At 72.8% G+C, this 45,419-nt stretch carries 39 protein-coding genes (1 of these 39 cut by a window edge); 20 read left to right on the top strand and 19 right to left on the bottom strand.

The genetic code is table 11. The features are described from left to right. A protein-coding gene (locus ACFU97_RS17030; protein WP_384256718.1) for an ABC transporter substrate-binding protein crosses the window boundary here: on the top strand, nt 1-788 show its 3' portion. The gene continues 172 nt to the left of window position 1, outside the view; only the last 788 of its 960 coding nucleotides appear in the window; the start codon falls outside the window, past its left edge; the stop codon is at nt 786-788. Nucleotides 789-852: 64 nt separating this feature from the next. On the opposite strand, the gene ACFU97_RS17035 is transcribed toward ACFU97_RS17030, so the two are convergent. The 6 genes from ACFU97_RS17035 to ACFU97_RS17060 form a co-directional block, all read right to left on the bottom strand. Continuing rightward, entirely contained in the window at nt 853-2,253 is a 1,401-nt protein-coding gene (locus tag ACFU97_RS17035) for a glycoside hydrolase family 43 protein (protein ID WP_384256721.1), read from the bottom strand. A gap of 110 nt (nt 2,254-2,363) precedes the next feature. Further along, nucleotides 2,364-3,347, bottom strand: a complete 984-nt coding sequence (locus ACFU97_RS17040) for an ROK family protein (protein ID WP_384256723.1) — start codon at nt 3,345-3,347, stop codon at nt 2,364-2,366. Then, nucleotides 3,344-4,993: a dipeptide ABC transporter ATP-binding protein gene (locus tag ACFU97_RS17045; protein WP_384256725.1), complete on the bottom strand. Its 1,650-nt coding sequence runs from the start codon at nt 4,991-4,993 to the stop codon at nt 3,344-3,346. The genes ACFU97_RS17040 and ACFU97_RS17045 overlap by 4 nt, the downstream gene beginning before the upstream one ends. Beyond that, nucleotides 4,990-5,874, bottom strand: coding sequence for an ABC transporter permease (locus tag ACFU97_RS17050; RefSeq protein ID WP_384256728.1), 885 nt, complete (start codon nt 5,872-5,874; stop codon nt 4,990-4,992). The genes ACFU97_RS17045 and ACFU97_RS17050 overlap by 4 nt, the downstream gene beginning before the upstream one ends. Further along, nucleotides 5,871-6,830 carry an ABC transporter permease gene (locus ACFU97_RS17055; protein ID WP_384256730.1) on the bottom strand — a complete coding sequence of 320 codons (960 nt, stop codon included), beginning with the start codon at nt 6,828-6,830 and terminating at the stop codon, nt 5,871-5,873. The genes ACFU97_RS17050 and ACFU97_RS17055 overlap by 4 nt, the downstream gene beginning before the upstream one ends. A 3-nt stretch (nt 6,831-6,833) precedes the next feature. Then, nucleotides 6,834-8,588 (bottom strand): peptide ABC transporter substrate-binding protein, encoded by a 1,755-nt coding sequence (locus ACFU97_RS17060; protein WP_384256732.1) that lies wholly within the window; start codon nt 8,586-8,588, stop codon nt 6,834-6,836. Between the two features lie 177 nt (nt 8,589-8,765). On the opposite strand from ACFU97_RS17060, the gene ACFU97_RS17065 reads away from it, so the two are divergent. Continuing rightward, a complete protein-coding gene (locus tag ACFU97_RS17065; RefSeq protein WP_384256734.1) occupies nt 8,766-9,962 on the top strand; it encodes an ROK family protein in 1,197 nt (398 codons plus the stop codon). A gap of 16 nt (nt 9,963-9,978) precedes the next feature. Next, nucleotides 9,979-11,487, top strand: coding sequence for a M81 family metallopeptidase (locus tag ACFU97_RS17070; RefSeq protein ID WP_384256737.1), 1,509 nt, complete (start codon nt 9,979-9,981; stop codon nt 11,485-11,487). Here the strand turns inward: ACFU97_RS17070 and ACFU97_RS17075 are convergent. The 8 genes from ACFU97_RS17075 to ACFU97_RS17110 all read right to left on the bottom strand — a co-directional run bounded on the left by ACFU97_RS17075 (nt 11,468) and on the right by ACFU97_RS17110 (nt 18,797). After that, on the bottom strand, nt 11,468-12,079 hold the full coding sequence (locus tag ACFU97_RS17075) for an ATP/GTP-binding protein (RefSeq protein ID WP_384256739.1): 612 nt from the start codon (nt 12,077-12,079) through the stop codon (nt 11,468-11,470). The two genes, ACFU97_RS17070 and ACFU97_RS17075, sit on opposite strands and share 20 nt — an antisense overlap. Next, nucleotides 12,066-12,422, bottom strand: a complete 357-nt coding sequence (locus ACFU97_RS17080) for a DUF742 domain-containing protein (RefSeq protein ID WP_384256742.1) — start codon at nt 12,420-12,422, stop codon at nt 12,066-12,068. Before ACFU97_RS17080 ends, ACFU97_RS17075 begins: the two co-directional genes overlap by 14 nt. Nucleotide 12,423: 1 nt before the next feature. Beyond that, nucleotides 12,424-12,855 (bottom strand): roadblock/LC7 domain-containing protein, encoded by a 432-nt coding sequence (locus ACFU97_RS17085; protein WP_384256744.1) that lies wholly within the window; start codon nt 12,853-12,855, stop codon nt 12,424-12,426. Between the two features lie 15 nt (nt 12,856-12,870). Beyond that, complete coding sequence (locus ACFU97_RS17090) at nt 12,871-15,261, bottom strand: nitrate- and nitrite sensing domain-containing protein (protein WP_384256746.1); 2,391 nt, start codon at nt 15,259-15,261, stop codon at nt 12,871-12,873. Between the two features lie 177 nt (nt 15,262-15,438). Beyond that, nucleotides 15,439-16,449, bottom strand: coding sequence for a substrate-binding domain-containing protein (locus tag ACFU97_RS17095; RefSeq protein WP_384256748.1), 1,011 nt, complete (start codon nt 16,447-16,449; stop codon nt 15,439-15,441). A gap of 245 nt (nt 16,450-16,694) precedes the next feature. Further along, nucleotides 16,695-17,531 (bottom strand): SAM-dependent methyltransferase, encoded by an 837-nt coding sequence (locus tag ACFU97_RS17100; RefSeq protein WP_384256751.1) that lies wholly within the window; start codon nt 17,529-17,531, stop codon nt 16,695-16,697. 91 nt (nt 17,532-17,622) lie between these two features. Further along, the gene (locus ACFU97_RS17105) at nt 17,623-18,126 is read right to left on the bottom strand and encodes a DUF6114 domain-containing protein (RefSeq protein ID WP_384256753.1); all 504 of its coding nucleotides are present in this window, start codon (nt 18,124-18,126) and stop codon (nt 17,623-17,625) included. After that, nucleotides 18,126-18,797: a DUF6230 family protein gene (locus tag ACFU97_RS17110; protein ID WP_384256755.1), complete on the bottom strand. Its 672-nt coding sequence runs from the start codon at nt 18,795-18,797 to the stop codon at nt 18,126-18,128. The genes ACFU97_RS17105 and ACFU97_RS17110 overlap by 1 nt, the downstream gene beginning before the upstream one ends. Nucleotides 18,798-19,463: 666 nt before the next feature. Between ACFU97_RS17110 and ACFU97_RS17115 the strand changes: the two genes are divergently transcribed. After that, a complete protein-coding gene (locus tag ACFU97_RS17115) occupies nt 19,464-20,117 on the top strand; it encodes a Tat pathway signal sequence domain protein (RefSeq protein WP_384256758.1) in 654 nt (217 codons plus the stop codon). Between the two features lie 18 nt (nt 20,118-20,135). On the opposite strand, the gene ACFU97_RS17120 is transcribed toward ACFU97_RS17115, so the two are convergent. Next, complete coding sequence (locus ACFU97_RS17120; RefSeq protein WP_384256760.1) at nt 20,136-21,080, bottom strand: lytic polysaccharide monooxygenase; 945 nt, start codon at nt 21,078-21,080, stop codon at nt 20,136-20,138. A 706-nt stretch (nt 21,081-21,786) separates the two neighbouring features. On the opposite strand from ACFU97_RS17120, the gene ACFU97_RS17125 reads away from it, so the two are divergent. Next, a complete protein-coding gene (locus ACFU97_RS17125) occupies nt 21,787-22,434 on the top strand; it encodes a ScbR family autoregulator-binding transcription factor (RefSeq protein ID WP_384256762.1) in 648 nt (215 codons plus the stop codon). 98 nt (nt 22,435-22,532) lie between these two features. After that, the gene (locus ACFU97_RS17130; protein WP_384256765.1) at nt 22,533-23,702 is read left to right on the top strand and encodes a damage-control phosphatase ARMT1 family protein; all 1,170 of its coding nucleotides are present in this window, start codon (nt 22,533-22,535) and stop codon (nt 23,700-23,702) included. A 31-nt stretch (nt 23,703-23,733) separates the two neighbouring features. On the opposite strand, the gene ACFU97_RS17135 is transcribed toward ACFU97_RS17130, so the two are convergent. Continuing rightward, on the bottom strand, nt 23,734-24,996 hold the full coding sequence (locus ACFU97_RS17135) for a cytochrome P450 (RefSeq protein ID WP_384256767.1): 1,263 nt from the start codon (nt 24,994-24,996) through the stop codon (nt 23,734-23,736). 127 nt (nt 24,997-25,123) lie between these two features. Here ACFU97_RS17135 and ACFU97_RS17140 point away from each other — a divergent pair, with 127 nt between their 5' ends. The 10 genes from ACFU97_RS17140 to ACFU97_RS17185 all read left to right on the top strand — a co-directional run bounded on the left by ACFU97_RS17140 (nt 25,124) and on the right by ACFU97_RS17185 (nt 35,549). Beyond that, a complete protein-coding gene (locus ACFU97_RS17140; protein WP_384256770.1) occupies nt 25,124-25,987 on the top strand; it encodes a TIGR03619 family F420-dependent LLM class oxidoreductase in 864 nt (287 codons plus the stop codon). Nucleotides 25,988-26,043: 56 nt separating this feature from the next. Then, the gene (locus tag ACFU97_RS17145) at nt 26,044-27,018 is read left to right on the top strand and encodes an ABC transporter substrate-binding protein (protein ID WP_384256772.1); all 975 of its coding nucleotides are present in this window, start codon (nt 26,044-26,046) and stop codon (nt 27,016-27,018) included. Nucleotides 27,019-27,034: 16 nt separating this feature from the next. After that, nucleotides 27,035-27,835, top strand: coding sequence for an ABC transporter permease (locus ACFU97_RS17150; RefSeq protein ID WP_384256774.1), 801 nt, complete (start codon nt 27,035-27,037; stop codon nt 27,833-27,835). Beyond that, complete coding sequence (locus ACFU97_RS17155) at nt 27,832-28,671, top strand: ABC transporter permease (protein WP_384256776.1); 840 nt, start codon at nt 27,832-27,834, stop codon at nt 28,669-28,671. Before ACFU97_RS17150 ends, ACFU97_RS17155 begins: the two co-directional genes overlap by 4 nt. Continuing rightward, the gene (locus tag ACFU97_RS17160; protein WP_384256778.1) at nt 28,668-29,420 is read left to right on the top strand and encodes an ABC transporter ATP-binding protein; all 753 of its coding nucleotides are present in this window, start codon (nt 28,668-28,670) and stop codon (nt 29,418-29,420) included. The genes ACFU97_RS17155 and ACFU97_RS17160 overlap by 4 nt, the downstream gene beginning before the upstream one ends. A 339-nt stretch (nt 29,421-29,759) precedes the next feature. Continuing rightward, nucleotides 29,760-31,925: a germacradienol/geosmin synthase Cyc2 gene (gene cyc2 / locus ACFU97_RS17165; RefSeq protein WP_384256781.1), complete on the top strand. Its 2,166-nt coding sequence runs from the start codon at nt 29,760-29,762 to the stop codon at nt 31,923-31,925. A gap of 74 nt (nt 31,926-31,999) precedes the next feature. Then, the gene (locus tag ACFU97_RS17170) at nt 32,000-32,644 is read left to right on the top strand and encodes a PDZ domain-containing protein (RefSeq protein WP_384256783.1); all 645 of its coding nucleotides are present in this window, start codon (nt 32,000-32,002) and stop codon (nt 32,642-32,644) included. Nucleotides 32,645-32,695: 51 nt separating this feature from the next. Next, nucleotides 32,696-33,319 (top strand): LysE family translocator, encoded by a 624-nt coding sequence (locus tag ACFU97_RS17175; protein WP_384256786.1) that lies wholly within the window; start codon nt 32,696-32,698, stop codon nt 33,317-33,319. A 117-nt stretch (nt 33,320-33,436) separates the two neighbouring features. Further along, complete coding sequence (locus ACFU97_RS17180) at nt 33,437-34,564, top strand: aminopeptidase P family protein (protein ID WP_384256788.1); 1,128 nt, start codon at nt 33,437-33,439, stop codon at nt 34,562-34,564. A gap of 49 nt (nt 34,565-34,613) precedes the next feature. Continuing rightward, nucleotides 34,614-35,549 (top strand): phosphotransferase family protein, encoded by a 936-nt coding sequence (locus ACFU97_RS17185; protein WP_384256790.1) that lies wholly within the window; start codon nt 34,614-34,616, stop codon nt 35,547-35,549. Between the two features lie 26 nt (nt 35,550-35,575). Here ACFU97_RS17185 and treZ read toward each other — a convergent pair whose 3' ends face one another. After that, the gene (gene treZ / locus ACFU97_RS17190) at nt 35,576-37,321 is read right to left on the bottom strand and encodes a malto-oligosyltrehalose trehalohydrolase (RefSeq protein ID WP_384256792.1); all 1,746 of its coding nucleotides are present in this window, start codon (nt 37,319-37,321) and stop codon (nt 35,576-35,578) included. Nucleotides 37,322-37,495: 174 nt separating this feature from the next. On the opposite strand from treZ, the gene ACFU97_RS17195 reads away from it, so the two are divergent. From ACFU97_RS17195 to ACFU97_RS17205, 3 genes are all read left to right on the top strand, one after another. Further along, the gene (locus tag ACFU97_RS17195) at nt 37,496-38,047 is read left to right on the top strand and encodes an FHA domain-containing protein (RefSeq protein ID WP_384256796.1); all 552 of its coding nucleotides are present in this window, start codon (nt 37,496-37,498) and stop codon (nt 38,045-38,047) included. A gap of 159 nt (nt 38,048-38,206) precedes the next feature. Continuing rightward, nucleotides 38,207-39,571, top strand: a complete 1,365-nt coding sequence (locus ACFU97_RS17200; RefSeq protein WP_384256798.1) for a M14 family zinc carboxypeptidase — start codon at nt 38,207-38,209, stop codon at nt 39,569-39,571. Further along, nucleotides 39,568-40,002, top strand: a complete 435-nt coding sequence (locus tag ACFU97_RS17205; RefSeq protein WP_384256801.1) for an SSI family serine proteinase inhibitor — start codon at nt 39,568-39,570, stop codon at nt 40,000-40,002. The genes ACFU97_RS17200 and ACFU97_RS17205 overlap by 4 nt, the downstream gene beginning before the upstream one ends. 45 nt (nt 40,003-40,047) lie before the next feature. On the opposite strand, the gene ACFU97_RS17210 is transcribed toward ACFU97_RS17205, so the two are convergent. Next, nucleotides 40,048-41,298 (bottom strand): M14 family zinc carboxypeptidase, encoded by a 1,251-nt coding sequence (locus tag ACFU97_RS17210; RefSeq protein ID WP_384256803.1) that lies wholly within the window; start codon nt 41,296-41,298, stop codon nt 40,048-40,050. Nucleotides 41,299-41,607: 309 nt separating this feature from the next. Beyond that, nucleotides 41,608-43,980 carry a malto-oligosyltrehalose synthase gene (gene treY / locus ACFU97_RS17215; protein WP_384256805.1) on the bottom strand — a complete coding sequence of 791 codons (2,373 nt, stop codon included), beginning with the start codon at nt 43,978-43,980 and terminating at the stop codon, nt 41,608-41,610. Nucleotides 43,981-44,061: 81 nt separating this feature from the next. Between treY and ACFU97_RS17220 the strand changes: the two genes are divergently transcribed. Beyond that, nucleotides 44,062-45,419: MFS transporter (locus ACFU97_RS17220; protein ID WP_384256808.1), on the top strand; the 1,358-nt coding region annotated here is incomplete at its 3' end.

Below are 45,419 nucleotides of genomic sequence, written 5' to 3' on the forward strand. Positions count from 1 at the left end.
CGAACAACTTCGCCGAGAGCATCCTCCTCGCCGACATCTACGGCGAGGCCTTGAAGGCCAAGGGTGTCAAGGTCACCTACAAGCCGAACATCGGCAGCCGTGAGACGACCTACGGGCTGCTGAAGAACGGCTCCATCACCGTGCTCCCCGAGTACAACGGCGCGCTGCTGGCCTACCTCGACCCCAAGGCGGCGCCGAAGACGGTCGAGGCCACCACGGCCGCGATCGAGGCCAAGCTGGACTCCAAGCTGACGCTGCTCGACCCCGCGTCCGCGCAGGACAAGGACTCGGTCACGCTCAACAAGGCGACGGCCGACAAGTACAAGCTGACGTCCGACTCCAGCATCGCGGACCTCAAGGACATCGCGAAGGACCTGGTCATCGGCGCCTCGCCGGAGTTCCAGACCCGGCAGCAGGGCCTGGTGGGCCTGAAGTCCGTGTACGGCCTGGAGTTCAAGGGCTTCAAGGCCCTCGACGCGGGCGGCCCGCTGACCCAGGCGGCGCTGAAGAAGAACACCGTGCAGGCGGCGGACCTCTTCACCACGGACCCGACCATCACCAAGGAGAAGCACGTCGTCCTCCAGGACCCGAAGAACCTCTTCGGGTTCGAGAACGTGCAGCCGCTGGTCTACAAGAGCGGTCTGTCCTCGGACGGCGTCTCCGCGCTCAACGCCGTCTCCGCCAAGCTGGACACCAAGACCCTGCTGGACCTGGACACCCAGGTGCAGGAGGGCAAGGACCCGCTGGACGTCGCCAAGACGTGGCTGAAGTCGGCCGGCATCGGCTGACCCGCCGCCGCACACGGATCCACCAGGGTGTCCCCCTCGCGCGCGAGGGGGACACCCTGACCTGTCAGTACCCGACGCGGAAGGTCGCGTCCTGCCGGTCCGTCGCCGTCGAGACCGGGTCGACGCGCAAGGCGAAGTCGGAGTGGCGGATGTACCGGGTCGGGTTGTTGTACGACCGGAACGACGCCCAGGAGGCGTCGGCCAGGCCCGCCACCCGGTAGAAGGTGGCGTCCCCGGCGAACGCCGACGTGCCGTCGTTCACGTCCAGCCGGAGCGCGTAGTCGTAGTGCCGCAGATACCGGGTGGGGTGGTTGACCGACTGGAACGACACCCCCGAGCCGTCCGCGAGCCCGGGCACCAGCTTCCACATGCCGTCCGGGTACGGGTCGAAGGCGTACTCGTCGATCCGGCCCATGAAGTCGGCGTGGCGCACGTAGCGGGCCGGGTAGTTGTAGGACTTCAGCCGGTTCCAGGCGGGGGTGCCCCACGCGGCGAGCAGGCCCGCGTGCTCGGCCGCGGTGATCGGCTGGATGCCGCAGTGCTTGGAGTTGAGGGGCTGGGTGTAGGTCTTCTGGTCGAGCGCCGTCCAGGTGCCGGCGGCCAGGCTGCCGGTCTGCCAGGCGTAGAAGACGCCGTTAGGGCTCCAGGTGTCGCCCCACAGGTACCAGGTGTCGCTCGTCAGGGACTTCACCAGGGTCGGGGCCTCGGTGCCGCCGTGCGAGACCGCGGTGCTGAACTCGGTGAAGCTGCCCGGGTCCAGTGAGCCGGAGCGCGCGCCCACGAGGGTGGAGTTCTTCTTGAAGTAGAGGTGGTTGACGCCGTTCACGCCGACCGCGAGGTCGCCGTCGATGACGTCGTACCCGGGGTCGAAGAAGACCTGCGGACCGCTCGCGGTCACGAAGTCGCTCGTGTAGTTCACCATGATCACGTTGTGGCCGCTGCTGTTGACCGCCGAGTAGATGACGCCGTACCGGCTCCGGCCCGCGTCCCAGAACGCCTCCGGCGCCCAGCTGTGGGTGTTCATGTCGTGCAGCTTCATCCGCCGGTAGCCGGTGAAGGTGCGCAGGTCGGTGGAGTCCCAGACGTGGATGTACTGGCTGACGTAGGTCCAGTCGGTGCCCTTGAGGTCGGTGGCGATCACCACGAACGTGCCGTCCTGCTTGCGCAGGACGAAGGGGTCGCGCAGGCCGCCGGAGCCCGCGGTGGGGGTGGCGACGGGGTTGTTCTGGTTCAGCGGGGTCCACTCCAGGCCGTCGGGGCTGACGGCCAGGTGCAGGCCGTAGTCGGCGGCCAGCATGTCCGGCGACTCCGTGAAGTAGCACATCACGAAGCCCGCGTACGTGGCCGCCCGCGCGGTTCCCGCGCCGAGCGCGAGTGCGCCGGTGGCGGCGAGCGGGACGCCGGCGGCCATGCCGAGGAAGCGGCGGCGGGAGGACGGGGGCAGCGAGTGGGGGAGCGCGTCCATGTGGTCTCCAGGGGCAGGCGGGGAGCGGGGAGCCCGTGCTCGACTGTCGGTATTTCGAACGCAGTTCGGTAAACCGATCAGAAGGTAGGGATGTGGCACGTGGGCGTCAATCACACGGCCGGGGTTGGCCGGATTTCACCCGCCCCCAGCCCCGTCCCCGGCCCGTTCCCCGGCTCCGCCCCCAGCTCCGCCCGCGCCCGCGCCACCGCCCCGATCGCCACCGCGTCGCCGCCGAGGCCCGCGGGCAGCACCCGGAGCGGGCGACCGCTGACCGGGGGCTCGGCGGCCAGCGCCCGCCGGATCGACGGCTCCAGCAGCGACCAGGCACGGCTGACGCCCCCGCCGATCACGAAGGTGGTCACGTCCAGCAGGCCCGCCGTGATCAGGATCGCCCGGGCCACGCCCGCGCCCGCGGCCTCGTACACCGCGAGCGCGTCCGCGTCGCCCCCGGCCGCCGCCTCGGCCACCCGGCGCGCGCTGACGGACCGGCCGGTGCGCCCGCCGTACCGGGCAGCGATCGAACGGCCGGAGGCGAGGGTCTCCAGATGGCCGCGGCCGCCGCACGTGCACGGCAGTTCACCGAAGCCGGGTACGTGCCCGATCTCGCCGGCGGCGCCGTGCGGGCCGTCGTGCAACGCGCCGTTCAGCCACAGCGCCCCGCCGACCCCGGTGCCCAGCGTCATGCCGAGCACGTGCGGTACGCCCGCGACGGCGCCGGCCGCCGCCTCGCCGCGCAGGAACGCGTTGACGTCGTTGTCGAGGAACGCCGGTACGCCCAGCGCCCGTTCGGCCTCCGCGGTCACCTCGAACCCGGCCCAGTCGCGGAAGGAGTCGCTCGCCACCAGGATCCGCCCGGCCCGCGCGTCCACCACGCCGGCCGCCCCGATCCCGACGGCGAGCAGCCGCGCGGGCCTGCGGCCCAGCAGCCGCCGTACGCCGTCCAGGGCGGCGCCCACCATGGCCGAGCCGCCCTCGGCCGCCGGGGTCGTCACCTCCAGGCGGTCGAGGACGCCGAAGTCCGGTGCGCACAGGATCACCTGGGTGGTCGTGCCGCCGATGTCGACGCCCGCGACCACCTCGGGAGCTCGCGTCACGCGGTGGCCTCCGTCCGCTCCCGCGCCCGCCGGCGTCTTTGCACCACCGGATCGGGCACGGGTACGGCCGCGATGAGCCGCCGGGTGTACTCGGTCCCCGGCCGCAGCAGCGTGGACATGGTGGGCCCCTGCTCCTCGACCCGCCCGGCCCGCATCACGACGACCCGCTGGGCGAACTCCTGGACGACCGCCAGGTCGTGGGAGACGAACAGGCAGGCGAAGCCCAGGTCGCGCTGGAGCTCGGCGATCACCTCGAGCACCGTCCGCTGCACGCTCACGTCCAGCGCGCTCGTCGGCTCGTCCGCGACCAGGAGCCGGGGTTCGAGGACCAGGGAGCGGGCCAGGCTGACGCGCTGGCGCTGCCCCCCGGACAGCTCGCGCGGCCCTCTGGCCGCCAGCTCCGCGGGCAGCCGCACCAGTTCGAGCACCTCCGCGACCCGGGCCCGCCGGTCCGCCGCCGACATGCCCCGGCGGTGCATCCGCAGTGGCTCGGCGACGCACTCGGCCACACTCATCCGCGCGTCCAGCGAGGCCACCGGGTCCTGGAACACGACGCCCACGCCGGACAGCAGCGCCCGCCGCCTGCGGCCCCGCGTGCGGCCCAGGTCGGTGCCGAAGAGCGACACCGATCCGGAGTCCGGCGGGATCAGGCCCAGGGCGACCCGGGCCGCGGTCGACTTGCCGGAGCCGGACTCGCCCACGAGGCCGACGGTCTCGCCGGGCCGGACGTCGAGCGTCACGCCGTCGAGCGCCCGCACGGCGCCCGGTCCGCGCCCGAACCGCACGCTGACGTCCCGGAGTTCGACCACCGCGGCACCCTCCTTGGCGGGTGCGTCCTCCCCGCTGAGCGCCAGCCGCGGGACCGCCGCCAGCAGCTGCCGTGTGTAGTCGTGCCGCGGCCGCAGCAGCACCTCCTCGACCGGTCCGGTCTCCACGATCTCGCCGCGCAGCATGACGGCGACCCGGTCCGCGAAGTCGGCGACCACGCCCATGTTGTGGGTGACGAGCAGCACCCCCGTGCCGGAGTCCGCCGCCAGCCCCCGCAGCAGATCGAGGATCTCGGCCTGCACCGTGACGTCCAGGGCCGTCGTGGGCTCGTCCGCGATCAGCAGGCCCGGCGCGTTGGCGATGGCCATCGCGATGACGACGCGCTGCCGCTGTCCGCCCGAGAGCTGGAACGGGAACGCGGAGGCCCGCCGCTCCGGATCGGGAATACCGACCCGGCGCAGCAACTCGACCGCCTCACCGGCGGCTTCGGAGCGCGAGAGCGGCCGGTGGTTGCGGATGACCTCGGCGATCTGCGCGCCCACCCGGGTGAGCGGGTCGAGCGCGGTCGCCGGCTCCTGGAACACCATCGAGGCCGTACGGCCGCGCAGCCGGGCCAGCTCCGCCTCGCCGGCGCCGACGACGTCCGTGCCGCCGACCGCCGCCCGGCCCGACACCCGGGCGTTGCCGGGCAGCAGGCCCAGAGCGGCCAGGGCGACCGTGGACTTGCCGGAGCCCGACTCGCCCACGAGGGCCAGGGTCTCGCCGGGCCGTACGTGCAGGGAGACGTCGCGCACCGCGCGCACGTCCCCGGTATCCGTGCCGAACGTGACCCCGAGCCCCTCGATGTCGAGCACACTCTCCGCCTTCGCGGCGCTCATCCCCGTCCCCTCACGTCGAACGCGTCCCGCAGCCCGTCGCCGATCGCGTTGAACGCGCACACGACGAGGATGATCGCCAGACCCGGTGGGACGATCAGCCACCAGCGGCCCGAGTACGCCGCCGTCAGACCGGCCGACAGCATCCCGCCCCAGTCGGTCTTCGGCGGCTGCACGCCCAGGCCCAGGTACGAGACGTACGCGACGAGCAGGATCGCGTCCGCGACCTGGAACGTCGCCGCGACGACGATCGTCGACACCGAGTTCGGCAGGATGTGCCGGGTGATGGCCCGGCCGTGGGTGCCGCCGGTCGCGCGCAGCGTCAGCACGTAGTCGCGGCTCTTGAGCGTGAGCGTCTCCGCCCGCACCAGGCGCGACGGCACCAGCCACGACACCAGGCCGAGGACGACGATCAGCCCGAGGGTGTCCGGCGTCGTGATCGCCGAGACGACCAGCAGGATGAACAGCGCGGGGATGGCGATGCCGGCGTCCACGACCCGCATCATCACCGCGTCCGCCCAGCCGCCCGCGTAGCCCGCGGCCGCGCCCCAGAGCGTGCCGATGACGGTGGCGAGCAGCCCGGCCGCGAGCCCGACGACGAGCGAGACGCGCCCGCCGAACATGAGCCGCCCGAGCTCGTCGTGCCCCACCGCGTCCGTCCCCAGCCAATGGGCCCCGCCCGGGCCGAGGTTGACCTGGTGCAGATCCGTGTGGACCTGGTCCGTCGAGTACAGCAGCGGCCCGGCGAAGCAGAACAGCAGGAACAGCACGACCACCACGAGCCCGGCGACCGCGAGCCTGTTGCGCCGGAACCGGCGCAGCGACAGCCGGTAGCCCGCGACGGGTTCCACGGCCGGGGCCGTGGTCTGCAGCACGGCACTCATGCGCGGCGCTCCTTCACTCGGGGATCGACCACCCGCTGGACGACGTCGGCGAGGAGCGTTCCGGTGACCGTCGCGACGGAGATGACGAGGACGCAGCCCAGCAGGACCGGGTAGTCGGAGGACTGTGCGGCGCTCCAGAACAGCAGCCCCATGCCCGGGTAGTTGAAGAGCTGCTCGACGACGAGCGCGCCGCCGAACAGGACGGGCACGTAGTAGCCGAGCATCGCGACCACGGGGGTCAGCGAGTTGCGGAACACGTGCCGGAAGAGGATCGACCCCTGCCGGGAGCCGCCGGCCCGCGCGGTGCGGACGTAGTCCTCGGAGAGGTTCTCCAGCGTCGCGGCCCGCATGTACCGGCTGAAGACGGCCACCATGGACGCGGCGCCCGTGACGACCGGCAGGACGAGCGCCACCGGGTCCGCGAACACCTGGGCCAGGGTGTCCCCTTGAGGTGCCTGGGAGGGGAACCAGTGCAGGGTCTGGGTGAAGACCAGCACCAGGATCAGCCCCAGGAAGTACACCGGCGTGGAGTACGCCACGAAGCTCAGCGTGGTGATCACGTAGTCGGCGGGCTTGTTGCGCCGCACGGCCTGCCACATGCCCAGCGGGATCGCGAGGAGCAGGCCGGCGAGCGCGGAGAGCACCGTCAGCACCAGCGTCTTCGGCAGCCGCTGCCCGATGAGCTGGGAGACCCCCTCGTTGAGGGTGTACGACGTGCCCAGGTCGCCGTGGAGCAGCGTGCGCAGGTAGTAGACGTACTGGACCGGCAGCGGCCGGTCCAGGCCCTGCTCGTGGTTGAACGAGGCGATCTGCTGTGCCGTCGCCTGCGGTCCGAGGATCCCTCGGGCGGGACCCCCGGGCAGCGCGTGCAGCAGGCAGAAGACCACGATCGTGACGATGAGGATCACCACGAGGGCCTGGAGCAGCCGCCGGGCCAGATAGAGAAGCGTCTCCATGCCTCAGCTCGTCCACTTCCACTGCGCGGGGTGGAAGTTGGCGAGCGAGTCCTGCGCGAAGCCGCCCAGCCCGTTCTTCATCACGGAGATCTGGTAGTCGGGTTCCGGCAGCCAGATCACCGGCAGGTCCTTGGCGAGGGCCGTGCTGTAGTCCTGGATGGCCTGGTTCGAACTCGACGTCGTGGACGTGCTGATGAGCTGGTCCACCCCGGCGTCGGAGTAGTTGCCGAAGTTCGAGCCGCCCTCGGACTGGAAGAGGGAGTCGCCGGTCGGGAAGGCGGGGAAGTACCAGCTGCCGGCGGTGCCGAAGAAGGACAGTTGCCACTTGCAGATGGACTGGCCCGCCGTGCACTGCGGGGTCTGCGAGAGCACCGAGTTGACCGGCGCTGTCCTGATGGAGAACTTGATGCCGGTCTTGGCGAGCGAGGACTGGATCGCGCTCATCATGTTGTCGGTGACGGCCGAGCCGGACTGCGACAGCACCTGCATCTGGAACTTCGTCCCCTTGGCGACCCCGTCACCGCACTGGCTCGCCCCGCCGCCGGGGCTCGTGCAGGTCATCACCCCGCCCTGCTCGGTCCAGCCGTGCGCGGTGAGAAGGGACCTGGCCGCGCTCGTGGAGAACGGGTACGGGTTCTCCTTCTGCGTCTGCGAGACGAAGGCGGAGGCCTGCGCCGTGGGGATGGGTCCGTAGCCGGGGACCGCCGTGCCGTTGAAGACGACCTTCGCGATGCTGGTCTGGTCGATCGAGCGCTGGATCGCCTGCCGGGCGTAGAGCTGCTTGAACACCGGCCCCATGGAAGGGTTGTTGAAGTTGTACGGCATGTAGGTGATCGCCCAGCCCGACCACGGCTTCACCGTGTAGCCGCGTGAGGTGAAGCTCTCCTTCTGGTCGAGGTCGGTCGCCTCGATGTAGCCGTAGTCGACGCTCCCCGAGCGCAGCGCGTTCTTCTCGGCGTCCGCCGTGGTGAACGGCAGCAGGTTCACCGTGGCGATGCCCGGCTTCTCCCCGCCGTCGTACTTCTTGCTGGCCGTGAGGACGACCTTGCCGGCCGTCGAGAAGGACTTCACCGTGTACGGGCCGCTGATGGTCTTCCACAGCGGGTTGGAGGCGTAACTCCCGATGTTCTTCGCCGCGTTGTTGAGGTACGTCCACGTCTCCCGCGGGCTGCCGCCCTTGTCCCAGGCGTGCCGGGGCAGCGGCGTGATGCTCTGCAGCTCGTTGGCCAGCATCCACTGCGGGTTGTACGCCTTGTCGAAGGTGATCGTGACGTGGCGGTCGTCGTCGGCCTTGAGGGAGGTCCAGTCGTCGGGCGCCTTGCCGGGCGTGTAGCCCGCCCACTGCTTCTTGTTCGCCTTGATGAGGTCGAACCAGAACTTCACGTCCTGCGAGGTGATCGGCTTGCCGTCGCTCCAGTGGCGGTCGCCCAGGGTGATCTTGACGCTCTTGTTGTCGGCGGCGAAGTCGGCGGCCGTCGCGATCGAACCGGCCTTGTTCCAGCCGATCTTGCCGGTCGAGCCGTCGTAGGCGATCAGCGGCTCCCACAGCGCGGCCGTGATCGAGTTGTTGTTGGTGTTCAGGTGCGCCGCCGTGCCGATCGGCAGGATCCAGTTCGGCGCGAAGTTGGCGGGCAGCGCGTAGTTGATGGAGTCCTTGGACGCGGAGGACGAACCGGTCGACCCGGAGCAGCCCGCGAGCAGCAGCGCGCCAGCGGAGAGGGTGACACCGGCCAGGAGTCTCGTGCGGGCAGGGGACATGGCTCTCCTCGGGGAAGGGGGTCGAGCGGGGTGAGGACAGTCAACGACCCGGATGTTCGAAGAAACAGACGCGCCGCTGTAAAAAGTCTGTTTCTGCTGTTCTGGAAAAAGCGTGGAGCGGCGCGAGTTGGCCTACGCTCGTCGCTCCGACCGCCGAAGACGGAAGTTGTTTCGTCCATGACTGAAAAAAGTCCGCCGAGGCGGAAGCACAGCGCCGGCGTCTCCTCGCTGGCGGAGCGCGTCCTCGAACTCCTCGCGTCCGGACAGGCCACCACCCGCACCCAGATCGCCGGACTGCTCGGCGCAGCGCCCTCGACCATCTCCTTCACGGTGAGCCAGCTGCTGGAGCTCGGCCTGGTCGCCGAGGAGGGCACGGTGTCCTCCGCGGGCGGACGGCCGCGCAAGGTGCTGCGGCTCGGCGGCAGCGAGGGGTTCGCGGTCGCGGCGGAACTCGGCGGACGGCACGCGCACGTCGGCGTGGTGCTGCCGGGCGGCGGGCTCACCGACGTCTCGACCGTGCCGTTCCCGACCGCGGACGGCCCCGACGCCGCCCTGCCCGGGCTCGCCGGGACCCTGGACGACCTCGCCGCAAAGCACGGGCGGTCGCTGCTGCGCGGCGTCGGCCTCTCGCTGCCCGGCCCGGTCGACGTCGCCTCCGGCGTGGTCACCCTCCCCTCCCGGATGCCGGGCTGGAACCGGTTCCCCGTCCGCGCCTGGCTGGAGGACCACTTCGGCGTGCCCGCGGCCATCGAGAACGACGCCAACTGCATGGCCGTCGGCGAGCACACCGTCCAGCCCGCCGGGCGGCGCCAGTCGATCATGGTGAAGACCGGCACGGCCATCGGCGCGGGCGTCATCGCCGACGGCCGGCTCTACCGGGGCGGCACCGGAGCCGCCGGCGAGATCACCCACGTCCGCGTCGAGGCCGCCCACGACATCCCCTGTTCCTGCGGGAACACCGGCTGCCTGGAGACGGTGGCCTCGGGCGCCGCCCTGGTGCGCATCCTGCGCGAGCGCGGCCTGGCGGTGGCGTCCACCGAGGACGTCGTACGCCTCGCCTCCGACGCCGACCCCGAGGCGACCCGCGCCGTCCGGCAGGCCGGCCGCTACCTCGGCCAGGTGCTCGCCGCGAACGTCAACTTCTTCAACCCCGACGCCGTCTACCTCGGCGGCATCCTCTCCACCCTGGAGCCGTTCGTCGCCGCCGTACGCAGCCAGTTGTACGAGGGCTGCCATCCGCTGGTGACCGAGCACCTGGTGATCGAGCGGGCCAGCCTCGGCGCCGACGCCGGGCTGGTCGGCGCCGGGCAGTTCGCGCTCCAGCGGGCACTGGCGCACGCGCTGCACACCGTGACCGGCAACCACCACCCCTGACCCTCCCGGAGAAGCCATGCCGCAAGAGCGCCCCGTGATCGCCGTCGCAGGTCTGGGCATCGAGTCCTCGACGTTCTCCCCGGCCCGCACCGAGGCCCCCGCCTTCCATCCGCAGCGCGGGGACGAGGTCCTGACCCGCTACCCGTTCCTGGCGCCCGGCACCGGCCTGCGCGCCGCCGCCGACTGGCGCGGCGCCCTGGTCGGCAAGGCACTGCCCGGCGGCACGGTCACGGCGGCGGCCTACGCCGAACTCTCCGCCGAACTCATCGACCGGCTGGGGCGGTTGGGCCGCCTCGACGGACTCTGGTACGACATCCACGGCGCGATGACCGTCGAGGGCCTGGACGACGCCGAGGTGGACCTGCTCACCCGCATCCGCGCGGTGATCGGCCCGGACGTCCCCGTGTCGACCTCCATGGACCTGCACGGCAACGTCTCCCGCGCACTGGTCCACCTCAGCGACCTGATCACCTGCTACCGCATGGCCCCGCACGAGGACGCCATGGAGACCAAGGAGCGCGCGGCCCGCAATCTCGTGGACCTGGTGACGGGCGGCGGGCCACGCCCGGTCAAGGCCTGGGTCCCGGTCCCGGTGCTGCTGGCGGGGGAGCAGACCTCGACCCGGATCGAGCCCGCGAGGAGCGTGTACGGCGCGGTCGCGGAGGTGGAGGCGGCCGAGGGCGTGACGGACGCGGCGATCTGGGTCGGCTACGCCTGGGCCGACGAACCGCGCAACCGGGCCGCCGTCGTGGTCACCGGGCCAGACCGGACCGCGGTGGCGGCGGGCGCCGAGCGGCTGGCCCGCGGTTTCTGGGAGGCCCGCCATGACTTCGCCTTCGTCGCCCCGACCGGCACGCTCGACGACTGCCTGGACGAGGCGCTGGCGTCGGACGCCCGGCCGTACTTCATCAGCGACACCGGCGACAACCCGACCGCCGGCGGCGCGGGCGACGTCACCTGGGGACTCCAACACCTGCTGTCCCGGCCGGAGTTCAAGGACCCCTCGGGCCCGACGGTGATCTACGCCTCGCTGCCGGGACCGTCCGCGGTCGCCGCCGCCGAGAAGGCCGGCGTCGGTGCCACGGTCACCGTCACGGCGGGGGCCGAGACCGACGACCGGCACGCCGGCCCGCTCACCCTGACCGGAGTGGTGCACGCGATACGCCACGGCGACCGGGACGCCGAGACCGAGGTCGTGCTGCGGGTCGGCGGTGTGCACGTGATCCTGACCCGCCTGCGCAAGCCGTACCACCACGAGCACGACTTCACCGACCTGGACCTCGACCCCCGCACGGCCGACCTCGTGATCGTCAAGATCGGCTACCTCGAACCCGAGCTCTTCGCCATGGCCGCCGGCTGGAAGATGGCCCTGACCCCCGGCGGCGTCGACCAGGACCTCACCCGGCTCGGCCACCACCGCGTCAGCCGGCCCCTGTTCCCCTTCGACGCGGACATGCCCGACCCCGATCTCGGGGCGCGGATCGTCGCGCCGCCGGGCGAGCCCCTCAGCGGCCCGGACCGGTGAGCCGTCGCGGCCCGCCCGCCCCGGCCGCCGACGCGATCAACTGGTCGATCAGCGCGATCAGTACGTCCCGGGACGAGTCCCGCTCGCGGGCGTCGCACAGCAGCACCTGCACATGCTCCGGGAGGGCGAGCGCGTCGCGGATCACCTCCGGGGGGTAGGGGTGGTCGCCGTAGAAGCCGTTGACGCCGACGACGAAGGGGATCTTGCGGCGTTCGAAGAAGTCGATGGCGGCGAAGCTGGTCTCGGGGCGGCGGACGTCGACGAGGACGACGGCGCCCAGGGCGCCGAGGGCGAGGTCGTTCCACATGAACCAGAAGCGCTGCTGGCCCGGGGTGCCGAAGAGGTAGAGGACGAGGTCCTGGCCGATGGTGATGCGGCCGAAGTCCAGGGCCACGGTGGTGGCGTTCTTCTCCTCGATTCCCGCGAGGTCGTCGACGCCCACGCCCGCGTCGGTCAGCCGCTCCTCCGTACGCAGCGGCGCGATCTCGCTGACCGAGCCGACCATCGTGGTCTTGCCGACGCCGAAGCCCCCGGCGATCAGGACCTTCACCGTGTCGGGCGCCGCCGGAGCGACGGTGTCAGAGCCGGCCAAGGCCGTCCCTCACTTTCTGCAGCAGGTCCAGGTCCGGATTGCGGGTGACGGGGTGCGGCGGGCGGGCGGTGATACGGCCCGCTTCCAGCAGGTCGCAGAGCATGATCACGATCACGCTCACCGGCAGGTCGAGCAGCGCGGCGAGCTCCGCGACGGCGACCGGCTCGACGCAGCGGCGCAAGATGCGCTGGTGCTCCGGCTGCGGCCGGGTGGCCCAGATCGGCGGCGGGTCCACCGCGGTCACCGTGGTGATGAGCGTGAAGTCGGCGCGGCTGGGCCTGGTGCGCCCGCCCGTCAGTGCGAACGGCCGGACCAGCCGGCCCGCCGTGTCGCCACCGCCCACCTCACGCGCCGGATTCGGCGGCCGGCCCGAGGCCCGACCGTGGTGCCGCGCTCAGGTGCTCGCCGATCTTCTTCACCAGCATGTTCATCTGGTACGCCACCACGCCGACGTCCGCGCCCTGGCTGGTGAGGACGACGAGGTGGGCGCCCGGACCGGCCGAGGTGAGGATCAGGTAGCTGTGCGCCATCTCGATCAGCGCCTGGCGCACGGGGCCGCCGCGGAAGTCCATGCTGACGCCCTTGCTCAGGCTCATCAGCCCGGACGCGGTGGCGGCCAGCCGCTCGGCGTCGTCGCGCAGGAACCCGGTGGACTTGCTGACGACCAGACCGTCCTCGGACAGGACGACGGCGTGGTTCACCTCGGCGACCCGCTCCACGAGTCCGGTCAGCAACTGGTCGAGCTGGGTATGGGTGGCTGGGATGGGGCGTGTCATGGCGGTGTTCCTTCGTCAGCGGTCGGCGGGCGGAGTCGAGGGGACAGGCGTGCCTGCGGCGGGAAGCTGCGCGTCCGGGTCCCGAGCTCCGGGCGCGTCCTCCTGGTCGTACTGCGTCTCGGTGTCGTCGTCACGTGCCCGGAGCGTGCCGCGCTGGAATCCGGCGAGCGAGGCGGCGGCCTGCTCCGCGGTGAACTCGTCCGTGTGGCCGTTGTGTTCGCCGGCCGGCGCGTCCTCGCGCAGCTCGGCCGCCAGGCTGGTCTGGGGGACGCGGCGGGGGAGCGGGGTGGCTGCGTCGCGCCGGGCGGCGGGCACGGGGCCGGTGGGTGCCCCCGTGGCGGCGCGTGCCTCCTCCTCGGCGCCCGCGCCCGCGGGCTCCTCCTCCGTCCCCTCCTCCTTCTGCCTCCCGTCCTTCTCCATCTCGTCCTTCTTCTTCTCGGCGTCCGCCTCCGGGGCGTCGTCGGGGGCGTCCGGTGCCTCCCGTACGACGATCTCGTCCGGCAGCAGCACGATCGCCGTCGTGCCGCCGTACGGCGACGGGCGCAGCGTCACCGTGATGCCGTGCCGGGTGGCGAGCCGGGCGATCACGAACATGCCGAGGCGGAGGTCGTCGGCCAGCGCCACCACGTCGAACTGCGGCTCCACCGCGAGCTGGGCGTTGAAGGACTCGTAGTCCTCCTCCGCCATGCCGAGACCCCGGTCCTCCACCTCGACGGCCAGGCCCTTGGCGACCATCGCGGCCCGCACGCCGACCGGGGCCGGTGCGGGCGAGTACACGGTCGCGTTGTCGATGAGCTCGGCCAGCAGATGGATCACGTCGGCCACCGCGGGCGGCGAGAGGTACACGTCCTCGTCGGTGTGCACCTCGACCCGCTGGTACTCGGCGACCTCGCCGACCGCGCCGCGCAGGATGTCGATCAGCGCGACCGGCTCGCGCCAGCTGCGCCGCGGCTGCTCGCCGCTGATGATGACCAGGTTCTCCTCGTAGCGGCGCAACTGGCTTGCCGTGGAGTCCAGTTCGTACAGGCCCTTGAGGACGTCCGGGTCGGAGTGGCTGCGCTCCAGCGCGTCGAGCTTGGTGAGCTGCAGGTTGACCAGGTTCTGGCTCTGCCGGGCGATGCCGAGGATGACCTTCTGGAAGCCGCGCCGGATGTCGGCGAGTTCGACCGCGGTGTGCACCGCGGTGCGCTGTGCCTTGTTGAACGCCCGTGCCACCTGCCCGAGTTCGTCGCGGCCGTAGTCCAGCGGCGGGGTCGCGAGATCGGCGTCGACCTTCTCGCCCCGGTCCAGGCGGGCCACCACGTCGGGCAGCCGCTCCTCGGCCAGGCTCAGCGTCGCCTCCCGCAGTCCGCGCAGCCGCCGCGACAGGGAGCGGGTGATCCGCCAGGACATGCCGACGCACAGCAGCAGCGCGATCAGCCCGCCGGCGCTGAGCGCGGCGGCCTTGAACAGCAGGCTGTCGGCCTTGTCGGCGCTGCGGTCGAGCAGCCCGGACGTCTGGTCGCCGATCAGCCGCGAGTACTGGTCGGCGACCTTCTGGAACGCGGCCGTCCACTCCTTCCGCGCGGCCGGCAACGCGACCTTCCCGGCGCCGCCCGCGGGCCGGGAGGCGAGCACCCGGTCCTCGACGTCCTGCATGGTCTGCCACTCGGGGCTCTGCAGGATCCGCTCGGTCTGCGTCTTCGCGCTGCCGCGCAGCGAGGGCACGATCTGGTCCTGGACCAGCCAGCGGCGGGTGTCCACCAGCTCCGCGAAGTCGGACCACTCCTTGCGGCTCAGCTGCCCCGACGGCCAGGCCACGGTGAGCCGGGCGTCCTCCTGGGAGACCAGCTCGGCCGCGTGCTCCAGGGCGACCAGCGGGCCGGCCTGCGAGGTGAGGTCGCCGTCGTCGACCTGGGAGAGCTCCTGGAAGGCGTGGATCTGGTCGTCGATGATCGAGCCGTACTGGTCCAGCGCCTGGGCGGAGGTGATGTCGCTGGGGTCGTCGAGCTGGCTGCGGTAGTACTCCAGGCTGCTGACCGAGCCGAGGACCGAGTAGAGCCGGTCCGAGATGCGCGCGGGCGCCTTGTTGATCGCGTCGGTCTGGCCGACCAGCTTGGCGACCGCCTTGTCCGTCGTCCGGCGCTGCTCGTCCAGTGCGGCCCGGGAACCACGCGGGTCGGCCAGCCAGGCCGCCGACAGGCTGCGCTCCCGCTGGAGCGCCAGCGTGGCCTCGGTGCCCATGGCGCCGGTGGACCGGCTCAGCTCCGTCTGGCTCCGCAGCCGCAGCCCCTCGCTGAACATCTGGGTGGTCGTCAGACCCCACATGGCGGCCAGGGTGACGGTGGGAACCAGGGCCAGCAGGATCAGGGAGAGACGTATGGAGCCGAGACGACGCCCGGCACCTGCACCTGTCCGTGGAGACATCGTCGTCCTAGGCGTTCGGCGGAGCGGAAGGGAAAGCACGGGGGTGGCCGTGAGCGGGGAGGGAAGGGGTGCACAGGATGCTATCCGTACAACTGACCGCACGTGCCCCAGGTCTGCGAATCTCTCGAGACATTGACGTCCGAAGTGTCGTCGGGCGAGGTCCGCCGGGCCGGCCGGTCAGCGCGTCCCGTGCGCCGCGAAGGCGGCGACCGAGGCCACGTTGGCCTTGGTGACGAACGCCGGACCGGTCAGCACGGGGGAGACCCCGCCGCCGCTGACATTGCCGTTGGTCTTGTACAGCCACAGCGAGTCCACCGCGAGATAGCCCTGCAGATACGGCTGTTGATCGACCGCGAACTGCACGTCGCCGCTCTTCACGGCCTTCACCAGGTTCTGGTTGAGGTCGAAGGTGGCCACGCGCGCCCTGCTTCCGGACTGCTTCACCGACTTCACCGCGTTGAGCGCGAACTGGGCGCCCAGGGTGACCACTTCGTCGATCGTGGGGTCCTGCCGCAGCCGGGCGGTGATCGCGGCGGCGGTCGCGGTCGCGTCCGTGCCCTCGACGTAGACGATGTCGGTCTGGCCGTCGAAGGTCTTCTTCACGCCGGCGCAGCGGGCCTCCAGGGCGACGTTGCCGCGCTCGTGGATCACGCACAGGGCGTGCTTGGCCTTGAGCTCGTCCAGCTTGTCCCCGACGGCCCGGCCGGCGAGGCTCTCGTCCTGCCCGAAGAACTCCATGATCCCCTCGGACTGCCAGGAGTCGATGCCGGAGTTGAGGCCGACGACGGGGATGTCCGCCGCCCTGGCCGCGGCGACCGGGCCCTTCATCGCCTGCGGCTTGGCCAGGGTCACCGCGATGCCGTCGACCTTCTGCCGGACCGCGTCGCGCATCAGCGCGGCCTGTCCCGCCGCGTCGGGGTCGTTGGCGTACGTCAGGTCGACGCCGTCCTTCGCCGCGGCGTCCTGGGCGCCCTTGCGCACCAGGTTCCAGAACGTGTCGCCCTCCGACGCGTGGGTGACCAGGGCGACCTTGAGACGTGCGCCGTCGGCCCTGCTGCCGGCGCCGAGCGCGGAGCCCGACGTGCCGCCGGAGCCGGAGCAGCCGGCCACGAGCAGGCAGACGGCCGCCGCCGCGGCGATCCCACGGGCGGATCTGTGCGGGGCGGAGGGCGGTGGAGGAGTGTTCATGAGGGTGCGGCACCTCGCTGTGCGGCCGAGCAAGTGGAACGGCGGGAGCGGGTCTTCGTCCGACGTCCGACGTCGTACGCCGTAGGGGTGACTCTCGCTGGCCGGAGCCAATCGCGTGCGACCGCCGGTAGTCAAGTGATCAGCAACATGGAGTGAGTTGTCGCTGCCGCATCGTGATGATGCTTTCCCGGCGGTGGGGGGCGGGTCTACGCGCATCAGGGGGCCGGGTGTCCGGTGGGCGCGTTCTACGGCTTGCGGGCGACCGCGCCGTACATGGCGATGTCCTCGTCGCGTATCCCCTCGGCGTCCGCGCCGCCGGGACGCCACTTGTGGACCTGGACGATGCCCGGCTCGACGAACCGCATCCCCGCGAAGAACTCCTCGGCCTCGGCGCGGGTGCGCAGCCTCATGGGCATGCCGCGGACGGCGTACTCGTGCGCGACCCGGCCGACCTCCTCGGGCGCGAAGTCGGCCGTGCCGACGGACATCGCGAGGTAGCTGCCCGCCGGGAGCGGTTCGAGAAGGCGGCGCACCACGCCCACGGCGTCGTGCTCGTCGAGCAGGAAGTGCACGATCGCGATGACGGTGAGCGCGACCGGCTCGCCCAGGTCCAGGGTGTCGCGGAAGGCCGGACTGTCGAGGACGGCCTGCGGATCGCGCATGTCCGCCTCGACGTACGCCGTCCTGCCCTCGGGCGTGCTGGTCATCAGCCCCTGGGCGAGGGAGAGCACGAGCGGGTCGTTGTCGACGTACACGACCCGGGCGTCCGGGGCCGCCGACTGGGCGATCTCATGGATGTTGGGGGAGGTGGGGATGCCGGTGCCGATGTCGAGGAACTGCCGTATCCCCGCCTCCTCGGCCAGCCAGCGCACCGCCCGGTTCATCCAGTCCCGGTTGGCCCGCATGTGGACGGGCAGCGCCGGCCACTCCCGGCACATGGCGTCGCCCGCCTCCTGGTCCGCCGGGTAGTAGTCCTTCCCGCCCAGGATGTAGTCGTAGATCCGCGCGGCATGCGCGGTCCCGGTGTCGATACGGCCACCCGGCCGCGCACTGCCCTCGGACACGGTGGCCTCTCCCGTCACGTCGCCGATCGCATCACGGATCCCGACCACTTACCTCGTCAACTCGACGGCGTACCAAACCACTTGGGCGATCGCGAGTGCGGCCGCGAGCTCACCGCCGCACAGCTTCTCCAGTCGCTTCGGCGGCTGCTTCCGGGGCATCCTCCGTGGTGTCCGCCACGGACTCTTCCCCGGGTACGTCCTGGGCCGCCCGCGCGTCCTTCCTGCGCTGCCGGCGGCTTCGGCGCGGTTCCTGGTCCGGGAGCCAGCCGAAGACGAGGCAGCTGCCCACGGCGCCCAGGAGCAGCCCGACGAAGAAGCCGCCCAGGTTGGAGGTGACCCAGCTGCCCAGGGAGGCCAGGATGCCGATGATCGAGTAGAAGACGCGCTGCGCGGGGCTGAAGAGGGTCAGCAGGCCGCACAGGAGCATGACCACCGGCAGCAGGTACCCGGCCAGGCCCTGCATGCCGATGTGCATGACGACCTTCAGCGAGGCCTTCTCGGTGAGCAGGATCTCCGCACCGCTCAGGGCGAGCAGCAGCCCGCCCCAGAACGGACGGCGGGCCCGCCACCGGCGGAAGGCGGGCCGCACGCCGTGTTCCGGACCGCGTGCCATCAGCAGCCCGAGTCGCTGAACTTCAGCTTCAGACCGGGGAGCTTGAACACACCCGCGGTCGTCGCGTAGTTGGTCTGGCGCAGGTTGGCGATGTGCACCGTGTCCGCCTGCTGGCTGAAGACGCCCTTGGGACCCTTGACGCCCGCCTTGGTGAGCGTGCTCGCGTCGTTGCCGATCTCGATGTTGTTGAAGGCGGCGTCGCCGGACAGCTCCGTCGAGTCGGTGGTCAGGTCGGTCGCCTGCACCTTGGACGAACCGCTGCCCGCCGTGATGAGCAGGTTGGTGCCGCCCAGGTCGACGCTCTGGCACAGGCTGTCCAGCGTCGCGTTCTTGATGGCGGAGGTGACGACCAGCACCTGACCGCCGGTGTCACCCTGGTTCGGGCTGTCTTCGATCATGCTGTCGAGCGCGCCGAACTGCTCGAACCCGGTGCCGTCCAGCGACTTGGCGGTGACGGTGAAGGGCATGCCGGAGATCGAGAACGACACCCCCAGCGCCCCCTCGGCGGTCATGATCGCGAGGCCGGCGGCGACCGCGACGGCGGGGACCGCCATCACGGCGGCCCGGCGCAGCCGGACCCGCCCGCGTCTGGCGTGCTCGGGCGCGGAACCGCTTTCCGGGGTTCCGGGCGTGTGCTCGGCGGACGAGGTGACGTCCGAGGACGAGGCCATTTCTGCTCCCATGTGCATAGTCAGTGCGGGTTGGGCATCAGCGGCACGTTGTCCTGGCGCGGACAGCGGAACGGCGGGGCACGTCTCCTCGCAACTCCCGGTGGACGCAAGGGCTTTCACATACTCCGCAGTAGCCGACGAGGAAGTTACCCGTGGTTACATTTGAGGGTCAAGGGAGTTGTGGAAAAAGGGTGGTGGTTGTGCCTCACCTGTGTGTCCAGGGGGCGCCGGGGCGCTGGCGCACTTCTTGAACGATCGTCAACTCCCTTGTCGCACCTTGACGTTGACTGACACTCAGGTCTACAACTGCCCCTGGCTTCCCCCAGGATCCGTGGCGCCGGATCCCCGTCACGCGGCTTCGCCCGCGTTCCCGGAAACCGCACACCCCCCACGGTCTCCCGACGGCCCGCACGGGCACTTCCCCCATGGTCCGTGCGGGCCGTCCGCCCCGCCCGGCCGCGGCAGGCGGCCCTTCCCACGGGTCCTCGGCCGTCGGCCGGCCGGTCGCCGTTGCCGGTCCGTCACGTACGGAGAAGGCGTCACGGACCGGCAAGGGCGGACGCAGTCCCGCGTCCCCCCATGCCACTTCCAAGCCCCCCATCCCGGAGAAGCCGGCCGCGCCTCGCGCGGGAGCCGGTCCCCACATCTCGGAAGGAAGACCCCCGCATGCGTACTCGCACCCTCGTCACCCTCGTCGGAGCCGTCGCCGCCCTCTCGATCCCGGCGGCCGTCCCCGCCTCCGCGGCCGACACCCCGGTCCTGACCACCGGCTCCGTCGGCGGCACCGCCGTCGCGGCCGGCGACGTCCTCACCGCGCCGCTGGCCTCCGGCACCAACGCCACCCTCTACTCCAGCGCGACCGGCACGAGCGGCGTGACCTGCTCCTCCTCGACGTTCACCGCGAGCGTCACCGACAACCCCGCCGCGCCGGGCACGGCCACCGAGTCGGTCAGCGGGCAGAGCTTCGACAGCAGCAGCTGCACCAGCAACGTCCTGGGCGTGACGGGCGTCAGCAGCATCACCGTCGACAACCTGCCGTACACCACCACGGTCGCCTCCGACGGCACGCTCACGGTGACTCCGGCGAGCGGCTCCACCATCCAGACGACGGTCAAGCTCAAGACGCTGCTGGGCAGCATCACCTGCGTCTACCAGGCCGCGAGCCTGACCGGCACGGCGAGCAACGACGACAGCAGCATCGCCTTCGCCAGCCAGCAGTTCACCAAGACGTCCGGCTCGTCGCTCTGCTTCAGCAGCGGCTTCTTCTCCGCCAAGTACGCCCCGGTGACCGACAACGGCGCCACGGTCTACGTCAACTGACCTGCCCGCACGCCGAGTTCAGCGTCGGCGCAGACGCAGCGCCAGGGCGGCGCCGCCGGTGAGCACCAGCACCGCAGCGGCGCCGCCCGCCATCATGGGCGCGGACGGACCCGAACTCGCCGTGGGGGTCGCGGCCACCGGAGTGCTGTCGGGAGCGCCGGTGCCCTCCCGTGGGGCCGCCGCCGACGCGGCGGTGTGCGAAGGGGCGGCGGACGTGGTGGACGTGGCCGCCGGGCCGCCCGACGCCTTCCTGCCACCGCCCGAGCCGCCGCCCGCCTTCTCCGCCGTGCTCGGTGCGGCCGCCTTGCCACCGCTCCCGGACGCGGCCCGGAACACCACGTCCGAGCAGGAGTAGTACGTGTCCGTCGTGCTGCTGTTCTGCCAGATGGTGAACAGGACGTGGTGCCCGGTCCGGTCCGACGGCAGCCTGGCCGCGATGCGGTAGGCGCCGTTCGTCAGGGCCGGGTCCTTCACCGTCGCGAAGGGCTGGGACGGCAGCGCGGACCACGTCAGCGGCTTGGCGGGGTCGTAACCCTGCTTGGTCAGATAGAGCTTGAACGTGCCCGTGTGCGGGATCGTCGAGGCGTACTTCATCGTCAGCGCCGCACCCGGCCTCAGCGTCGTCGACGGCCAGTCGGAGCGGGCCAGGTCGAGCCCCTTGTAGGCGGGCAGGCCCCCGCTGCACAGCTTTCCGTCCGGGATGACCTGGCGGTCCCTGCCGTTGACGTCCGGCACTCGCAGGTTGTCCCACAGGGTGAACGGGGCGCCGTTCGCGGCGACGGCGGCCTTGCAGGCGGCGGACCGCGCGGCGGAACCGCCGTCGGGGGAGCAGGCGTAGACCCGGCTGACCGGGTCCGTGGGCGCGCCGTGCGCCTGCGCCGGACCCGCGGCCCACAGCGGCAGCAGGAACGGGGTCACCAGGGCGGCCGTCAGGGCGGCGCGGTGTGCGGTCATCCGGGACATCCGGAACGTCTCCTCGGCCGACGCGGGAACAGGGGTGCTCCCGGTGAGTACGGGGCGCGCGCCCGGCGCGTTCACCAGGTGGGCCCACCTGCGCCGTACGCCTCTGGAGGCCGCCCATGCCTCATTGCAAACCAACCGGTCGCCTCGTACTCTGGCGTCGCCGGCACGGATCCGTCCGCCTGCTCTGTTGTCGTTCTCGGGGGTCGAGGGAGGAGCATGCCTCAACCGTCCCTGACGGCCACCGTCCCCCGTCGGTGCGTCCGACCCGCGGCAAACGTGGTGACGTTCCCCGCCGGCGGGCCGCGCGTCTTTCAGTTACACGTGTCCCTCCAGCCCCTCGCGTACAGACCCCTGGGGCAGCACACATTACATACCGGCCATCCTGTTTTCTTCGGGTGCTCAAGGGGTCACGTTCCGGGCCTGTTCGCCGTGCGGGCGACCCCTTGGGTGGCCCCGGTCCGGACCGCCGGTCGCGGCTCCCCCTTTCCCCTCCTCGTTGCCTTCCATCGGCGCGCCGAGCTGGTCGGACCTGTGTGCCCGGGGACTGCCGAGAGGGGCGGTGCGAGACCGGAAGTCCGGTGCGTCCGGGGCGAGTTGGGCCTCTTCGGGGGCGCTGTGGACCGTCGAAAATGGGTGAGATATCGTACACGGGGAGTAACAAAAAACAGCATGCCCCGTTCTTTCCAGTCCCAGGAGTGTTCAGTCGATGGCGAGGCAGTTACGAGCCGAGCAGACCCGCGCGACGATCATCACGGCCGCAGCAGACCTGTTCGACCGTCACGGCTACGAGTCGACCAGCCTCAGTGACATCGTCGAGCACGCCCAAGTCACCAAGGGCGCCCTGTACTTCCACTTCGCGGCGAAGGAGGACCTGGCCCACGCGATCATGGAGCTCCAGTCCAGGGCCCTGCGCGAGGTGGCGGGGGATCTGGACGGCCAGGGCTACTCCTCGCTCGAGACGCTGATGCGCATCACCTTCAGCATGGCCCGGCTCTCCGTCGAGGGCCCGATACCGCGCGCCGGACTCCGGCTCACCACGGGGGGAGTCGAGGTGCGGCCGCCGCTCCAGCATCCGTTCACCGAGTTCCGGGACGTGGCCAGCCGCAAACTCCTCGGCGCCGTCAAGGAGTCCGACCTCCACACGGACATCGACGTCGACGCCGTCGCCCACTCCGTCGTCAGCTTCTACGTCGGCACGCGCGTCGTGAGCCGCTCGCTCGAACCCGTCGCCCGCCAGCCCCGCAGACTGGCCGAGATGTGGTACGTCCTGATCCGCGGCCTGGTCCCGGTGACCCGCCGGGCCCGCTACCTGAACCTCGCCGCGCGGCTGGAGCGGGAGATCAGAATCGCCTGACACGGGGACGAGGGCGGGCGACAGGGGAGACGGGGGGAGAGACGGGGGAGCCTCCTGGCGCCGGGCCGATCCGGCACGCAGGCCCTAGGGTGAGGCGCATGTCCGACATCCCGTCCGCACCCGTGATCCTCGGCAACGAGCCCGGTTCGTTCCCGCACAGCGTGCTCGCCGAGCGGCACCCGGCGATCATCCGGCAGGTGCGGGAGGCGTTCCCGTACGGCCCCGCCCAGCATCGCGCGCTCGACGCGCTCCTCGCGAGCTGCACCAAGGGCGTCGTCGAGCCGCTGCCCGCCGCTGCGCACGACCGGGAGCGCTGGGAGGAGTGGGGCGCGGCGGAGTACGTCGGCCGTTCCTGGTTCGACCTCCCCTGGCTCTGGTCGGAGAGTTACTTCTACCGCCAACTCCTGGAGGCCGTCGGCTACTTCGGTACGGGACCCTGGCAGGGCATCGATCCGTTCCGCCCGTTCAAGCTGGCCGAGCTGGACTCGCCGGAGGCGGACGAGGAACTGGCCGCCCTGGACTCGCTGTCCGCCGGCGACCAGGACCGGGCCCTGCTGCACGGCTCCCTCTGGGGCAACCGCGCCGACCTGGGCTTCCGCCTCTCCGCCGGGGACGCGGGCGGCGCGGACGCCACCCAGGGCCTGGTCGCGGACGACAGCGCGGACCTGTGGTCGCTGCTGCCGCCGTCCGGAGCCGGCACCCTGTGCCTGATCGCCGACAACGCGGGCCGCGAGCTCATCCCCGACCTGCTGCTCATCGCGCACCTCCTGGAGCGCGGGCGCATCGCCCGCGCCGTCCTGCACGTCAAGCCGTATCCCTACTACGTCTCCGACGCGACGACGGCCGACGTGCTCGACGCGCTGCGCAGGCTGACCGAGGCGCAGGGCGCAGCCGTCGAGTACGGCCGCATCCTGTGGACGGCGATGACCGACGGCCGCCTCGTCCTGCGCGCCCACCCCTTCTCCGGCGGCCCGCTGCCGTACGCGGACCTGCCCGGCGACCTTCGCGCGGAGCTCTCCGCCGCCACCGTGACGATCGTGAAGGGCGACCTCAACTACCGGCGCCTGGTGGGCGATCGGCTGTGGCCGCCGACCACGCCGTTCCGGGACGTCACCGCCCACTTCCCCGGTCCGGTCGCCGCGCTGCGCACCCTGAAGTCGGACGTGATCACCGGCCTGGACCCCGAAACGGAGGCCGCGCTGGTGGCGGCCGAAGGGCAGCGCTGGCGGACCGGCGGCACGCACGCGCTCATCCAGGTCCGTCCTTGACGCTCACGTCCAGGTCCGCCGCATCCGAGTCTCAAGTGACGTGCACGGGCAGCGACTTGATGCCGTTGATGAAGTTGGACGTCAGCCGCCGCGCCGGGCCCGCCGTGCGCAGCACCGGCAGCGCGCGCAGCGCCTCCTCGTAGAGCACCCGCAGTTGCAGGCGTGCGAAGTGCGCGCCCAGGCACACGTGCGGGCCGTCCCCGAAGGAGACGTGCGGGTTCGGGGTGCGGGAGAGGTCGAGGCGGTCCGGTGCGGCGAAGGCCCGCTCGTCGCGGTTGGCGGAGGCGTGGAAGACGACCACCTTGTCACCGGCGCGGATGCGGTGCCCGGCCAGCTCCGTGTCCTGGACGGCCGTGCGGCGGAAGGTGAGCACGGGCGGGTGTCGGCGCAGCAACTCCTCTACGGCCGTGGGGAGTTCCGCCTTGTCGGCGCGCAGCAGCGCGCAGGCCTCCGGGTGCTCGGCCAGGGCGAGCAGTCCGCCGGGGCCGGCGCTGCGGACGGTGTCGTTGCCCGCGACGGTGAGCAGGAAGAAGAACATCTCCAGTTCTGCGTCGGCGAGTTCGGGCTCGTGCGCGAGCGTCGTCAGTACGTCGTCGGCGGGATGGCGGCGTTTGTGCGCGGCGAGCTGCTGGGCGTAGTCGAACATGTCCCGGAGCATCGCCGGGGAGCGGGGATTGACCGGCTTGCCGGCCGCGTCGAGCACGGGCGCACCGGCCTCGTCCGGGTCCTGGTAGCCGATGACCCGCTGCGTCCAGTGCAGCAGCAGCCCGCGGTCGCCGTCCGGGACGCCGAGCAGGTCGGCGAGGTTGAGCAGGGCGTAGTCGTCGGTCACGGCGGCGACGAGGTCGACGGTGCCGTCCGTCGCGCGGGCCTCCCGCAGCGCCTTCGCGAACAGCGTCGCCGCCCGCTCCCGCGCGACGGCCGAGAAGCGGTCGATGCGCCCCGGGGTGAAGGCCCGGCTGACCAGCCGCCTCAACCGGCCGTGCTCCGGCGGGTCCTGATTGAGCATCATGCGCCGGATGAAGGGCAGGTCGGCCGGGTCGGGGTCGCGGATCTGGGTCGCGCCGAGGTGCGAGGAGTACGTCGCCGCGTCCTTGAGGACCCGGACGACGTCCGCGTGCCGGGTCACCGCCCAGAAACCGGGTCCGGCCGGCCAGCCCAGCACCTCGTACTCCTCCTGCCAGGCCACGGGGTGGTGGTCGCGCAGCACCCGGTAGGCGTCATGGGGTACCCCGGCGGCGTACTGCCGCGGGTCGAAGACGTCCGGGACCGGCGGTGCCTCGCGCACGTTCATGCGACCACGGTGGCGTGGCGGACGGGCACGCGGCAAGGGAGCGCGCGGCGGGCATGCTCACGGCGATGGCGTTGTTGCTCCCTGTGTCAGCGTCGCCGGACGACAGGTTCTGGGGGAACGGAACGACATGTTGCGCATCGGAGTGGCACCGCACCGTCTGTGGCCCGCACGGGAGTCCGAGATCGACGACGTCCTGGCGACCGCGCGCAGGGCCGAGGAGCTGGGCTTCGACCACGTCTTCGCCGGCGGCCACGCGGTCGCGGGCGATCTGGGGGTGACCCCCGACCCGCTGGTCACGCTCTCCGCGGTGGCCGGCGCGACCGAGCGCATCGGGCTGGTGACCAGCGTGCTCGTGCTGCCGCTGTACAACCCGGTCGTCCTCGCCCACCAGGCCGCCACCCTCGACCGCCTCTCCGGCGGCCGCTTCACGCTGGGCGTCGGCACCGGCTGGGACACGCAGGAGTACGCGGCGGTCGGCGTGCCCTTCGCGGGACGGGGCCGCCGGGCCGACGAACAGCTGGCCGCGGTACGGGAGTTGTGGCGGGGTGAGGGCGCGGCGCGGCTGGGAGTGCTGCCGCGCACCGAGGGCGGGCCGGCTGTCTGGGTCGGCGGGCAGAGCGACGCGGCACTGCGCAGGGCGCTGCGGTATGCGGACGCCTGGCACGGCTCGGGGGTCGACGCCGCCGGGCTCGAGGCGGTGCGGGAACGGCTCGACGCCCTCGGCGAGCAGGCCGGACGCGACCCGCGGACCCTGGGGCTGACGGCCGGCCTCTTCCTGGTGCCGCCGGGCTTCGAACCGGCCGTACGGCTGCCGGGGCGCCCGCTGGGAGGGGCGGACGCGAGCGCCGAGAGCGTACGGGAGGAGCTGGCCGCCCTCGCCGACGCCGGGCTCTCCTCCTGCTCGCTGTGGCTGCCGGTCGCGGCCGGCGCGCTGCCGGACGCGCTCGCGTGGACGGCCGAGGAAGCCCTTTCGTTTTTCTCCAAAGATTGACGGTTGCACCGATCACGCTGTAGTGATCATGACAAATCTTTGGTAATCATGCCCGCATGGCGTTACGTCGATTACGGCCGGGCATCGCGAAACCGGCGGTCGTCCTGGCCGCCCTGACCCTGCTCCTCACCGCCTGTGGCGACGGCAAGGACGGCTCGTCGTCCACAGGCGCCGGGACCACGCGGCTGAAGGTGGCCGCGCTGCCGCTGACCGACTCGGCGGCGCTCTACATCGCCCGGGACCGCGGGCTGTTCAAGAAGGAGGGGCTGGACGTCAGGATCCAGCCGGTCCAGCAGAGCATCCAGGCGCTGCCCGCGCTGGCCAACGGCCAGGTCGACGTGATCGCCAGCGCGAACTACGTGACCTTCCTCCAGGCCGGCGAGAAGGGCACCCTCGACGTCCGCATCCTCGCCGAGGGCGTACGGGTGGCGCCGCACATGATGGACGTCCTGGTGCCGAAGGACTCCGCCGTCAAGAGCGTCGCCGATCTCGCGGGCAAGAGGGTCGCCGTCAACATCCTCAACAACATCCAGTCCCTGACCCTGAACGCGATCCTCGACGCCAAGGGCGTCGGCCGGCCCGTCTACCGGCAGATCGCCTTCCCGCAGATGGGCCCGGCCCTGGAGCGCGACCAGGTCGACGCCGTGCACGCGGTGGAGCCCTTCGACAGCGCCATCCAGGGCGACCTGAAGGCGAAGGTGCTGCTGGACGGCGGCTCGGCGCCCGTCCAGTCGCTGCCCATCAGCGGATACGTCACCACGAAGAAGTTCGCCGCCGGGCACGCCAAGGAGGCGGCGGCCTTCCGGCGCGCCATCGAGGCCGCCTCGAAGATCGCGACCCAGGACCCGGACGCCGTACGCCAGGAACTGCCCAAGTACACCAAGGTGACCGCCGCTCAGGCGCGGCGGATCCAGCTGCCGGTCTATCCGGCCGCCACCGACGCGGCGCAGCTGCGGCGGCTGACCGAACTCATGCGGAAACAGGGGCTGTTGAAGAAGAACCTCGACCCGGCGACACTGCTGGTCCCATGAAGCGGCTGAACGTCGGGTGAGGCGGCTTCGGCGACGTCAGGAACTGCTGCTGGGGCTGCTCGGCGTGCTGCTGGCGTTCGGTGCCTGCGAGGCGGTCGGCCGCTCGGGCATCGTGCGCCGCAGCTATCTGCCGCCCGCCTCCGAAGTCCTCGCCCGCGCGGTCGAGTTGGGGGGAGACAGTGCCTTCCTGGACGGCGTCGGCGCCACCCTGAAGGCCTGGGCGCTCGGCCTCGGCCTCTCCGTCGCGATCGCCGTCCCGCTCGGGCTGCTGCTCGGCAGCGTGCCGCTCGTCGACTCCGCCGTGCGCGTGCTCGTGGAGTTCCTGCGTCCGCTGCCGTCGGTCGCGCTCATCCCGCTGGTCTCGCTGCTCCTCGGCACCGGCACCGCGACCGAGGTCGCCCTGATCACGTACGCGTGCGTCTGGCCCGTCCTGTTCAACACCGTCTACGGCCTCGGCGAGACCGATCCGCTCGCCAGGGACACCCTGCGCGCGTTCGGCTTCGGCCGGCTCTCGGTGCTGCTGCGGGTCGAACTGCCTGGCACGGCACCGTTCATCGCCGCCGGCATCCGCATCTCGGCGGCCGTCGCGCTCATCCTCGCCGTCGCCACCGAACTCCTCTCCGGCTTCGGCCAGGGCCTCGGCATCTTCATCGCCCAGGCGGGCCTGGCCACCGACGGCACCCGCGACGTCCTGGCCGGCGTGGTCTGGGCGGGCGCCCTCGGTCTCGTCATCAACGGGGTCCTGGTGTGGGGCGAGCGCCGGCTGTTCCCCTGGACGCCGGAGCGGCGGGCGGACGCACACGGGGTGCGGTCGTGAAGGGGGCCGCCGCGCCGGTGCGCAGGGCCGCGCGCGGCGCGATCACGGCCGGGCGCGCGGGCGGTCACGTCCTGCTGCGTGTCGTGGTGCTCGTCGTGGTGGTCGCGCTCTGGCAGGCGGCCGCGCAGGCGCACGGCAGCGTCTACTTCCCGCCCCCGGGTCACATCGCCGCCCGCGCACACGAGTTGTGGTTCTCGGGGCCCGTCGGCCGGGCCTTCCTCACCGACGCGGCCGTCGCCGACGTGCTGCCCAGCCTCGGCAGGATGGCGGCCGGATTCGCCATCGCGGCCGTCACCGGGATCGCGCTGGGGCTCGCGGTCGGGCGGTCGTGGTGGGCGTACGCGCTGTGCAATCCCGTGCTGCAGTTCGCGCGGGCCGTGCCGCCGCCCGCGCTGGTGCCCGTCTTCGTCGTCGTCCTCGCCCTCGGAACGCCCATGCAGATCACGGCGATCGCCTTCAGCGCCGTCTGGCCGGTCCTCATCAACACGGCGGAGGGGGCGCGCAACACCGATCCGCTCCGCCTCGACGTCGCCGCCGTGCTCCGCCTGAACCCCGTGGAAAGGCTGTGGTTCTTGCTGCTGCCCTCCGCGCTGCCGCGCATCTTCGCGGGCCTGCGCCTGAGCCTCTCGCTCTCGCTCATCCTCATGGTCTTCTCCGAACTGCTGCCGGGCACCGCCGACGGCATCGGCTTCACCCTCACCGACGCCCAGTCCCGCTCCGACCTGCTCACCGTCTGGGCGGCGCTGCTGCTGCTCGGCGTCCTCGGGTACGTCCTGAACACCGCGCTGCTGGCGGTGGAGAGACGGCTCGTCGGCCGGGGAAGGACCACGGCATGAAGCTCCGCCTCGACGCCCTCGGCCAGCGTTACGGCGACCAGACCGTCCTGCACGACATCTCCCTCAGCGTCCCCGAGGGCCAACTCCTGTGCGTCGTGGGCCCGTCGGGGTGCGGCAAGTCCACCCTGCTGCGCACGGTCGCGGGCCTGCAGCCCGCGTCCGAGGGCTCCGTCACCTTCGACGGCACCCCGGTCACCGGCGTACCGGACCAACTGGCCGTCGTCTTCCAGGACTACGGCCGCTCGCTGTACCCCTGGCTCACCGTCCGCGACAACGTCGCCCTGCCGCTGCGCCGCCGCGGGCTGCGCCGGGCCGAGCGGCGCGCGGAGGCCGAACGCATCCTGGAACGCGTCGGCCTGGAGGGAGCCGGCCGCCGCCACCCCTGGCAGCTCTCCGGCGGCATGCAGCAACGCGTCGCCATCGCCCGCGCGCTGGTCTGCCGCCCCGCCCTGCTCCTCATGGACGAACCCTTCGGCTCGCTGGACGCGCAGACCCGCGAGGACCTGGAGGACCTCCTCCTGGAGGTGCACCGCACCGACGGCGCGACCATCGTCTTCGTCACCCACGACATCGACGAGAGCGTCTACGTCGGCGACCGCGTCGTCGTCCTGTCCCCGGGGCCCGCCTCCCGCGTCGTCCTCGACCTGGCGGTCGAACTCCCCGGCAGACGCGAGCAGATCGGCACCCGCGGGCTGCCGGAGTTCGTGGCGCTGCGCAGGCAGGTGGGGCGGGCGGTGCGGGGGAGCTGAGGCCGGCCCGCGGCGGCGCACCACCGCTCCGGTGCGCCCTGCCCGGACGGCCGCCCGACGCGCGCTCGACCCGCCCGGCTCCGCCCGTCTCCCGCTCGCGTCCTGCCCTGCCGGGAAGGCCGTGCGACGCGCGCTCGACTCGTCCGCCTCCCGCTCGCCTCCCGACCGACTCCCGCCCGCGTCCGACGCGTGCTCGACCCGTCCGGCTCCGCGCGGCTCCCGACCGACTCCCGCCCGCGTCCCGCTCGCCTCCGGTCCGCCTGACGCTCGATTCACGCGATGGTGTGATCATGTCCGGGCCCGCGGATGGCGCCGAGAAGCCCCGGGTAGGGCCCGGCCATGACGCACCAGCCCTTCGAACTCCCGCACTTCTACATGCCGTACCCCGCGCGGCTGAACCCGCATGTCGACGAGGCGCGGGCCCATTCGACCGAGTGGGCCCGCGAGATGGGCATGCTGGAGGGGTCCGGGATCTGGGAGCAGTCCGACCTCGACGCCCATGACTACGGACTGCTCTGCGCCTACACCCATCCCGAGTGCGACGGCCCGGCCCTGTCGCTGATCACCGACTGGTACGTGTGGGTCTTCTTCTTCGACGACCACTTCCTGGAGATCTTCAAGCGCACCCAGGACCGCGCGGGCGGCAAGGCCTACCTGGACCGGCTCCCGCTGTTCATGCCGTTGGACCTCGCCACGCCGATGCCGGAGCCGCAGAACCCGGTCGAGGCCGGCCTCGCCGACCTGTGGACGCGCACCGTGCCGGCCATGTCCGCCGACTGGCGCCGCCGCTTCGCCGTCGCCACCGAGCACCTCCTCAACGAATCCCTGTGGGAGCTGTCCAACATCAACGAGGGGCGTATCGCCAACCCCGTCGAGTACGTCGAGATGCGCCGCAAGGTGGGCGGCGCCCCCTGGTCCGCCGGACTCGTGGAGTACGCGACGGCGGAGGTCCCCGCCGCGGCCGCCTCCTCGCGCCCCCTCAGGGTGCTGATGGAGACCTTCGCCGACGCCGTCCACCTGCGCAACGACCTCTTCTCCTACCAGCGCGAGGTCGAGGACGAGGGCGAGAACAGCAACGGCGTGCTCGTCCTGGAGACCTTCTTCGGCTGCACCACCCAGCAGGCCGCCGACACCGTCAACGACATCCTCACCTCCCGCCTCCACCAGTTCGAGCACACCGCGCTGACCGAAGTGCCCGCACTCGCACTGGACCTGGGCCTCACCGCGCCCGAGGTGGCGGCCGTCGCCCGGTACACGCAAGGCCTGCAGGACTGGCAGTCCGGCGGCCACGAATGGCACCTGCGCTCCAGTCGCTACATGAACGCCCGCGCGCAGTCCGGGAATCCGTGGCACGGGGTGACCGGGGCGAGCGGCACGGGCGGTTCCGCCGCCGACGTCGGCGCCCTGCTCGCGGCGGCCGGCGCCGAGCGCCTGCGCGCGTACACGCACGTGCCGTACCAGAAGGTCGGCCCGTCGCTGCTGCCCGACTTCCACATGCCCTTCGAGGTCGAGGTGAGCCCGCACCTGGAGGCGGCCCGTCCCCGGCTCACCGCCTGGATGCACGCCATGGGCATGCTCGAGGAGGGCGTCTGGGACGAGGACAAACTCGCCGCCTACGACCTGCCGTTGTGCTCCGCGGGCCTCGACCCGGACGCGACGCCGGAGGCGCTCGACCTGAGCTCGCGGTGGCTCGCCTGGGGGACGTACGGCGACGACTACTACCCGCTCGTGTACGGCCACCGCCGCGACCTGGCCGCCGCCCGGCTGACCACCCGCCGCCTGTCGGAGTGCATGCCGCTCGACGGCGACGTGCCCGCCACCCCGCTCAACGCCATGGAGCGCGGCCTGACCGACCTGTGGGCGCGGACGACCGCGGGGATGCCGGCCGCGGACCGGCGCACCCTGAAGAACGCGGTGAACACGATGACCGAGAGCTGGGTCTGGGAGCTGTCCAACCAGATGCAGCACCGCATCCCCGACCCGGTCGACTACCTGGAGATGCGCCGGGCCACCTTCGGCTCCGACCTCACCCTGAGCCTGTGCCGCATGGGCCGGGGCCCCGCCGTCCCGCCGGAGGTCTACCGCAGCGGCCCGGTCCGCTCGCTGGAGAACGCCGCCGTCGACTACGCCTGCCTGCTCAACGACGTCTTCTCGTACCAGAAGGAGATCGAGTACGAGGGCGAGATCCACAACGCGATCCTCGTCGTGCAGAACTTCTTCGGCGTCGACTACCCGACCGCGCTCTCGGTCGTCCACGACCTGATGACCCGGCGCATGGAGCAGTTCGAGCACGTCGCCGCCCATGAACTCCCCCTCCTCTACGACGACTTCGGGCTCTCGGAGCAAGCGCGTGAGGCGATGGACGGCTATGTGGCAGACCTGCAGAACTGGCTCGCGGGCATTCTCAACTGGCACCGGAAGGTGGACCGTTACCAGGCCGGCTACCTGGCCCGGCGCGCCCACGGCTTCCTCCCGGACCGGCCGTCCGCCGTGCCCGCCCTCTGACGGAGTCAGTCTCACTCTTTCGTGACTCGTCGCGTGCCGGGGCTCCCGGGTAGAGCTTCAGCAGGAGGCGATCCATGGAACAGACTGCGTTGCGGCCCAAGCCGATGCCCGGCCAGGACCCCGGCGGGAGCCCCGGCCGCGGCACCCGGCCCGGCGCGCCCGTGCGGCACCCGCACGCCGCGCGGAAGCGGGCCCGGCGGCTGAGGACCCTGCTGTCCGGGCTGCTCGTCGCGGCGGTCCTGGTGCTGTCCGGGGTCGGCATCGGGACCGTCGGCGCCACGGTGATAGGGCTGAGCAAGCTCGCCGACCTGCAGCGCCGGGGACCGCAGGGCCAGGTGTCGCAGCGCCAGGCACCGCGGGGCCGGGCACCGCAGCCGCCCGCCGTGCCCGGGCCCGGTTCCGCCGCCCCGGCCACCCCCGCCCCCACCGCCTCGTCCGCGCCCCCGGCACCCGCCACCGCTACCCTCGGCCTGGAGGCGGTGGACGCCTACCGGAAGGGAGCCCTGATCGTCGGCGTCCACGTCCCCGGTCCGGGCTACACGGCGGGGCTGGTGCGCGGTGACGTGCTCCTCGCGTTCGGCGGGACCCGTGTCGGGTCGGCCGCGGACCTCGCCCGCGCGGTCGCGCACGCCCGCCCCGGTTCCGAGGTCGTCCTGACGGTCCGGCATGGCAGCGGCGCCTACCAGCAGCTCACGGCCGTCCCCGGGTTCGTCATGTGACCGCCGGAAAAACACTGGCCCCGCCCCGTGGCACCGGCCACGATGGCCCTCATGCTGAGCACCCTGATCGCCTTCCTCGGCGCCTGCACCCTCATCGCCGCCTCGCCGGGCCCCAGCACGGTGCTGATCATCAAGCAGTCGCTGCGCAGCAGACGCGACGGCTTCCTGACCGTGCTGGGCAACGAGACGGGCATCTTCACCTGGGGAATCGTCGCCGCCTTCGGCCTGACCGGGCTGCTCGCGGCCTCCGAGGTGGCGTACGAGGTGCTGCGCGTCGCCGGCGCCGTCGTCCTCGTCGGCTTCGGCGTCCAGGCGCTGCGGCAGGCACGGCGGGCGAAGGGGGCGCCCGGGGGCGACGCCTGGGAGGGCACCGGGAAGAGCGGCTGGGCGGCCTACTGCGCCGGGCTGCTGATGAACCTCGCCAACCCCAAGGCGGCGATCTTCGCCATGTCCTTCCTGCCGCAGTTCGTGCCCGCCGGCGCCCCGCACCTGCCCGCGACGGCCGGCCTCGCCGCGCTCTGGGCGGTCTACGAGGTCGGCTACTACGGCCTGTACGTGTGGTGCGTCGGCCGGATGCGCGCCGTCCTGTCGCGCGCCGGGGTGCGCCGCCGCCTGGAGCAGATCTCCGGCGGCGTGCTGCTGCTCCTCGGCGTCCGTCTCGCCCTGGAGGGCTGACGCCGTGGACGCCGCGGTGCGCGAAAGACCCGCAGACCGGTCGCGCGGCCCCCGCTGTCCGGGCAGGATGCTGCCCGTAGTCCTATGTGGTCCTTTCAACCGCCCAGGGAGGCCCGGATGACCGGCAGCACGCGCGCGCCCTTCACCGCCGACGACTACCGGGCCCGTATGGACCGCGCCGCGCGGGCCGCCGCGGACGCCGGTCTCGACGGGCTCCTGGTGGCGCCCGGCCCCGATCTGGTGTGGCTGACCGGCTACGCCCCCACCGCGATCACCGAACGGCTCACCCTGCTCGTCATCGCCCAGGGCCGGGCCCCCGTCCTGGTCGTGCCCACGCTGGAGGCCCCGGACGCCGCGCAGGCGCCCGGCGCGCCCGCCCTGAACCTGCGCGACTGGACCGACGGCAAGGACCCGTACGCCGCGACCGCCGCGCTCCTGTCCGGCACCGGCCGCTTCGGCGTCAGCGACAACGCCTGGGCGATGCACCTGCTGGGCCTGCAGCGCACGCTGCCCGGCACCGCCTACGAGTCCCTCACCGAGGCCCTGCCGATGCTGCGCGCCGTCAAGGACGCGGCGGAGCTGGAGCTGATGGCGGCCGCGGGCGCGGCGGCGGACGCGGCCTTCGAGGAGATCCGCAAGGTCCCCTTCGCCGGCCGCAAGGAGTCCGCCGTCGGCGCGGACCTCGCCGATCTGCTGCGGAAGTTCGGCCACTCACAGGTCGACTTCACCATCGTCGCCTCGGGCCCGAACGGCGCCGATCCGCACCACGAGGTCGGCGACCGCGTCATCGAGGACGGCGACATGGTCGTCCTGGACTTCGGCGGTCTCAAGGACGGCTACGGCTCCGACACCTCCCGCACGGTCCACGTCGGCGAGCCCACCGAGGAGGAGCGCCGGGTGCACGACCTGGTGCGCGAGGCCCAGGAGGCGGGCTTCAGGGCGGTGCGGCCGGGCGCCGCCTGCCAGGACGTCGACCGGGCCGCCCGGGAAGTGATCGCCGGCGCCGGCTACGGCGAGTACTTCATCCACCGCACCGGCCACGGCATCGGCGTCACCACGCACGAGCCGCCGTACATGATCGAGGGGGAGCGGCAGCCCCTGGTGCCGGGAATGTGCTTCTCCGTGGAACCCGGCATCTATCTGCCCGGCCGGTTCGGTGTGCGCATCGAGGACATCGTCACCGTCACCGAGGACGGCGGGCGACGGCTGAACGACACGACCCGCGAGATGGTCATAGTGGACTGAGCGACCAGCAGGAGCCCCAGCAGACCCCCGAGGGACAACGGCGCGGACCATGACCCAGGCACCGACACCCACCGCGGACACCGTCCGCCGGCTGGTCAGTTCCCTGCTCAAGGACGGTGGCGCCGGCGCCGGACCCGAGGTGCGGCCGGTCACCGAGGGAGCCGGGCACGGCACCTGGTGGGTCGGCTCCCGGCATGTGCTGCGCCTCGCGCCCGACCGCGAGGCCGCCGTCCGCCAGCGACGCGAGCTGCGCCTGCGCGACCTGCTGCGCCCGCACCTGCCGGTCGCCGTGCCCACCAGCGTGGCGCACGGGGAGTGGGCGGCCGGGCTGACGTACACGCTGGACACCAAGGTGCCCGGCGGCTCCGGCGAGGAGCACGACGTGTCCGCCGTCGGCGAGGCCGACCTCGCGGGGCTGCTCACCGGTCTGCGCGAGGTGCCCGCCCGGCAGGCAGAGTCGCTCGGCGTCCCGCGCGTCGCCCCGCGCTCCCTGGAGGGCCTGCGCCGGGCCGCCGAGCGCGCCGCCGAACGGCTCGCCGCGGCCGACGAGTTCGACCCCGTACGCCTGCACCAGCTCACCGGCGCGGCCGCCGTGCAGCTCGCCGCCCAGCCCGGCACCGCGGTGCTCGTCCACCACGACCTCAAGGGCGAGCACCTGGTGGTCAGCCCCGACGGCCGGGTGCGCGGCGTCCTCGACTGGTCCGGCGCGGCCGTCGGCGACCCCGCCGAGGACATCGCCGGGCTGGCCGTCGCCGTCGGCTCACCGGCGGCCGTCCGCGCGGCGACCCTCGCCGGCTACGGCGCCCGCCCCTGTCTGCGCGGCCTGTGGCTGGCCCGCTGCGACGCGGTCGTCCGCCTCGCCGGGGCACTCCAGGAGCGCGATACGGCCGCCCTGCCGCTGCACCGGCTCCGGCTCCGCCGGGCCTGGGAGGCGATCCTGCTGGAGCGGGTGACGGAGTTCCGGGACGGCGAGGCGGACGTCTAGGGCCCGTTGCGAACGTCCGGTGCCGCTCAGCCCTGCAGCAGCACCACGGCCGACTCCCCGGGCACGTGCAGCACCCCGTCCGGGCCCGGTGCCTCGACGGGCTCCCACGCGGCGAGCACGCGCGCGTGGCGCGGGCCCAGGGGGATCTGTGCCGGTTCCTTGGCGATGTTCACGGCCACGCGGACGTCCCCGCGGCGGAAGGCGAGCCAGCGCTGCCGCTCGTCGTACGCCACCTTGATGTCGGCGAGATCGGGATCGGTGAGGTCGGCCTGCTCGTGCCGGAGCGCGATCAGCGCCCGGTACCAGTCCAGCACACGCGCGTGGGGCTCCTCGGCGGGCTCCGCCCAGTCGAGGCAGGAGCGGTCGCGGGTCGCCGGGTCCTGCGGATCCGGTACGTCCTCCTCCGCCCAGCCGTGGGACGCGAACTCCCGCCGCCTGCCGCGCCGTACGGCCTCGGCGAGCTCGGGATCGGTGTGGTCGGTGAAGAACTGCCAGGGCGTGCCGGCCGCCCACTCCTCGCCCATGAACAGCATCGGCGTGAAGGGGGCGGTCAGCACCAGCGTGGCCGCGCAGGCCAGCAGACCGGGGGAGAGGGTGGCCGACAGGCGGTCGCCCAGGGCGCGGTTGCCGACCTGGTCGTGCGTCTGGCCGTAGCCCAGGAGCCGGTGCGCGGCCACGCGCGTGCGGTCCAGGGGGCGCCCGTGGCGGCGGCCGCGGAAGGTGGAGTACGTGCCGTCGTGGAAGTAGCCGCCGGTGAGCGTCTTGGCGAGCGCGGCCATGGGGGCGCGCGCGAAGTCGCCGTAGTAGCCCTGGGACTCGCCGGTCAGCGCGGTGTGCAGGCAGTGGTGGAAGTCGTCGTTCCACTGCGCGTGCAGACCGAGGCCGCCCGCCTCGCGCGCGGTGATCAGCCGCGGGTCGTTGAGGTCGGACTCGGCGATCAGGAAGAGCGGGCGGTCGAGTTCGGCGGCGAGGGCGTCCACCGCCGTCGACAGCTCCTCCAGGAAATGGCACGCGCGCGTGTCCGCCAGCGCGTGCACGGCGTCCAGGCGCAGCCCGTCCATCCGGTAGTCGCGCAGCCACGACAGGGCGCTCTCGCGCAGATAGTCGCGCACCTCGTCCGAGCCGGGCGCGTCGAGGTTCACGGCGGAACCCCACGGCGTGTGGTGGGTGTCCGTGAAGTACGGCCCGAACAGGGGGAGATAGTTGCCGGAGGGCCCGAGGTGGTTGTGCACGACGTCCAGGACCACGCCCAGGCCGAGTTCGTGGGCCCGGTCGACGAACCGTTTCAGCGCCTCGGGACCGCCGTACGGCTCGTGCACCGCCCACAGCGAGACGCCCTCGTAGCCCCAGCCGTGCGTGCCCGGGAAGGGGCACAGCGGCATCAACTCGACGTGGGTGACGCCCAGTTCGACGAGATGGCCGAGCCGCTCCGCGGCCGCGTCCAGGGTGCCCTCACGGGTGTACGTGCCGACGTGGAGCTCGTAGAGGACCGCGCCCGGCAGCGGGCGCCCGGCCCATTCGGTGCGCCAGGCGTACCGCTGCTGGTCGACGACGGCGCTGAGGCCGTCGGGGCCGTCCGGCTGCCGGCGCGAGCGAGGATCGGGCAGCACGGGACCGTCGTCCAGCGCGTAGCCGTACCGCGAGCCGTCGCGCGCCTCGGCCTCCGTCCGCCACCACCCCTCCCGTCCGGGATCGCGCTCCAGCGCGCGCGTGTCGTCGTCGCACCGGAGCGTGACGCGCTCGGCCTGTGGTGCCCACACCTCGAACTGCACGGACGGTTCCCCTTCGTCTGCTCACCGTGATGTAGCCCGTCCATGGTGCTCCAAACGAGATCAATCCGCTTTTGCATCCGCCGTTTTGCGGGCGGGTGTCGCCGGGCACGTGCGCGTGCCCGGCGTTTTCCCGTTTCCTGGACACCCGGAGTTCACTGACCGACAATCACGAACGTGACGTCGTCCTTCGAGTTCCACACGTACCCCGCGCGGTTGTCCGACGCGGAGCGCGACAAGGCGCTGAAGGTGCTGCGTGACGGCGTCGCCATGGGACGGCTGTCGCACGACACGTTCATCCACCGCATGGAACTGGCGCTCGCCGCCCGCCGGTCCGACGAACTCGCCGTGCTCACCGCCGACCTCCCCCAGGAGAACCGTCTCTCGCGCCTGGTGTTCGGCACCGTGGAGGCGGTCTCCGGCTTCACGGTACGGCTGCGCAGGGCATGGCAGGCCGAGCGCCTGCCCAAGCTGCTGCTGCCGCACCCGGGCAACGGCCACCCGCTGCGCATCGGTCGCGATCCGGCCAACGGGCTGCGCCTCACGCATGAAACGGTGTCCCGCGTGCACGCCGAACTCCGCCGCCAGGGCGGCATGTGGGTGCTGCGCGACCTCGGCTCGACCAACGGCACGACGGTGAACGGGCGACGGGTCATCGGTGCCGCGGTCGTGCGCGAAGGTGATCAGGTCGGCTTCGGACGGATGTCGTTCCGGCTCGCCTGCGACTGAATGCGCTCGCCGTCCCGAAGAGCTTTGGCCTGAGCATGACATCGCGTTGACGTGCTGCGATGGACCAAAGCGGTTTCCGCTCCGCGGTGTTGACGTACCCCTGAAGTCGTGACTGACTGTGCGTACGCCATGCACATCAGGTGAAACGACGGCACCACATTGTGGAGGTGTGCCCTGCCGCCCCTCCTCCGCTACCCGACCGTCGACGAGCTCGGCGCGCGGGCGGCAGCACTCGTCGCACGTCGTCCCGCGGACGCCCGCCTGCGCCGCGTCGGCACCTCCCGCGCGGGCAACCCGATGTGGCTGCTTTCCGTCGGTCACGGCAGCCGCCAGGCCCTCGTCGTCGCCGGGCCGCACGCCAACGAACCCGTCGGCGGCGGCACCGTGCTGCGGCTGGCCGAACGCGCCCTCGCCGACCCGCGGTTCACCGAGGGCTCCGACGCCACCTGGAACCTGCTGCTCTCCCTCGACCCCGACGGCCTGCGCCGCAACGAGGGCTGGCTGCAGGGCCCGTACAGTCTCGGCCGGTACTTCCGGAACTTCTTCCGGCCCGGCTTCCTCGAACAGCCCGAGTGGCTGCCCGACGGCGCGGCCGGCGCCGCACTGCCCGAGACCCGCACCCTGCTCGAACTGCAGGACGAGCTGCGGCCCTTCCTCCAGTGCTCCCTGCACGGTGTTGACGTCGGCGGCGGCTTCGTCGAGCTGACCCACGACCTGCCGGGCCTCGCGGGGCGCGTCGCCCGCGCCGCCGCCCGCCTCGGCATCCCGCGCGAACTCGGCCCCTACGACACCCTGTACTGGCCGAGCCTGGGCCCCGCCGTCTACCGCATCCCGCCGCCGCGCATCGGCGATCTGGCCGCGGCCATCACCGAGGCGGCCGTCGAGTCGACCTGGTTCCACCCCTACCGGCACGGCACGGTGACCGCCGTCGTCGAGGCGCCCATGTGGGGCGTGGCGGCCGTGGAGGACGGCTCCCCGCCCTCCGACGCGGCCGCGGTGCTGCGCACCGTCAGCCACGCGCTGCGGCGCGACACACGGCTTCTGGAGGTGCTCCTCGCCCGGCTGCGGCCGCACCTCGCGCGGACGCCGGACGCGGCCGCCCTGCTCGCCCCGGTGGACGACTATTTACTGGTCTGCCCGGGCCTCGCCGACGCGTGGGACCCCGACGTCGCCGCCGGCGCGCGCCCGCTGCCGCCGCTCAGCAGCGGCCACCTGGCCGCCCTGCGCATCGCCGGGCGCCGCCTGGCACTGCGCACGGCGGGCCTGCTGCACCAGCTCGTCACGGCCGCCGGCCGCGACCCCGCCGGCGTGCTGCCGGACCTGGACCGGCTCGTCGAGGAATGGTGCGCCGACTACCGCGACGCCCTCGGCGCGCGCTGGATCCCGGTCGCGCGCCAGGTGGAGTACCAGTCGCGGGTGGTGCTCGCCGCGTTCGAACTCGCCGGGCAGTACGCGCCCGCGTGCTCCCGTTCGGGTGAGCCGGGCTGGGGTTCCCAGGCGACCGTGCCGATGCACCGGGAATGACGACCAGCACCACAGAAGCGATCAGCACCACGGCGAAAGCGGTACGGGGCGGTCTGCTCGCGGCCGCGCTCCTGCTCGCGGGCGCGGCCCCGGCGCAGGCGGTCACCCACCACTTCCCGCCGGACAACTGGCTCTACCTCACGGTCACCAAGGGTGACTCCCGCGCCGCGGGCCACCGCGACACCCTGCTGCTGTGCGACCCGCCAGAAGGCCACGCGCGGGCCGCCGAGGCGTGCGGCGAACTGGCGGCCGCCGACGGCGACATCTCCCGCATCCCGGTGAAGGACGCCTACTGCCCCATGATCTACGCGCCGGTCACCGTCCACGCGCGCGGGGAGTGGAGCAACCGGAAGGTCGACTACACCCAGACGTTCTCCAGCGCCTGCTTCATGAGCGCGCGCACCGGGTCCGTCTTCGCCCTCGACACCTGAGGCCGGTGGCGCGGCGGCCGGCGCGCGCGAGCCCGGGCGGCGTGCTCATGCCGCGCGGTCGCGCGCGTACCGCGCCGCCGTGACGACGGTGCGCGACTGGTGCTCCACCTGGTGCTCCAGCGGCACCCAGCGCGCCCGGAAGCGCTCCGCGAAGGCCTCGCTCCAGGCCGCCACGAGCCGCTCCAGACCCGGCGCCGCCCGGTCGCCGCTCTCCCGCAGGACCCGCAGCAGCATGGCCGCCGCCCGCAGCGGCAGACGGCGGCCGAACGCGTCCACACTGCTGACGTACGCCATCGTGGTGCCGGCGGGTGGTGTGTGCGTCCAGTCGGCGGCCAGGCCCGGCACCAGGTCCAGCACCCACCGGGTGGCCCGCAGCAGCGGTCCGTCGACGCCCTCCAGACGCGGCAGCGCCTCCGCGAGCACCCGGTCCACCTCGAAGGCGTCCCGCAGCAGCCGGCGGGCCACCCGCCGTATCGCCGCGGCCGGCGCGGGATGCGGAGCCGGGTCGTCGACCAGGTCGCTCGCCCACATCGGCACCTCGACGACCGCCGTCAGACCGCCGTACCGGTGCGTGGCGTACCAGGTGCTGTGGCGCGCGTCGTCCGGCATGCTCGGGTACGCGGCGCCCGCACCGGGGGCGGGCATCACATGCACCCCGGGTCCGGACGCGGACCAGCCCGCGGCGTCCGAGGCGCCCGTCTCCACCGGGATGTGCAGCTGCGCGGCGGACTTGGCGAACGGCTCGGCGAGACCCGGTATGTCCCTGGTCAACTGCACCCAGCTGCCGCCCAGATCGGTTCCGTGCAGGGTGACCTGGAGATAGGGGCGCAGCTCGTCGATGACCCGGGTCAGCGCGCGCGTCTCGGGCGGCAGGCGGTGCGCCGGCAGCACCGACGGCGACCACTCGGGCTGCTCCTCGGCGGCCGGCCGGAAGAACCCGAGGTGGTAGTCGTAGAGACTGCGCGGCGCCGGGGTGACGTGCAGGCTCGCCCCGTCGGGGTCCACGCAGAGCAGGAAGTGCCAGGACGTGTCCCGGCGCAACTCCCGGTCCGCCAGCACCCGTTCGGCGAGCGAGAGGACCGTGCAGGCGCCCGTCGGCTCGTTGGCGTGGGCACCGGAGACGACCAGCACGGCCCGCCGGGCGTGGCCCACCGACAGCAGGTGCAGAGGCCTGCCCGCCCGAGAGACGCCCACTTCCCTCAGCACGCACAGACTGGGTCTGCGAACGGCCAACGACCGCGCGCACGCGACGAGTTGGGTCACGGTGGGGTAGCGCCGCTGAGGCAGGAGACTCACCCCCGTCACGTCCGCCCGGCTTCGCCTTCCGCAGTACCCCACGCTCTCCCCGAAGTGTCAATAACGCCCAGGGGGAGGCTCCCGGGGGCGCCCAGATGCATTCGCCGCGGGCGGCTCGCGCCACCTCCGGACACCAGGCCTGACGCCGCGAGCCCGGGCGCGAACAGGGCGCCGTCGGCCCGCGCGACGCGCCGGCCGCCCGGCCCGGGCCCCGGGAGCGTGCGCGGCCGTGAGCCGGTGGCCGGGACGACCACAGGGCGCGCCACGACGGCGCGGGGCGCCCCACGACCGCCGTCACGCGCGTGCCGCCTACCGGGGCGCCTGAGCCTGCTCGGCGTCCACCCGCTCCAGCAGGACCACCGGCAGCCGCCCGAAGAGCTCCTCCACGCGCGCGTGCCCCGTGAACTCCCGCCCGGGAGCGAGCACGTCGGACCAGCGGCCCGGCGGCAGCGGCAGCCGGGTGTCCTGCCAGCCGCCCGCCTCCGCCAGCCGCAGCGACAGCCGCGTCACGGCCGTGACGACCTCCGAGGAGCGCGCGAACGCCAGGCAGTGGGCCGCCGCCGGGCCCTCGGCGGCGAGCGGCGTGTACGTCGCCGCGTCCCCGAACGCGCCGGGCCGCCGGGCGCGCAGCCGCAGTGCCGCCGCGGTCACCGCGTCCTTGTCGCCGGGGGCCTCGGGCGGGAAGCCCACGGGCCGCCGGTTGTCCGGGTCCACCAGCGCCAGGGACTCGCCCTCGGTGCCCTGGTAGACGTCCGGCACGCCCGGCATCGTCAGCTGGACCAGGGCGGTGCCCAGCACGTTCGCCCGGATGTGCGGCTCCAGCGCGCGCCGCAGGGCCAGGACGTGCTCGCCGGGAGGCCCGCACGGCCCCGCCGCGACGAAGGCGGCCACCGCCTCCTCGTACGCGGGCTCCTGCTCCGTCCAGCTCGTCAGCAGTCCCGCCTCGCGCACATGCTTCAACAGGGCCTGCTGCACGCGCTCCTCGGCCGCCGCGCCGAGCCCGAACACCGTCTGCCAGGCCGCCCACGCGAGCTGCGCGTCCGGCACGCCGTCGCCCGCGCGGGTCACCTCGGCCAGGACGTCGGCCCACCGCTGCGGGCACTCCGTGAGCACCGCCAGAGCAGCCCGTACGTCGGCGCTGCGCTTGGTGTCGTGCGTCGAGACGACCGTCCCGGTCAGCGGCCAGTCGCGCTGCACGCGCACGCAGTAGCCGTGGAAGTCCTCCGGGGAGATCCCCGGGCTGCCCGGGTCGCCGCCCACCTCGTTCGCCGACAGCAGCGGCACGTAGCGGTAGAACGCCGTGTCCTCCACGGACTTGGCACGCAGCGCCGACGCGGTCTGCGCGAACCGCGTCCGGAACTCCTCGTGGTCGGGCCCGTCACCGGCCCGCCCCAGCACCAGGTCGCGCACCACGTCGACCGCGCCGGCCTCCTCCGGCACGACGAAGGCGAGCCGGGCCTCGGCGGCGGCCTCCTCGGTGACCACCGAGGCCGCGTCCCCGGAGGCGTACGGCCGGTAGACCTCCATGCGGACCAGCAGCTCCTGGAGCGCCGTGCGCAGCGCCCAGGGGGCGCGGTCGCGCAGCGCCGGGTCCGGGGCGCCGGCGCACAGCGCGCTCGCCACCCGCGTCAGCCGGTTGATCTCGGTGGCCAGCTCGTGCGTGATCACCTTGTACGCCGCCCGGCGCACCGTCGCCGCCCAGTCGCCTCCCCGGTCCGTCTGCGGGGCCGCGAACCGCCGGTACTGGCCGAGGAGTTCACCGAAGCCCGCCGGGTCCGTGAACAGGCCGTCGACGTGCCGCAGGGCGTCGTAGCCGGTGGTGCCCGCGACGGGCCAGGAGGCCGGCAGGCACTCCCCGTCCGCCAGGATCTTCTCCACCACCGTCCAGCGGCCGCCGGTCGCCTCGTGCAGGCACCGCAGATACGTGTCGGGGTCGGCGAGCCCGTCGGGGTGGTCGATGCGCAGCCCGTCGACCACGCCCTCGCGCAGCAGCTCCAGGATCTTCGCGTGCGTGGCGTCGAAGACCTCCGGGTCCTCGACGCGCACCCCGATGAGCTCCGAGATGCTGAAGAAGCGCCGGTAGTTGAGCTCGGTGCGGGCCAGGCGCCACCACGCCGGCCGATACCACTGGGCGTCCAGGAGCTGCGGCAGCGGGAGCTCCGCGGTGCCCTCGCGCAGCGGGAAGGCGTGGTCGTGGTAGCGCAGCACGTCGCCGTCGACCCGCAGCTCGCCGAGGACCGAGCCGACCGGCTGCCCGAGCACAGGCAGCAGCACCTGGCCGCCCTGGGCCTCCCAGTCGATGTCGAACCAGCGCGCGTACGGCGACTTGGGCCCCTCCCGCAACACCTCCCACAGGGCGCGGTTGTGCCGCGGCGCCATGGCCATGTGGTTGGGCACGATGTCGACCACCAGGCCCAGACCGTGCTCCCGCGCCGTGCGGGACAGCGCGCGCAGCCCCTCCTCGCCGCCCAGCTCCTCACGCACGCGCGCGGGGTCGACCACGTCGTAGCCGTGCGTGGAACCGGGCACGGCCTCCAGCACGGGCGACAGGTGCAGGTGCGAGACGCCGAGCGAGGCCAGGTACGGCACGGCGGCCGCGGCGGCCGCGAACGGGAACGCGGGCTGCAGCTGCAGCCGGTAGGTGGCCGTCGGCGCCATCAGGTCGGGTCGCTCAGGTGTCATGCAAACCTACGTACCCGCCCTGCCGCCCTTCGTGTCATCGTCCCCTGCACGGGTGCACGTGCGCGTGGCTAGCTTCGAGCGATGGGAACCACGGGGCGCACGTACAGGGACGTCATCCGCCTGACCGGGCCGCTGCTGCCCGTGGTGTCCTTCCTGGCGCGGCTGCCGACCGCCACGATCCAGTTCGGCAGCGTGCTGCTCGTCGCCCGGACGAGCGGCTCTCTGGCGGCCGCGGGGCTCACCGGCGGCGCGCTGGCGGCCGGGCAGGTGGGCTGCGGTCCCCTGGTGGGCCGGCTCGCCGACCGGCACGGCCAGCGGACGGTCGTGCTCGTGTTCTGCCTCGCCAACGCCGTCGCGATCGCCGCCCTGGTGGCCGGTGCGCTCGCCGGACTGCCGCCCGCCGTGCTCGCCCTGCTCGGGGCGTCGGCGGGGGCGACGGTGCCACTGATCGGCCCGCTCGGCCGCGCCCGCCTGGTGGCCCTGGCCCGCAGATCCGCTGCCCCCGAGACCGCGGTCGGCGCCGCCCTGTCCTTCGAGAGCACCCTGGACGAGATCTCCTTCGTGCTGGGCCCCGCGCTGGTCGGGGTGGCCGCCGTGCTGGCCCACCCGGCGCACGCCCTGGCCGCCGCGGCGCTCCTGGTCGCCGTCTGCGGCACGGGCTTCGCGCTGCATCCGACCGCGACGGTGACGTCTCCCCGCAGCGGCCGCGCGGCCCGCGGCACGCCACGCGCGCGTGGCGACCGCCGCCCCCGCCTGCCCCGCTCCGTCCGCCCCCTCTGTGCCGCCCTCGCCCTCCAGGGGGCGATGTTCGGCGCCTGCCAGGCGGGCATCACCGCGCTCACCCAGCGGCTCGGGCACGAGGACCAGGCAGGGCTCGTCTACGCCGCCATGGGTGTGATGAGCGCGGTCGCGGGCCTCTCCATGGCAGCCGTACCCGCCCGCATCCCCCTCACGGTCCGCTGGCGGGCGGCGACCACGGCCGCCCTCGTGTTCTCCCTGCCCCTGCTGCGCACGCACGGCCTGGGCGTCCTCTACGCCGTCGTCACCGTCCTCGGCGTCGCCTACGCCCCGCACCTGATCACGGTGTTCGGGCTCGTCGAGCGCGCGGTGCCGCCCGCGCGCCTCGCCGAGGCCATGGCGTTCGCCACGAGCGCGATCGTCGCCGGCCAGGCCGTGGCGGTCGCCGTCACCGGCCGTCTGGCCGACGCCCACGGCCCCGCGGCCGCCTTCGCGGCGGCAACCCTCGCCGCCGCCCTCGCCGCGGTGATCGCCTGCACGGTGCGCCCGGCGCCGTACGCCGCACGCAGGAACGCGCACACGACCGCACGGCCGGCCGAACCGGCCCGCCACGCGCGCGTCGTGGGGCTGCGAGGAGGGAACCGGGAAGTGTTCCGCCCCTCGCCTCTGTGTAAGGGCACCGTCCCGCTTTCGTTCCCCCA

Source organism: Streptomyces sp. NPDC057616 (genome assembly GCF_042800575.1).
GTDB lineage: Bacteria > Actinomycetota > Actinomycetes > Streptomycetales > Streptomycetaceae > Streptomyces.

Excerpts from the sequence above, each read along its gene's own strand:
- ACFU97_RS17035 (WP_384256721.1), bottom strand. The coding sequence starts at position 2,253 with ATGGACGCGCTCCCCCACTCGCTGCCCCCGTCCTCCCGCCGCCGCTTC.
- ACFU97_RS17045 (WP_384256725.1), bottom strand. The coding sequence starts at position 4,993 with ATGAGCGCCGCGAAGGCGGAGAGTGTGCTCGACATCGAGGGGCTCGGG.
- ACFU97_RS17050 (WP_384256728.1), bottom strand. The coding sequence starts at position 5,874 with ATGAGTGCCGTGCTGCAGACCACGGCCCCGGCCGTGGAACCCGTCGCG.
- ACFU97_RS17055 (WP_384256730.1), bottom strand. The coding sequence starts at position 6,830 with ATGGAGACGCTTCTCTATCTGGCCCGGCGGCTGCTCCAGGCCCTCGTG.
- ACFU97_RS17060 (WP_384256732.1), bottom strand. The coding sequence starts at position 8,588 with ATGTCCCCTGCCCGCACGAGACTCCTGGCCGGTGTCACCCTCTCCGCT.
- ACFU97_RS17065 (WP_384256734.1), top strand. The coding sequence starts at position 8,766 with ATGACTGAAAAAAGTCCGCCGAGGCGGAAGCACAGCGCCGGCGTCTCC.
- ACFU97_RS17070 (WP_384256737.1), top strand. The coding sequence starts at position 9,979 with ATGCCGCAAGAGCGCCCCGTGATCGCCGTCGCAGGTCTGGGCATCGAG.
- ACFU97_RS17085 (WP_384256744.1), bottom strand. The coding sequence starts at position 12,855 with ATGACACGCCCCATCCCAGCCACCCATACCCAGCTCGACCAGTTGCTG.
- ACFU97_RS17090 (WP_384256746.1), bottom strand. The coding sequence starts at position 15,261 with ATGTCTCCACGGACAGGTGCAGGTGCCGGGCGTCGTCTCGGCTCCATA.
- ACFU97_RS17095 (WP_384256748.1), bottom strand. The coding sequence starts at position 16,449 with ATGAACACTCCTCCACCGCCCTCCGCCCCGCACAGATCCGCCCGTGGG.
- ACFU97_RS17105 (WP_384256753.1), bottom strand. The coding sequence starts at position 18,126 with ATGGCACGCGGTCCGGAACACGGCGTGCGGCCCGCCTTCCGCCGGTGG.
- ACFU97_RS17110 (WP_384256755.1), bottom strand. The coding sequence starts at position 18,797 with ATGGCCTCGTCCTCGGACGTCACCTCGTCCGCCGAGCACACGCCCGGA.
- ACFU97_RS17115 (WP_384256758.1), top strand. The coding sequence starts at position 19,464 with ATGCGTACTCGCACCCTCGTCACCCTCGTCGGAGCCGTCGCCGCCCTC.
- ACFU97_RS17120 (WP_384256760.1), bottom strand. The coding sequence starts at position 21,080 with ATGTCCCGGATGACCGCACACCGCGCCGCCCTGACGGCCGCCCTGGTG.
- ACFU97_RS17125 (WP_384256762.1), top strand. The coding sequence starts at position 21,787 with ATGGCGAGGCAGTTACGAGCCGAGCAGACCCGCGCGACGATCATCACG.
- ACFU97_RS17130 (WP_384256765.1), top strand. The coding sequence starts at position 22,533 with ATGTCCGACATCCCGTCCGCACCCGTGATCCTCGGCAACGAGCCCGGT.
- ACFU97_RS17135 (WP_384256767.1), bottom strand. The coding sequence starts at position 24,996 with ATGAACGTGCGCGAGGCACCGCCGGTCCCGGACGTCTTCGACCCGCGG.
- ACFU97_RS17140 (WP_384256770.1), top strand. The coding sequence starts at position 25,124 with ATGTTGCGCATCGGAGTGGCACCGCACCGTCTGTGGCCCGCACGGGAG.
- ACFU97_RS17145 (WP_384256772.1), top strand. The coding sequence starts at position 26,044 with ATGGCGTTACGTCGATTACGGCCGGGCATCGCGAAACCGGCGGTCGTC.
- ACFU97_RS17160 (WP_384256778.1), top strand. The coding sequence starts at position 28,668 with ATGAAGCTCCGCCTCGACGCCCTCGGCCAGCGTTACGGCGACCAGACC.
- cyc2 (WP_384256781.1), top strand. The coding sequence starts at position 29,760 with ATGACGCACCAGCCCTTCGAACTCCCGCACTTCTACATGCCGTACCCC.
- ACFU97_RS17170 (WP_384256783.1), top strand. The coding sequence starts at position 32,000 with ATGGAACAGACTGCGTTGCGGCCCAAGCCGATGCCCGGCCAGGACCCC.
- ACFU97_RS17175 (WP_384256786.1), top strand. The coding sequence starts at position 32,696 with ATGCTGAGCACCCTGATCGCCTTCCTCGGCGCCTGCACCCTCATCGCC.
- ACFU97_RS17180 (WP_384256788.1), top strand. The coding sequence starts at position 33,437 with ATGACCGGCAGCACGCGCGCGCCCTTCACCGCCGACGACTACCGGGCC.
- ACFU97_RS17185 (WP_384256790.1), top strand. The coding sequence starts at position 34,614 with ATGACCCAGGCACCGACACCCACCGCGGACACCGTCCGCCGGCTGGTC.
- ACFU97_RS17205 (WP_384256801.1), top strand. The coding sequence starts at position 39,568 with ATGACGACCAGCACCACAGAAGCGATCAGCACCACGGCGAAAGCGGTA.
- treY (WP_384256805.1), bottom strand. The coding sequence starts at position 43,980 with ATGACACCTGAGCGACCCGACCTGATGGCGCCGACGGCCACCTACCGG.